Here is a 51,939-nt window from a genome sequence, read left to right as displayed (position 1 = left end):
CGCGCGGCCGGGGCGCCTGGGGCGGGCTGCTGCTCGGCTCGGTCAGCCACGCCGTGCTGCACCACGTCCGCTCACCCCTGGCGATCGTCCGCCACCCCCGCTGAGGGGTAAGGAGGGGCCCCTTCCTATCGCATCTGGCATAGGAAGGGGCCCCTCCAAACGCGGCGCCCGGCCCCGACGCGGTGCGGGACCGGACGCGCCGTGGGGCGTGCCGGCGCAAATGCCGCTCGAAGGTGGCGGGGGCGCCGACAATGATCCTCTGACCGAGCCCGGGAGAGCTGATGAACCGACCTGTCGTCGTGGGCGTGGACGGATCCCCGTCGAGCCTGGTCGCCGCCGAGCACGCGGCGCGGGTGGCCGTGGGACGGTCCCGGCCGCTGCTGCTGGTGCACGGATACCTCCACCCGCTCGGCTACGGCGTGCCCGTCAACCCGTACGACCTGGGGGTGCCGGCGCCCACCGCCGAGTCCCGGCGGATGCTCGACCAGACCGCGGAGGAACTGCGCGGGCGCTGGCCCGGCCTCGACGTGGGGGTACGCCAGGTGGCCGGCGGCCCGGCGGCCAGCCTCGTCGAGGAGTCCCGCCACGCGGAGCTGGTCGTGGTGGGCAGCCGGGGCCTGGGCGGCTTCGCCGGCCTGCTGCTGGGCTCGGTCAGCGCCCAGGTGGCCGGGCACGGGCACTGCCCCGTCCTGGTGGTGCGCCCGGCCGAGCAGCCGATCCCGGTCGACGGGCCGGTGGTCGTCGGCGTGGACGGGTCGGAGCCGGGGCGGCTCGCCGTCGTCCTCGCCGCCGAGGAGGCGGCCCGCCGGGGCGTCGGCCTGACGCTGCTGCACGTCGTGGCGGGCGACGCCGGCCGGCGGGTGCCCGACGAGGTCGCGGAGTCGGGGGCCGAGGCGGCCGGCCTGCTAGACACGGCTGCCGCCGAGGCGCGGGCGGCCCACCCCGACCTGGCGATCGAGCAGCGGCCGCTCCGGGCGGGCAAGGCCGAGCAGGCGCTGATCGAGGCGAGCGGGCACGCCGCCCTGGTGGTGGTCGGCTCGCGCGGGCACGGCGGCTTCACCGGGCTGTTGCTCGGCTCGGTCAGCCAGGCGTTGGTGCAGCACGCCCACTGCCCCGTGCTGGTCGCCCACCGACCCGAGGCCGGCTGAACCGGAACCGGCTGGAGAAGCCGGCCCGAGGTCGGCGGAGCGCGCGGCCGAAGACGGCCGGGCACGGCCGAGGACGCCAGGGCCCCGCGCCGAGGACGTGAGTCCCGCCGAGACGCCTGAGCCCCGCCGAGGGTGGCGGGGCTCAGGTGGTGGGGACGGAACGGTCAGGCCGGGTCGCGGCCGGCCAGCAGCTCGTCGAAGCTGGTGGTGAGCGCGAACGGGTCCGGCGGCGCGGCGGCGGGCCGCGGCCGCACCTGGTCGGCCAGCTCGCCGGCGGCGCGGACGATGCGGGCGCGCAGGGCGCCCTCGGCGCTGCCGCCCGACCAGTCCTCCGGCGCGGCGAAGACCGCCGTGGGCACGACCACGGCACGCAGGTACGCGAACATCGGCCGGACCGCATGTTCCAGGGCGAGGGAGTGGCGGGCGGTACCGCCGGTGGCGGCGATCAGCACCGGCCGGCCCGCCAGCGCACCCGAGTCCAGCACGTCGAAGAACGACTTGAACAGCCCGTTGTACGACGCGTTGAAGATCGGCGTGACCGCGACGACCCCGTCGGCGCCGGAGACGACGTCGAGCGCCTCGCGCAGGGTGGCCGACGGGAAGCCGGTGAGCAGGTTGTTCACCACGTCGTGGGCGTGGTCGCGCAGCTCGACCGGGCGCAGGTCGACCTCGACGCCCTGCCCCGCCAGCTCGTCGCGGGTGGCGGCGGCGAGCTGGTCGGCGAGCAGCCGGGTGGTCGAGGGCCGCCCGAGGCCCGCGGAGACCACGGCCAGCGTACGGCGGCTCATCGGCCCGTCTCCGTGCCCACGCCGGCCCCGGCGTCGGCGGCCCGCGCGGCGCGCAGCGAGGCGTGCGTCGGCGCCTCGGGCACGTGCGCGGGGCGCAGGGCGTCGAACTCGCGCCGCAGCACCGGCACCACCTCCTCGCCGAGGATGTCGAGCTGCTCCAGCACCGTCTTCAGCGGCAAACCGGCGTGGTCGACCAGGAAGAGCTGCCGCTGGTAGTCGCCCACGTAGTCCCGGAAACCGAGGGTGCGGTCGATCACCTGCTGCGGGCTGCCCACGGTCAGCGGGGTCTGCGCGGTGAACTCCTCCAGCGACGGCCCGTGGCCGTAGACCGGCGCGTTGTCGAAGTACGGGCGGAACTCGCGGACCGCGTCCTGGGAGTTGCGCCGCATGAACACCTGCCCGCCGAGGCCGACGATCGCCTGGTCGGGCGAGCCGTGACCGTAGTGGGCGAAGCGCTCCCGGTAGAGGCCGACCATCCGCTGGGTGTGCTCCTTCGGCCAGAAGATGTGGTTGGCGAAGAAGCCGTCGCCGTAGTACGCGGCCTGCTCGGCGATCTCGGGACTGCGGATCGAGCCGTGCCAGACGAACGGCGGCACGCCGTCGAGCGGGCGCGGCGTGGACGTGAACGACTGCAACGGGGTGCGGAACTTGCCGGACCAGTCGACCACGTCCTCGCGCCACAGCCGGCGCAGCAGGTCGTAGTTCTCGATGGTCAGCGGGATGCCGTTGCGGATGTCCTGCCCGAACCAGGGGTACACCGGCCCGGTGTTGCCCCGGCCGAGCATCAGGTCGACGCGGCCGTCGGCGAGATGCTGGAGCATCGCGTAGTCCTCGGCGATCTTCACCGGGTCGTTGGTGGTGATCAGCGTGGTCGCGGTGGAGAGCAGCAGCCGCTCGGTGCGCGCGGCGATCCAGCCCAGCATGGTCGTGGGCGACGACGGCACGAACGGCGGGTTGTGGTGCTCGCCGGTGGCGAAGACGTCGAGACCGACCTCCTCGACCTTGCGGGCGATGGTCACCATCGCCTTGATCCGCTCGTGCTCCGACGGCTCCCGCCCGGTGGTCGGGTCGACGGTGACGTCTCCGACGGTGAAGACCCCGAATTGCATGACGGCTCCTCGTGTGGCTACCGGGCCTCACCGGCCCCGGACGTAGCGCACAACATATTTGACGCGTCAAGCATTCCGGTGGGCGGGCCGGCGTCGCGGGCGTCGCGCACGCGGGGGGCGGTGGAGCCGGCGCGGCGCGGCTCCACCGCCGGCCACCGAGCGGTGCCGCTCGGCCGCCGGCCTCCAGGGCGGCTCAGCCGCCGGCCACCGAGGGGAGGACCTGCACCTCCGCCCCCGCCCGGACCGGCGCGTCGAGGCCGCCGACGTGCCGGCAGTCCTCCCCGTCGACGTAGACGTTGACGTACCGGCGCAGCTCGCCGCGCTCGTCGCGCAGCCGGCGGGCCAGCCGGGGCCACCGCTCGGCCAGCTCGTCGAGGACGGCGTGCAGCGTCCCCTCGGCACCGACTGTGAGCCGCGCCGCGCCGCCGGCCTCGTCGCGCAGCGGGCCGGGCAGCAGGACGGTGACCACTCAGACCTCCGCGGCCCGGACGCAGAGCACGTCGGGCAGGTGGGCGGCGACCAACGACCAGGAGTCGCCCTCGTCGCGGCTGGCGTAGACGTCGCCGGAGCGGGTGCCGAAGTAGACCCCGGCCGGATCGGCGTCGTCGGCGCACATCGCGTCGCGCAGCACCGCCGGGTAGAAGGGCCCGTCGGGCAGCCCGGCGGAGAGCGGCTCCCACGTCGCGCCCGCGTCGGCGGAGCGGTAGACCCGGCAGCGGTGGTCGGCCGGGAAGCGCGAGTGGTCGGCGATGAGGGGGAACGACCAGATCATCCCGGGGCGGGTGGGGTGGGCCACGATCGGGAAGCCGAAGTCGCTGGGCAGCCCCTCGGCGATCGACGCCCAGGTGTCGCCCCCGTCGTCGGAGCGGTAGACCCCGTGGTGGTTCTGGGCGTAGAGCCGCTCGGGATCGCCGGCGTCCCGCGCCATCTTGTGGACGCACTGGCCGAACTCGGGCCACTGGTCGGGCAGGAAGTAGGCGCGGATGCCGGTGTTGCCCGGCGCCCAGCTCGCCCCCGCGTCGGCGGAGCGGTAGACCCCGCCGCTGGACATGGCGACCATGACCCGCGCCGGGTCGTGCGGGTGGGGCAGGACGGTGTGGATCGCCTGGCCGCCGAAGCCCGCGCCCCACTCCGGGCGGTGCGGGTGGTCCCAGAGGGCGCGGACCAGCTCGAAGGTGTGGCCCCCGTCGGTCGAGCGGAACAGCGCCGACGGCTCGGTGCCGGCCCAGACCACGTCGGGCTCGGCCGTCCCGGCGGGGGCGAGCTGCCACACCCGGCCGAGGCTCGCCCCGGTGTCGGCCGGGAACGCGACCGGGGCGAGCTCGGGCTCGTGCCACGACGCCCCCAGGTCGTCGCTGGTGGCCAGGCGGGGGCCGAAGTGCGAGCTGGACGACCCGACGAGCAGGCGGGGCGTGGCCCGCCGCTTGTCCACCGCCACCGCGTACACCCCGCTCATCGCGAAGTGTGGGCCGCTGACCTCCCAGCTCCGTCGGCCGTCTGTGCTGGTGGCCAGGAAGAGGCCCTTGGCGGTGCCGATCGCGAGGAGAGTCGTCATGGCGTGCCCTTCGGTCGTGAGCCGGAGCCGGATGGCGTGATTATGGCCACAGGGTCCGACAGAACCGCACGGACGCGCCGGAGGAGCGGGCGGCGCGGTAGCGGGTCAGCGCCGGACGCGGGGCACGTGCCGGCGGTACGGGCTCACGGTCGGGTCCCCGGTGATCCAGAACCGCCACGGCACCTCGTGCGCGGCGGCCACCCCGACCCGGGGGCCGGCGGAGACGGCCGCCGGGTCGACCGGCCGCGACGGCGGCGTCAGCAGCAGCGGCCCGCTGCCGTCGAGCACGTTCGTGCCGTTGGCCGCCGCGTCGACGCCGAGCGCGACCACCAGCCGGGCGGGACCACGGGCGAGGTCCCGGTCGGGCACCTCTCCCCGCCGCTTGCGGGCGACGTCCACGCCCTCGACGACCTCGCCCGCCCGCAGCAGGACGGCCGCCGCCTCCCCCTCGCCGCCGCAGACGATGTTCAGGCACCAGTGCATACCGAACACGAAGTACGTGTAGGCGTGCCCGGCCGGCCCGAACATGACCGCCGTGCGCGGGGTGGGGCCGCGGTGGGCGTGCGAGGCGGGGTCCTCCCCCGTGCCGGCGTACGCCTCGACCTCGGTCAACCTGATCCGGACGGCGTCGGCCGAGATCTCCCAGCCGAGCAGCGTCCGCGCCGTCTCCGGCACCTGGGCGGCGGGGGCGCGAAGCCACGGGTGGTCCATCCGGCCAGCAAACGCCGCCCGGCCGGGATCGGCAAACCGGGGTCAGGCGAGCGGCTGCTGGAGGCTGACCAGGTTGCCGCAGGTGTCGTCGAGGACGGCGCTCAGCACAGGCCCGGTCGGGGTGGGCGGAGCGGTGAAGGTGACGCCGAGGCCGGTGAGCCGTTCGTGCTCCTTGGCAAGGTCGTCAACGGCGAAGATGATCACCGGCAGGCCGGCCTCGCGGACCCCCCGCTGGTACGCCCGCGCCACGGGGGTCTGGTTCGGCTCCAGCAGCAGGTGCACGCCCTCGGGGTCGCCCGGCGAGACGACGGTGAGCCAGCGGGCGTCGCCACCCAGCGGCACGTCGTGGCCGACGGCGAAGCCCAGCACCTCGGTGTAGAAGCGCAGCGCCTTCTCCTGGTCGTCGACGAAGACGCTGGTCACGGCCACTCGGATCATGGTGCCCCCTTTCCTCGGGGCCAAGAATTCCAGCCGTCCTTATATAAGTCAATCCTGAAATTATTAGGGATCCGCGGCTCGGCGCCGACCACCACCACGTCGACGGTGCCGGCGCGGGCCAGCTCAGCGGCGGCGGCACTGCCCGCCGCTCCCGCCCCGACGACCAGCACCCGCGGCCTTGTCTCGCCCATGGATCCCCCTTGCTACTGCGCTGCTGTTCGTTGTTGCGGCGGCCACGGCCCTTCGCCGACCGCGACCGCGCATACGCCTGGGGGGTATGGTTACATACACGTGCCGGGTAACGGTATTCGGCACGGACTTGGTCCATGGGTTCGCGAGGAGGAGTGCGATGGCGTCCAGTACGTACACGGTCAAGGGAATGACCTGTGACCACTGCGCTGGTTCGGTGACCGCGGAAGTCACCAAGATCGACGGGGTGACCGACGTCAAGGTCGACGTCAGCGCGGGCCGACTCACGGTGATCAGCGCCGCGCCGGTCAGCGACGAGGCTGTCACCGAGGCCGTCGAGGAAGCCGGCTACGAGGTGGTCACCGCCTGAACGGCGCGCGTGCCGCCGGGCCCCTCGGTCCGGCGGCACGCCCTGGGACCAGCACAGCGCCGCGCTGGTCCCACCGCCCGTCGTGCCATCCTTCGCCGATCCGCCTGAGCCTCCCTCGACAGTCGCGATGCCCCTCCGGACACACCGTCCCGGGCCGATCAGCGGCGTGCGGGGGCGGTCCCGCTCGCTGTCACCCACGGTGTCATCGACGCCTTGACCGCCACCCCCGGGAGTACCTCCGCCTGCGCCGGCCGTTCCCCGACGCCACCGCCGGGGCAGGCTGCGTCCCGGCGTTCCACCGTGCTTCTCACCGACCAGGGCCCACCTCGGCGTCCGCCGAGGATGTCGATCGCACCGCGTCGACGCGCACCGGGCATCGCTCTCGGTCAGCCTGGCCGACGCGGCGCTCGTCACGCGACCACGTCATACCCCCCGGGGGTTGTATGATGGGTGCATGACGACCCCCGCCCCCACCCGCGGCTACACCGCCACCAAGGACCAACTCTCCGCCCGGCTGCGCCGCATCGAGGGTCAGGTCCGCGGTGTCGAGCGCATGGTCGACGACGACCGCTACTGCATCGACGTGCTCACCCAGATCTCCGCCATCCAGGCCGCCCTCGACAAGGTCGCCCTCGGCCTGCTCGACGGCCACGCCCGGCACTGCATGCATGAAGGCGCCGCCGAAGGCCGTGCCGACGAGATGGCCAGCGAGATGATGGCCGCCGTCGGCCGCCTCATGAAACGCGGCTGACGCCCCACCCGGTCGCCTCTGCCATCACCCTTGCGCTGCACCCCTGGCCCAGCCTGGCCCTGACCGTCCCGATCGTGGTGACCAGCCACCTGGTGACGGGCTGGTTCGGCTACCCCCTGGGCTTCCCCGGCATGAACCTCATCGGGCCGGTCCTGGGCCCGATCGTGTTCTCCCACGGCGGCTGGCCGTTCCTCGTCGGCGCCACCGCCGAGGTCCGAGGCCGGACGCCGGGCATGATGCTGCTGATCGCCATGGCCATCACCGTCGCCTACGCGGCGTCGCTGGCGACCAGCTTCGGGCTGTTCGACCTGGCCTTCTGGTGGGAACTGGCCGCCCTGCGCCCTGCCGCAGTGTCCGCGCGAGCCGGCATCCTCGTCAAGGACCGTCTCGCGTCGGAGCGGACGTGCACCGGCGACGCGGTGCTGTTCGACAAGGCCGGCACCCTGGCCAAGGGCGCGCCCGGCGCAACGAGCGACGCGGCGCGCGGGAGGTTCCCGCGCGCCGCGTCACGACGGTGTCGTCAGCGGGGCACGACCGCCTCGGCGGCCCACTCCCGCCAGCCCGCCAGCAGGTCGGCGGCGGTGGCGAGCTGGTCGGCGACCGGCCCGGGGCCGGTGGAGCCCGGGGTGGTCCGGGCGGCGAGGGCCGAGGAGACCGACAGCACGTCGCGCACCGACGGGTCGAGTCGCTCGCTGACCGCCGCGAGGTCGGCGTCGGAGAGCTCGTCGAGGGCGCAGTCGCGGGCCACGCAGAGCGCCACCAGCTTCCCGGTGATCTCGTGCGCGTCCCGGAACGGCACGTCGCGGCGGACCAGCCAGTCGGCGACCTCGGTGGCCAGGGAGAAGCCGACCGGGGCGGCGGCGACCAGGCGGTCGACGCGTACCGTCATGGTGGAGATCATTCCCGCGAGGGCCGGCAGCAGCAGCTCCAGGGTGTCGACCGCGTCGAAGGCCGGCTCCTTGTCCTCCTGCATGTCCCGGTCGTACGCCATCGGCAGGCCCTTGAGCATGGTGAGCACGCTCATCAGCCCGCCGACGAGCCGGCCGGACTTGCCCCGGGCCAGCTCGGCGATGTCCGCGTTCTTCTTCTGCGGCATGATCGACGACCCGGTCGCGAAGGAGTCGTCCAGCTCGACCCAGCCGAACTCCTGCGACGTCCAGAGCACCACCTCCTCGCCGAGGCGGGACAGGTGCACCCCGACCATCGCGGTGACGAAGAGGAACTCCGCGACGAAGTCGCGGTCGGCGACGGCGTCCATCGAGTTGGCGAAGGACGTGCGGAAGCCCAGCTCCTTCGCCACCGCCCCCGGGTCCAGCGGCAGGCCCGAACCGGCGAGCGCGCCCGCGCCGAGCGGGCTGACCGCGGTGCGGTGGTCCCAGTCGCGCAGCCGCTCCAGGTCGCGCAGCAGCGGCTGCACGTGCGCCAGCAGCCAGTGGCCGAAGGTGACCGGCTGGGCATGCTGGAGGTGGGTCATCCCCGGCGCGGCCGTGTCCACGTGCCGCCCCGCCTGCTCGACCAGGGCCTCGGCCAGCTCGACCAGCCGCGCGGCCACGCCCCGGGCGTGGTCGCGCAGGTAGAGCCGCAGGTCGGTGGCGACCTGGTCGTTGCGGGACCGGCCGGCGCGCAGCTTGCCCCCGAGGCCGCCGAGGCGCTCCAGCAGGCCGCGCTCCAGGGCGGTGTGTACGTCCTCGTCGTCCACCGTCGGGCGGAACGCCCCGGAGGCGCAGGCCGCCTCCAGGTCGTCCAGGGCGGCCAGGATCTTCCCCAGCTCCTCCGGGTCGAGCAGGCCCGCGCCCGCGAGGACCCGGGCGTGCGCCCGGGACCCGGCGAGGTCGTACGGGGCGAGGCGCCAGTCGAACTGCACGCTGACCGACAGGCGGGCCAGCGCCTCGGAGGGGCCGCCGGCGAACCGGCCACCCCACAGGCTCGTACGGTTGGTCGCGGCGCTGTTCTCGGTGAGGCTCTTGTCGTCCACGCCGCCCATTGTGAAGGTCACGACGCCACCTGACCCAACCGGGCGTCCCGGGCGGCGGCCATCTTGCTCGGCAGGCCCCAGAGCTGCACGAATCCCTTGGCGAGGGACTGGTCGAAGGTGTCGCCGGTGTCGTAGGTGGCCATGCCGAAGTCGTACAGGCTCGCCTCGGAGCGCCGGCCGGTGACGGTGGCCCGGCCGCCGTGCAGCACCAGCCGCACCTCGCCGGAGACCTGCTGCTGGGCGTCGTCGATGAAGGCGTCCAGGGCCTTCTTCAGCGGGGAGAACCACAGGCCGTCGTAGACCAGCTCGCCCCAGCGCTGGTCGACGCCGCGCTTGAACCGGGCCAGGTCCCGCTCGACGGTGACCGCCTCCAGCTCCTGATGGGCGGTGATCAGCGCGATCGCGCCGGGGGCCTCGTACACCTCGCGGCTCTTGATGCCGACCAGGCGGTCCTCGACCATGTCGAGGCGGCCGACGCCCTGCGCGCCCGCGCGCCGGTTCAGCTCACGGATCGCCTGGTACGGGGTGACGGTCTCGCCGTCGATCGCCACCGGCACGCCGGCGTCGAAGGTGATCACGACCTCGTCGGGGTCGCGCTCCTGCGCCGGGTCGGACGTGTACGAGTACAGGTCCTCGATCGGGGCGTTCCAGATGTCCTCCAGGAAGCCGGTCTCCACGGCCCGGCCCCACAGGTTCTGGTCGATGGAGTACGGCGACTTGGCCGACACGTCGATCGGCAGCCCCTTCTCCTCGGCGAAGGCGATGGCCTTGTCCCGGGTCCAGGCGAAGTCCCGGGCCGGGGCGATGATCTTCAGGTCGGGGGCGAGCGCGCCCAGGCCGACCTCGAAGCGCACCTGGTCGTTGCCCTTGCCCGTGCAGCCGTGCGACACGACGGTGCCGCCGTGCTTGCGGGCCGCGGCCACCAGGTGCTTGACGATCAGCGGCCGGGACAGCGCGGAGACCAGCGGGTACCGGTCCATGTAGAGGGCGTTGGCCCGCATCGCCGGCAGGCAGTAGTCGGCGGCGAACTCGTCGCGCGCGTCGACCACCTCCGACTCCACGGCCCCGCAGTCCAGGGCGCGCTGCCGGATGGCGTCGAGGTCCTCGCCGCCCTGCCCGACGTCCACCGCGACCGCGATGATCTCGGCGCCGGTCTGTTCGGCCAGGTACGGAATGGCGACGGAGGTGTCCAGCCCTCCGGAGTACGCAAGGACGACCCGCTCGGTCATGATGCGCTGCTCCCTTCGACTTGCTCTTCGCGGCGGGACCACGCGGCGAGCCTCTCGCCCAGCGCGGCCCCGCCGTCTGCCTCGCGGGCCACGACGAGGATGGTGTCGTCACCGGCGATGGTGCCGACGACCTCGGGCAGGCCCGCCCGGTCCAACGCGCTGGCCAGGTAGTGAGCTGCGCCCGGCGGGGTGCGCAGCACGGCGATGTTGCCGCTGGAGTCGACCTCGTTGAGCAGCTCCCGCAGCAGCCGGACCAGCCGGGCCGGTGCGGCCTCGGCGTCGCGCAGCGGCCGGTGGCCGTCCTCGGGGATGACGTACACGGTGCGCCCGTCGCCGCCCCGGGCGGTGACCGCCCCCAGCTCCTTCAGGTCCCGCGACAGGGTGGCCTGGGTGACCGCGACGCCGTCGCCGGCGAGCAGGTCGGCCAGCTCGGTCTGCGAGCGGACCGCCCGGGCCCGGATCAGCTCGACGATGCGGGCGTGCCGGGCGGCGCGCGTCAGCGAGCCCGTCATCGCTGCTCCGCCAGCAGGAACGTCAGCAGCGCCTTCTGGGCGTGCAGCCGGTTCTCCGCCTGGTCGAACACCGCGCTGCGCGGGCCGTCGAGCACCTCGTCGGTGATCTCCTCGCCCCGGTGCGCCGGCAGGCAGTGCAGCACGAACGCCTCCGGCGCGGCGTGCCCGAGCAGCACCTTGTCGACCTGGTACGGCAGGAACGGGGTGATCCGGTCCAGCCCGTCGGCCTCCTGCCCCATCGAGGTCCAGGTGTCGGTGGCGATCACGTCGGCGTCGCGTACCGCCTCGACGGGGTCGCGCAGCGCGCGCACCGACCCGCCGGTGCCGGCGGCGATCTCGGCGGCCCGGGCCAGCACCGCCGGGTCGGGGTCGAACCCCTCCGGCCCGGCCACCCGCACGTGCATGCCGGCCGTCGCCCCGGCCAGCAGGTACGAGTGCGACATGTTGTTCGCCGCGTCCCCCACGTACGCCAGGGTGCGGCCGTGGGTGCCGCCGCACCGCTCGCGGACGGTGAGCAGGTCGGCGAGGAGCTGGCAGGGGTGGAAGCCGTCGGTGAGGGCGTTGACCACCGGCACGCTCGCCCCGGCCGCCACCTCGGCGATCCGGTCGTCGCCGTGGGTGCGCAGCACGATCGCGGCCACGTACCGGGACAGCACCCGGCCGGCGTCGGCGAGGGCCTCGCCCCGGCCGAAGTGGGTGACCTGGGTGTCCACCACGAGCGGGTGGCCGCCCAGCTCGGCGATGCCGGCGTCGAAGGAGATCCGGGTGCGCAGGCTCTGCTTGTCGAACAGCACCGCCACCGACCTCGGCCCGGCGAGGGGCTTGTGGGCGTACCGCTCCAGCTTCATGAGGGTGGCGAGGTCGAGCACGGCGGCCTGCTCGGCGGGCGAGAGGTCGTCGTCGCGCAGCAGGTGGCGGGTCACGCGGGTGTCTCCTCGGAAGCGGAAGCGGGAGCAGGGGCGGGGATGGAGGCGGGAGCGGGGGCCGCAGCCGCCAGGGCGGCCGGCAGGGCGGCGAGGAACGCGTCGACCTGGTCGGTGGAGAGGATCAGCGGCGGGGCGAGCCGGACCACGCCCGGCTGCACCGGGTTGACCAGGAACCCGGCCTCGCGCAGGGCGGTGGCCAACGGGCCGGCCACGTCGGCGGCCAGCACGATGCCGAGCAGCAGGCCCGCGCCGCGCACCTGCGCGACCAGGGGATGGCCGAGCGCCTCGATCCCCCGGCGCAGCCGCTCGCCGACCCGCTTGACGTGGTCGAGCAGCCCCTCGTGGGCGATGGTGGAGACCACGGCGAGGGCGGCGGCGCAGCTCACCGGGTTGCCGCCGAAGGTGGTGCCGTGCGAACCGGCCTTGAGCAGCTCGGCGGCCGGGCCGAAGGCCAGGCAGGCGCCGATGGGCAGGCCGCCGCCGAGCCCCTTGGCGAGGGTGACGACGTCCGGTTCCACGCCCTCGGCCTGGTGGGCGAACCAGTGCCCGGTGCGGCCGACGCCGGTCTGCACCTCGTCGAGCACCAGCAGGGCGCCGTGCCGGGCGGTGATCCGCCGGGCCTCGGCGAGGTAGCCGGCGGGCGGGACGACGACGCCGTTCTCGCCCTGGATCGGCTCCAGGATCACCATGGCCGTCGCGTCGGTCACGGCCTCGGCGAGGGCCACCGCGTCGCCGTACGGGACGTGGGTGACGTCGCCGGGCAACGGACGGAACGGGTCGGCCTTGGCCGGCTGGCCGGTCAGGGCGAGCGCGCCCATGGTCCGGCCGTGGAACCCGCCGGCGGTGGCGACGACGTGGGAGCGGCCGGTCAGCCGGGACAGCTTGAACGCCGCCTCGTTGGCCTCCGCGCCGGAGTTGGCGAAGAAGACCCGGCCGGGGCGGCCGGCGAGGGCCAGCAGCAGCTCGGCGAGGGCCACCGGCGGCTCGGCGACGAACAGGTTGGACACGTGCCCCAGGGTGGCGACCTGCTTGGACACGGCGGCCACCACGGCGGGGTGGGCGTGGCCGAGGGCGTTGACCGCGATGCCGCCGAGCAGGTCGACGTACTCCCGGCCGGCCTCGTCGACCACGACGGCGCCGGAGCCGGAGACCAGCGCGAGCGGCGGCGTGCCGTAGTTGTCCATCAGCGACTGTTGCCAGCGCTCCACGAGCGTGCTCACGGGTTGGTCACCATCGTTCCGAATCCTTCCGAGGTAAAGACCTCCAGCAGCGTGGAGTGGGCGACCCGGCCGTCGACGACGTGCGCGGCCGGGACTCCCCCGCGCACCGCCCGCAGGCAGGCTTCCATCTTCGGGACCATCCCCGAGGCCAGGGACGGCAGCAACTTCGCCAGATCGTCGGCGGTGATCTCGCTGACCAGGCTGTCGGTATCCGGCCAGTCGGCGTAGAGGCCGGCCACGTCGGTGAGGACGACCAGCTTGCGGGCCTGGAGCGCGATCGCGAGCGCGGCGGCGGCGGTGTCGGCGTTGAGGTTGTGCAGCACCCCGTCGGCGTCCGGCGCGACGGTGGAGATCACCGGGATGCGGCCCGCCGCGATCAGGTCGGTCACCGCCGACGTGTCCACCGACTCGACGTCGCCGACCTGACCGACGTCGACCGGCTCGCCGTCGACGATCGCGGGGCGGCGCACGGCCGTGAACAGGCCGGCGTCCTCGCCGGAGAGACCGACGGCGTACGGGCCGTGCGCGTTGATCAGCCCGACGAGTTCCCGGCCGACCTGGCCCACGAGGACCATCCGGACGACGTCCATCGCCTCGGGCGTGGTGACCCGCAGGCCGCCCCGGAACTCGCTGTCGATGCCCAGCCGGCCGAGCATGGCCGAGATCTGCGGCCCGCCGCCGTGCACGACGACGGGCTTGATGCCCGCGTACCGCAGGAAGACCATGTCGGCGGCGAAGGCCCGCTGGAGTTCGGGGTCGACCATGGCGTTGCCGCCGTACTTGACCACGACGGTGGCCCCGGCCAGGCGCCTCAGCCAGGGCAGCGCCTCGATCAGGGTCTCGGCCTTGGCCTGGGCGCGGACGAGATCGGCGTTGAGGCTCATGGTCACGTCGAGTACGCCGAGTTCTCGTGCACGTACGCGTGCGACAGGTCGTTGGTCCAGACCGTGGCCGCCGCGTCCCCGGCGTGCAGGTCGATCCGGATGGTCACGTCCCGCCCGGTGAGGTCCACCTTCGACCGGTCCTCGGCGGCGGCCCCGGCCCGGCACACCCACACGCCGTTGACGGCGACGTCGAGGCGGTCCGGCTCGAAGGCGGCGGCGGTGGTGCCGACGGCGGCGAGGATCCGACCCCAGTTCGGGTCGTTGCCGAACAGCGCCGTCTTGACCAGGTTGTTGCGGGCCACCGACCGGCCCACCTCGACCGCGTCGTCCTCGCTCGCGGCACCCACCACGTCGATGGCGATCTGCTTGGTGGCGCCCTCCGCGTCGGCGACGAGCTGCTGGGCCAGGTCGTGGCAGGCGGCGGTGACCGCCTCGGTCAGCTCGGCCTCGGTCGGCTCGATGCCGGACGCGCCGCTGGAGAGCAGCAGCACCGTGTCGTTGGTGGACATGCAGCCGTCGGAGTCGACGCGGTCGAAGGTGACCCGGCACGCCGCGCGCAGGGCGGCGTCGAGCGTCTCCGGCCCGGCGACCGCGTCGGTGGTGAGCACGCAGAGCATGGTCGCCATGGCGGGGGCGAGCATCCCGGCGCCCTTGGCCATCCCGCCGACGGTCCAGCCGCTACCGGCGGCCACCGTCGTCTTCGGCCGGGTGTCGGTGGTCATGATTGCCTCGGCGGCTGCGGTGCCGCCGTCGCGGGACAGGCCGCGGATCGCCGCGCGCACGCCCGGCAGCAGCTTCTCCATCGGCAGCCGCTCGCCGATCAGGCCGGTGGAGCAGACCGCGACGTCCACCGCGCCGAGCCGCAGCCGGGGGCTCGACGAGGTCAGCGCGGCGGCGGTGTGCTCGGCGGTGGCGTGGGTGTCCTGGAAGCCGCCCGGGCCGGTGCAGGCGTTCGCGCCGCCCGAGTTGAGCACCACGGCACGGGCCACCCCGTGCCGGACGACCTGCTGGGTCCAGAGCACGGGGGCCGCCTTGACGCGGTTGGCGGTGAAGACGCCGGCGACTCCGGCGTCCGGGCCGTCGTTGACGACGAGGGCGACGTCGCCCGCGCCGCCGGCCTTGAGCCCGGCGGCGACCCCGGCCGCCCGGAACCCCCTGGGAGCGGTGACGGTCATGGTGATACTCCGAAGATAGAAAGGCCCGTGGTCTCGGGGAGGCCGAACATCAGGTTGGCGTTCTGCACGGCCTGGCCGGCCGCGCCCTTGCCGAGGTTGTCGATGGCGCTGACCACGATCACCCGGCCCGAGTCGGCGTCGACGCCCGCCTGGAGGTGGCAGGAGTTCGAGCCGAGGGTGGCGGCGGTGTGCGGCCAGGCCCCCTGCGGCAGCACGTGCACGAACGGCGCGTCCGCGTACGCCTCGGCGAGCAGCGCCGCCGGGTCGGCGTCGCCCGTCGGCACGGCCGTGACCGTGGCGAGGATGCCGCGCGGCATCGGCGCGAGGACCGGCGTGAACGACAGGCTCGTCGCGCCGGTGGCCTGCTTGATCTCCGGTACGTGCTGGTGGGCGCCGACCTTGTACGGCGACAGGTCGCCCATCACCTCGCTGCCGAGCAGGTGGACCTTGGCGGCCCGGCCCGCGCCGGAGGTGCCGGAGGCGGCGACCACCACCACGTCGGCCGGCTCGACCGCGCCGGCGGCGACCAGCGGGGCGAGCGCGAGCGTGACTGCCGCCGCGTAACAGCCGGTGCTGGCCACCCGAGTGGCGGCGGTGATCTCCGTGCGCTGGCCGGGCAGCTCCGGCAGGCCGTACGCCCAGGCCCCCGCGTGCTCGCCGCCGTAGTAGCGCGACCAGGCCGCCGCGTCGCGCAGCCGGTGGTCCGCGCCCAGGTCGACCACCCGGGCCGACTCGGGCAGGGCCGCCGCGAGGGCCGCCGACTCGCCGTGCGGCAGGGCCAGGAAGACCAGGTCCGCGTCGGCGAGGGCGGCCGGCTCGGTCGCGGCGAACACCAGGTCCAGCCCGGCGAGCTGCGGGTGTACGGCGCTGACCGGCGCGCCGGCCCGGCTGTGCGCGGTGGCGGTGACCAGGTCGAACTCCGGGTGACCGGCGATCAGGCGCAGCAGCTCACCCCCGGCGTAGCCACTCGCCCCGGCGACCGCGACTCGAATACCCATTCCCACCTCCGCATGCCTATGCAGCGAAGGCTACTCGGGTCGGCGTCCCATCGCAAGGTCATGCACTCGACTGCATGAGAATGACGAACCGCCCGGCGGTGAGCTTGGCCGGGCCGCTGTCGGGGTGGTTAGGAGGGGCCCCTTCCTATACAGGAAGCGTTAACAAGGGGCCCCTCCTTACACCTCAGGCGCCGCGGAGGGTGGCGTTGACGCGGTCCGCCGCGCGGGCCACCGCCGCGTCGCGGGCCGCCACCGCCTCCTCGACCGTCAGCGTCCGGTCGGGGGCGCGGAAGGTCAGCTTGTACGCCAGCGACTTGCGCCCCGCGCCGAGCTGCTCCGAGGCGTACACGTCGAACAGCCGCACGGCCTCCAGCAGCTCGCCGGCCCCCTCGACCAGGGCGCGCTGCACCTCGGCGGCCGGCACCCGCTCGTCCACCACCAGGGCCACGTCGATCAGCGCCGGCGGGAAGCCGGAGATCGTCGGGGCCGGGGCGACCGGGGCGGGCGGCAGCGCGTCGAGGTCCAGCTCCATGGCGCTGGTGCGCCGAGGCAGCTCCAGCGCGGCCAGCACGGCCGGGTGCAGCTCGCCGGCGTGCCCGACCACGGCCCCGTCGACCAGCAGCTCGGCGCAGCGGCCCGGGTGCCAGGGGGCGTGCTCGGCGGCCCGCACCTCGACCCGCCCGGCGGGGATGTCGGCGGCGGCGAGCACCGCCCGCCCCGCCTCGATCGCGTCCGCCCAGCCCGCCGGTCGACCCGCGCCCCACCAGCCGGCCGGGTCTGCGTCCCCGGTCAGCACCACGGCGACGTGCCGGGGCTGGTCGGGCACGACCGCGTCGGCGGCGGCGAACTCCGCGTCGGTGGGCCGCCGGTCGACGCCCATCGCGGGCGGCGCGCCGACGCCGGGGCGGGGGTGGAACACCGTGCCGATCTCGTAGAGGGCGACGTCGCGGTGGCCCCGGCCGAGGTTGCGCCGCAGGATGCCCAGCAGCGGGCCGAGCAGCGTGGTGCGCAGCAGCGGCTCCTCCTCCGACAGCGGGTTGGCGACCCGCACCGCCGCCCGGCGCGGGTCGTCGGCGGGCAGGCCGAGCTGGTCGGCCAGCTCACCGGCGACGAACGGGTGGGCCAGCACCTCCACGTACCCGCGCTCGGCCAGCGAGCGGGCCACGGCCCGTCGCCGTCGCTGCTGCCAGGTCAGCCCCCGGCCGGGGGGCGCGGTGGGCAGCACCGACGGCACCCGGTCGTACCCGTCGAGGCGGACCACCTCCTCGACCAGGTCGGCCGGGTCGGTGAGGTCGGGCCGCCAGCTCGGGGGCACGACGGTGAGCGCGTCCGCGCCGCCGGCGGCCGGGACGGCGGCGGAGCCCGCGTCCTCGCCGAGCCGGTCGACGCCCCTGGTGACGTGGCAGCCGACCTGTTCCAGCAGCGACACCACCCGCTCCGGCGAGTAGGCCACGCCCACCCGCCGGCTCGGCAGGTCCGCCGGCAGGGTCACCGGGGTACGCGGCGCGACGTGGTCGAGGTCGAGGATCTCGGCCCCGGGGGTGCCGCCGGCGTGCTCGGTGAGCAGCCGCACCGCCCGCTCGATCGCGACCAGCGGCAGGGCCGGGTCGACGCCCCGCTCCCAGCGCTTCGCCGCCTCGCTGAACAGCTTGTGCCGGCGGGCGGTGCGCCCGACCATCACCGGGTCCCAGTGCGCGGCCTCGAAGAGCACGTTCGTGGTGGAGGCGACGACCTCGCTGGTCTCGCCGCCCATCACGGCGGCGAGCGAGATCGGCACCCCGGCGTCGTCGCCCGCGAGGGCGTTGGGCAGCCCGGCGTCGGCGATGACCATGTCCTCTACGGCCAGCGTGCGGGTCACCCCGTCCAGGGTGGTCAGCTTCTCCCCCGCCTCGGCCCGGCGCACCACCAGCGGCCCGGAGAGCCGGTCGGCGTCGAAGGCGTGCATGGGCTGGCCCAGTTCGAGCATCACGTAGTTGGTGACGTCGACGGCCAGGGAGATGCTGCGCACGCCCGCGACGGTGAGCCGCCGCTGCATCCAGCCGGGCGTGGGCGCGGTCGGGTCGATTCCCCGCACCATCCGGGCGGCGAACCGGTCGCAGCCGACGGTGTCGCGCACCTCGACCGGGTACGCCGGCTCGGCCGTCCCGCCCGGCGCGGGCGTCAGCCCCGGGTCGCGGAACGGCACGCCGAGGGCGTGGGCCAGCTCCCGGGCGATGCCGCGCACGCTGAGGGCGTACCCCCGGTCGGGGGTGATCTCCAGCTCGACCACCACGTCGTCGAGGCCGACCACGCCGCGCGCGTCGTCGCCGGGGGCGGCCTTGGCGTCCTCGGGCAGCACGATGATGCCCGAGTGGTCGTCGCCCAGGCCCAGCTCCTTCGCGGAGCAGATCATGCCCGCGGAGTTGCGCCCGTACGTCTTGCGCGCGCCGATGGCGAAGCCGCCGGGCAGCACGCCGCCGGGGAGGATCACCACGACCCGGTCGCCGGGGGCGAAGTTGCGCGCCCCGCAGACAATCTCCTGGGGCTCGCCGGTGCCGTTGGCCGCCCCGACGTCCACCCGGCAGAACCGGATCGGCTTCTTGAAGCCGGTGAGCTCCTCGATCTCCAGGACCTCGCCGACGACCAGCGCGCCGGTGACGCTCGCCCGCAGGTCGGCGACCGACTCGACCTCGATGCCGAGGTCGACCAGCGCCTGCTCCAGGTCGTCGGCGGGCAGGTCGACGGGGAGGTCGACGTACTCCCGCAGCCAACTGACAGAAACTCGCATGACTGTTAGACCACCGTCTCCGTTACTCGTGCCCGGGCCGTCAGACGCCGAACGCGCGGGTGAACCGCACGTCGCCCTCGGCCATGTCCCGCATGTCGCTGACCCCGTGGCGGAACATCACGGTGCGGTCGATGCCCATGCCGAACGCGAAACCGGAGTAGACCTCCGGGTCGATCCCGCAGGCCCGCAGCACCCGCGGGTTGACCATGCCGCAGCCGCCCCACTCGACCCAGCGCGGCCCGTCGCGGTGCTCGGGGAACCACACGTCGAACTCGGCCGACGGCTCGGTGAACGGGAAGTAGTGCGGCCGCCAGCGGGTCTTCGCGCCCTCGCCGAACATGGCGCGGGCGAAGTGGTCGAGGGTGCCGCGCAGGTGCGCCATCGTGATGCCCTTGTCGACCACCAGGCCCTCGACCTGGTGGAAGACGGGGGCGTGGGTGGCGTCCAGCTCGTCGGTGCGGTAGACCCGGCCGGGGACCACCACGTAGATCGGCGGCCGTCGGGTGAGCATGGTGCGCGCCTGCACCGGGGAGGTGTGGGTGCGCAGCACCAGGCCGGAGCTGTCCGCGCCGGGCGGCGGCGCGATGTGGAAGGTGTCCATCAGGCCCCGCGCCGGGTGGTCGGCGGGGATGTTGAGGGCGTCGAAGTTGGTCCACTCCAGCTCGACCTCGGGCCCCTCGGCCACCTCGTAGCCCATCCCGACGAAGAGGTCGCTGATCTGCTCCATGAGGGTGCTCAGCGGGTGCCGGGCGCCGCGCGGCCGGCGGTCGTAGGGCAGGGTGACGTCCACCCGCTCCTCCACCAGCACCCGCTCGGCCTGCTCGCGTTCGACGACCTCGGCGCGGGCGGCGTAGGCGGCCTCGATCGCCCGGCGGGACTCGTTGACCCGCTTGCCGGCGTCGGCCTTCGCGGCTGGCGGCAGCGCGCCGATCTCCCGGCGGGCCAGGGAGACCGGGGAGCGGTCGCCGAGGTGCGCCGGGCGCAGCGCGGCCAGCGCGTCCGGGTCGGCGGCGGCGGCGAACGCCCGCTCGGCGTCGGCCACGGCCCCGGCCAGGGCCTCCGGGTCGAGCAGGGCGACCTGCTTCGGGTCGTACGGATCGTTGCGATAGGTCATGGCGTACGGGCACTCCCTCACGGCGGCGCCGGCCCGTCACGGGCGGCGAAGCGAGTCTACGGACGCGCGGCTGCGCCGCAGCCCGCCGGTGGGAGGTCGCGCAGGGGGAAGGGTCAGGCCCGCCGCCCGCCGACACCGGCGGGCTGGCTAAACGAACGCCGTGGCGCGTTCACCATCGTCGGACTGCTCCCCTGCTGTGGGACCGCGCCCGGCGCCCCTCACGGGCGTCGGCGCAGTGCTCTGGCTGAAGCGTACAGGCAGACGGCGGCGGCCGCCGCCAGATTCAGGCTCTCGGCGCGCCCGTGCAGCGGCACCCGGACCCGGGCGTCGGCGGCGGCGGTCAGCTCCTCGGGCAGCCCGTGCGCCTCCGAGCCGAACAGCCAGGCGGTCGGCGCCGCGAGGGCGCCGGCGTCGGCGAGGTCGTCGAGGTCGCGGTCGCCGTACCCGGTGGTGGCGAGGACGGCGAGGCCGGCGGCCCGCAGCGCGGCGACCACGGCGACGGGGTCGGGCGCGCGGACCACGTCGACGTGGAAGAGGCTGCCGGCGGAGGCCCGCACGCACTTGCCGTTGTACGGGTCGACCGCGTCGCCGGCGAAGACCACCGCCCCGGCCCCGGCGGCGTCGGCGGTGCGCAGCACGGTCCCGGCGTTGCCCGGGTCACGGATCTCGGCGAGCACCGCGACGAGGCGGGGGCCTGCGGCGAGCGCGGCGTCCAGCGGCACGTCCAGGTGCCGGCAGACGGCGACGAGGCCCTGCGGGGCGACGGTCTCGGCGAGCGCGGCGAGGGCGTCGTCGGTGACCTCGGAGACGGGCACGTCGGCGCGGGCCGCCTGCGCGGCGAGGTCGGCGTGCCGGTCGAGGGCCGCCGGGGTGCCGAACAGCTCGACGACGGTGCCGGCGCGGGCGAGGGCCTCCCGGACGGCCTGCGGGCCCTCGGCGAGGAACCGACCGGCGGCGTCGCGGTCCCGGCGGCGGTGCAGCCGGCGGGCGGCGACGATCCGGGGGGTACGCGGGGTGAAGGTCATGGTGTGCGGCTCCCCAGCGCGACCGAGGCGCCCGCCGCGCGTCGGGGACGACGCGGCGGGCGCCTCGGTCGGGTGCTGGCGGATCAGGCGGCCTGGGCCGCCGCGCCGCCGGTGCCCTCGGCCGCCACGGCGACGCGGGCGACCTCGACGATCGCCGCGAAGGCGGTGGCGTCGTTGACGGCCAGGTCGGCCAGGATCTTGCGGTCGACCTCGACGCCGGCCAGGCGCAGGCCCTGGATCAGCCGGTTGTAGGTCATCCCGTTGGCGCGGGCGCCCGCGTTGATCCGGGTGATCCAGAGCTGCCGGAAGTCGCCCTTGCGGTCGCGACGGTCCCGGTAGGCGTACTGCATCGAGTGCAGCACCTGCTCCTTGGCCTTGCGGTACAGCCGGGAGCGCTGACCGCGGTAGCCACTCGCGGTCTCCAGCAGGGTACGACGCTTCTTCTGGGCGTTCACAGCCCGCTTGACGCGTGCCATCTCAACTCCTTCTTCGGTTCAGGTGGCGCGCGTCAGCGGCCGAGCAGCTTCTTGATGCGCTTGACATCGGCCTTGGCCAGCACGACGGTGCCGGTCAGCCGACGGGTCTGGGTGGAGGGCTTCTTCTCCAGGTTGTGCCGGAGGCCCGCCTGCTGGGCAACGATCTTGCCCTTGCCGGTCACCTTGACCCGCTTACCCATGCCCGTGTGGCTCTTCATCTTCGGCATTTGGAACGTCTCTCCCCTGTTACTGACCGCTGGTGTCGGCGGTCGTGCCGGTCTCGCCGGCTGCTGCGGTCTCGCCGGCCGCCGGGGTCCCGCCCTCAGCCGGAGCTGCGGATTCCTCCGCGGCCCGGTCCCGGGGAGCACCACGGGACGCCGTAGCGGCGACCGCGGAGGCCTTGACGGCCCGGTGCGGAGCGAGAACCATGATCATGTTTCGGCCGTCCTGCTTCGGAGCGGCCTCGACGTATCCCAGCTCCGTGATCTCGGATTCGAGCCGGCGCAGGAGCCGGTAACCCAGCTCCGGGCGGCTCTGCTCCCGACCGCGGAACATGATCGTCACCTTGACCTTGTCGCCGGCCTTGAGGAACCGCACCACGTGACCCTTCTTGGTCTCGTAGTCGTGCGGGTCGATCTTCGGCCGGAGCTTCATCTCCTTGATGACGGTCTGCTGCTGGTTACGCCGCGCTTCGCGCGCCTTGAGTGCGCTCTCGTACTTGAACTTGCCGAAGTCCATGAGCTTGCACACCGGCGGGCGCGCCATCGGCGCAACCTCGACCAGGTCCAGGTCGACGTCCGCGGCCAGCTGAAGGGCGCGCTCCAGCGGGACGATGCCCACCTGCTCACCCTCGGGGCCGACCAGTCGGACCTCACGTGCCCGGATCTGCTCGTTCACGCGTGGTTCGACGCTGATGGGGCCTCCTCGAGTCGAGTTCTGCTAGTGGCCGACTCCGCAGCCCCCGTGGGTGGGGGCCGACCCGGAAAGCAGAAGGCCCCGGCATGTGCCAGGGCCCGCTCGACCGGTCGGCACGATCACAGGATCGCGCATCCGGGACCGGGGGGTGCCCGGAACCGGTGACCGGACCCGGCCACCGGATGTGGCGACTCGGGTGGGAGCAGGCGCTCCGCTTCGAGACCGCCCGCTCGTGGGACACGGGGGCAGTCTGGTCGACTCAGCAACACTACACCCTCGCCCGACGGACCTCAAACCGGGCGCGCAGGTCAGCGCCGTGCCGGCCGGGGCGTCGCGCGGGGGCCGGCGGGGCTCACCGGCCGGTCGCGCCCTCGGCGAGGGTCGCGAGGTGGGCCTGGTGCAGCCGGCGCAGGGCGCGCACCCCGTCGACCGCGAACTCCTTGTCGGCCGCCTGGAGGGCCATCATCGGCAGCAGGTCGTCGTCGTGCAGCTCCAGGCTCGCCCACGGCGCGCCCCGGTCGAAGCGCACCCCGCGCACGACCTCCCACGGCAGCTCGTGCGCGCCGAGCAGGTTGCGCACCCGCACGCCGAGGGCGTCGGCCTCGACGCGGGGGCGGGTGAACAGCAGGATGGCGAGCGCGGCGAAGACGCCCAGGCCGATCATGGCGGCCTGGTCGCCGCGCTGGAAGGTGCCGTAGCCGTTGCCGGTGCCGCCCGTCAGCGAGGTGGCGATCAGGCTGAACACCACCAGCACGACGACGGCCGAGACCCAGCAGACCAGCCGGATGCGTCGGGGCCGCAGGGTCACCACGTCGGTTCCGCTCACCCTCACAGTCTGCCACCCGCCCCCGGCACGCTCACAGGCGACAGGCGTGGATGTTGGTGACCAGGATGGCGCGGGCGCCCAGCTCGTACAGCTCGTCCATGATCCGGTGCACGTCGTCGCGGCGCACCATCGCCTGCACCGCCACCCAGCCCTCGCGGTGCAGCGGGGAGACGGTGGGCGACTCGATGCCGGGGGTCAGGGAGCTGGCGCGGTCGAGCAGCCCGGCCGGCACGTCGTAGGCGAGCATCACGTACCGCCGGGCGACCAGGACCCCGTGCAGCCGGCGCAGGAGCTGCGCGGCCTGCGGGTGCTCGGGGGCGTCGGCGCGGCGGACCAGCACCGCCGAGGAGACCAGCAGCGGATCGCCGACGATCTCCAGGCCGGCCTGGCGCAGGGTGGCCCCCGTGGAGACCACGTCGGCCACCACGTCGGCCACGCCGAGGCGCACGGCGTTCTCCACCGCGCCGTCGAGGCGGATGACGTCGGCGTTCAGCCCGTGGTCGTCGAGGTAGCGCCGGACCACCCCCGGGTACGCGGTGGCGACCCGGTGGCCGCCCAGCTCCTTGGCGGAGGCGATGGTGCCGGGGCGGGCGGCGAAGTGGAAGGTCGCGCCGCCGAAGGCGAGGTCCACCACCTCCTCGGCCGGGGCCCCGGAGTCGACCAGCAGGTCCCGGCCGGTGATGCCGAGGTCCAGGTCGCCGGAGCCGACGTAGGTGGCGATGTCCCGGGGACGCAGGTAGAGGAACTCGACGTCGTTGGCCTCGTCCCGGCAGACCAGGTCCTTGGGGTCGCGGCGCTGCCGGTAGCCGGCCTCGCGCAGCATCTGCACGGCCGGCTCGGCCAGGGTGCCCTTGTTGGGAATGGCGACACGCAGCATGTCGGAGTGCTCCTTCGATCGGTGGAGAGGATCAGCGGGCGCGCACTCACAGATGTCGGTAGACGTCCTTCAGCTCGAGGCCGGTGGCCAGCATGAGCACCTGCGCCTGGTAGAGAAGCTGGGAGATCTCCTCGGCCGCCCGCTCCGGGCCCTCGTGCTCGGCCGCCATCCACGACTCGGCCGCCTCCTCGACGACCTTCTTGCCGATGAAGTGCACCCCCTTCTCCAGCGCGGCGACCGTGCCCGAGCCGGGGGTGCCGGCGGCGGCCTTGGCCTGCAGCTCGGCGAACAACTCCTCGAACGTCTTCACGTCGTGCGATTCTTCCAGCACGGTGTGGGCGGGGCGCGCGGCGGGTCCCGACGGCGCGGCAGCGGCTTCCCGCCATCTCCTACCAGCATGGTGGGACGGACCTGCGCGACGACCTGCGTCGGCTCTACGCTGTCCGCCATGCCCAGCACCCGTACCGTCGCGCTCGCCGCCGCCGGGGCCACCCTCGCCGCGGTCACCGCCTGCGCGCCCCAGGACGACGCCACCCCCACCGCCGCCCCCGCCGCCACCGGCGGCGCGGCCTGCGCCAAGGAGAAGCTGCCCACCCGGACCCCGGGCCGGCTCACCGTCGCCACCGACGACCCGGCCTACGCGCCGTGGTTCACCGACAACAAGCCGGACAACGGCGAGGGCTTCGAGGCCGCCGTCGCCTACGCGGTGGCCGGCAAGCTCGGGTACGCCCGCGAGGACGTCACCTGGACCCGGACGAAGTTCGACGTCGCCGTCGCGCCCGGCCCGAAGGAGTTCGACTTCGACATCAACCAGTTCTCCATCACGGAGGAGCGGAAGAAGGCCGTGGACTTCTCCGCGCCGTACTACCTGGTGCGGCAGGCCGTGGTCGCCCGCAAATCCGCGAAGATCGCGGGGCGGACGACCCTGGCCGACCTGCGCGACGCGAAGCTCGGCGCCCAGGTCGGCACCACCAGCTACCAGGCGATCACCCAGGTCGTGAAGCCGACGGCGAAGCCGCAGGTCTACAACAGCAACGACGACGCCAAGAAGGCGCTCCAGAACGGGCAGATCGACGGCCTCGTGGTGGACCTGCCGACCGCCTTCTACATCACCGGCGCGGAGCTCACCGACACGACGATCGTCGGGCAGCTCCCCCAGGTCGGCTCGCCCGAGGCGTTCGGGCTGCTGCTGGACCGGGGCTCCCCGCTCACCGGCTGCGTCAGCGGGGCGGTCGACCAGCTCGCCGCCGACGGCACGCTCCGGCAGTTGGAGCAGAAGTGGCTGGGCAAGACGGCGGGCGCGGCCGAGCTGACATGACCCTCGCGCCACCCCACCTCCCGCCGAGTCCGCACGTACCCTCCGAGGCGCAGCGGCGGCGGGCCGCGTACCGCCGCCGGCAGACCGTGACCAGCGTGCTGGTCGCCGCCGCGTCCACGGCGGTGCTCGGCACGCTGCTGGTCGTCGCGGTCACCGGCGCGCCCGGCTGGGACCGGGTCCGGGCGTCCTTCGGCGACCCGGCGGTCGCCCGGGACGCGCTGCCCGAGGTGCTCACCGGGCTCTGGCTCAACGTCCGGCTGCTGGTCTGCTGCGCGGCCGGCGCGCTGCTGCTCGGGCTGCTGATCGCCCTCGCGCGCACGCTGCGCGGCCCGGTCTTCTTCCCGGTCCGGGCCCTCGCGGCCGGGTACACGTACACGTTCCGGGGCCTGCCGCTGATCATCGTGCTCTACCTGCTCACCCTCGGCGTGCCCGGCCTGCGGTTGCAGGGGATGCCGTCGGTGCTGGTGCTCGGCGGGCTGGCGCTGGTGCTCACCTACGGCGGGTACCTGGCCGAGGTGTTCCGGGCCGGCATCGAGTCGGTGCACCCCAGCCAGCTCGCGGCGGCGCGGTCGCTCGGGCTGACCTACCGGCAGACCATGCGGCACGTCGTGCTGCCGCAGGCCGTCCGCCGGGTGGCCCCGCCCCTGCTCAACGACGTGGTCGCGATGCAGAAGGACGTCGGGCTGGTCTCCCTCGCCGGGCCGATCGACGCGGTGCGCGCCGCGCAGATCGCCACCGCCGAGACGTTCAACTACACGCCGTACATCGTGGCCGGGGTGCTGTTCGTGCTGCTGGCGATCCCGCTGATCGCGGTCACCGACGCGGTGACGTTGCGGGCGGCCCGCCGCCAGGGAAGGAGCGCGCGGTGACGCTGCTGCGGTGCCGGGGGCTGCGCAAGACGTACGCCGGCCACGTCGTGCTCGACGGGCTGGACCTGACCGTCGACGAGCACCGGGTGGTGGCGCTGATCGGGGCGTCCGGGTCGGGCAAGTCGACGCTGCTGCGCTGCCTCAACCTGCTGGAGCCCCTCGACGACGGCACCATCGAGCTGGACGGCCAGGACGTCTCCGACCCCCGGGTCGACCCGGACCGGGTGCGCCGCCGGATCGGGATGGTCTTCCAGTCGTACAACCTCTTCCCGCACCTGAGCGTGCTCGACAACATCACCCTCGCCCCGGTCCGGGTGCACGGGCGGTCCCGGGCCGAGGCGGCGGCGCAGGCCCGGGAGCTGCTCGACCGGGTGGGGCTGGCGGCGAAGGCGGACGACTACCCGGACCGGCTCTCCGGCGGGCAGCAGCAGCGGGTGGCGATCGTCCGCGCGCTGGCCAACTCGCCCCGGCTGATGCTGCTGGACGAGGTCACCTCGGCGCTGGACCCGGAGCTGGTCGGCGAGGTGCTGACGCTGATCCGGGACCTGAAGGCCGAGGGGATGACGATGGTGCTGGCCACCCACGAGATGGCCTTCGCCCGGGAGGTCGCCGACGAGGTCTGCTTCCTCGACGGCGGCTGGGTGGTCGAGTCCGGCCCCCCGGAGCGGGTGCTGGGCGACCCGACGGAGCCCCGCACCCGCCAGTTCCTGCACCGCATCATCGAGGCCCGCCGCCTCTGACGGACCGCCGCCTCTGACGGGCCGCCGGCGGGTGGGCTGGGCTGGCTGGCTGGCCGCCCGTGTCGCCGACATGGCGGTGTCCCGACGGCCGGGATGCCCCCATGTCGGCGACCCGGCAACCCGAGTCCGCCGGTCAGGCGCCGAAGCCCAGACGAGGGGCGGCGGCGTCCAGGCCGCGTACGGCCAGCGCGGCGTCCAGCGCGGCGACCGTCGCCGACCAGCCCTTGTCCTCGGCCGAGCCGGGCAGCCCGGCCCGGTCCCGGGCCTGCTCGACGGTGTCCACCGTGAGCACCCCGTGCGCGACCGGCTTGCCCTCGTCGAGGGCGACCCGGGTCAGCCCGTCGGTGACCGACCGGCACACGTAGTCGAAGTGGGCGGTGGCGCCGCGCACCACCACGCCGAGGGCGACCACCACGTCGAAGCGGCGGGCCATCGCCTGGGCGACCACCGGCAACTCCACGGAGCCGGCGACCCGGGCCACGACCGCCCGCGCCCCGCACGCCCGCGCCGCCGCCACCGCCCGGTCGAGCATGTGGTCGGTCAGCTCGCCGTGCCAGCGCGCGGCCACGACGCCGACCGTCATCCCGGCGGCGTCCACCGCCTCCACCCCGGGCTCACCGAAACCCGCCATGGCTACGCTCCGATCTCGTCGTTCGCGACCGGGCGGCCCATCGGCGCCTCGGTGACCTCGTCCAACTCGTCCAGCAGGTGGCCCATCCGGTCCCGCTTGGTGCGCAGGTAGCGCACGTTCTCCGGGTGCGCCCGCACCGGCAGCCCCTCGCGGCCGGTGACGGTGAGGCCGTACCCCTCCAGCCCGGCCCGCTTGGCCGGGTTGTTCGTCAGCAGCCGCATCGACCGCACGCCCAGGTCGTAGAGGATCTGCGCGCCGGTGCCGTAGTCCCGCGCGTCGGCCGGCAACCCCAGGTCGAGGTTCGCGTCCACGGTGTCGCGGCCCAGGTCCTGCAACTGGTACGCCTGGAGCTTCTGCAGCAGGCCGATCCCTCGCCCCTCGTGCCCGCGCACGTAGAGCACCACCCCGCGCCCCTCCCGGGCGACCCGGGCCAGCGCGGCCTGCAACTGGGGGCCGCAGTCGCAGCGCAGCGAGCCGAACACGTCGCCGGTGAGGCACTCCGAGTGCACCCGGACCAGCACGTCGGAGCCGTCACCGAGGTCGCCCATCACCAGGGCGAGGTGCTCGGCGCTGTCGTGCTCGGCGCGGTAGCCCAGCGCCCGGAACGTCCCGTACGGGGTGGGCATCCGCGCCGCCGCGACCTGCTCCACCTGCTTCTCGGTGCGCCGCCGGTGGGCGATCAGGTCGGCGATGGTGACCAGGGTCAGCCCGTGCGTGGCGCAGAACTTCTCCAGGTCCGGCAGGCGCATCATGGTGCCGTCGTCGTTGACCAGCTCGCAGAGCACGCCGGCCGGGCGCAGCCCGGCGAGCCGGGTCAGGTCGATCGCGGCCTCGGTGTGCCCGGGCCGGCGCAGCACGCCGCCCTCCCGGGCGCGCAGCGGCACCACGTGCCCGGGCCGGGCCAGGTCGGTCGGGTCGGTGGAGGCGGCGGCGAGCAGCCGGATGGTGTGCGCCCGGTCGGCCGCCGAGATGCCGGTGCTGACCCCCTCGCGGGCGTCCACCGTCACCGTGTACGCGGTGCCGCGCCGGTCCTGGTTGGTGTGGTGCATGGGCGGCAGGTCCAGGCGGTCGCACTCGCTCTCGGTCAGCGGCACGCAGATGTAGCCGGACGTGTGGCGGACCATGAACGCCACCAGCTCGGGGGTGGCCAGCTCGGCGGCGAAGATCAGGTCGCCCTCGTTCTCCCGGTCGGCGTCGTCGACCACGACGACGGGCCGGCCGGCGGCGATGTCCGCCACCGCCTGCTCGATGCTGGCGAAAGTGCTCATGCCGGTACTCCGCTCCGCCGTGTGCCGCCGTGAGGCGGCACGCCGCACCTGATGATTCGTTCGCTGCGCTCGCTCATGCGACGGCCTCCGAGTAGGTGGGCGGGAGCGGGGCGCGGGCCGGACGGGCGGACCGCGAGGTGCGCCACCAGGCGGCGAAGCCCCAGGCGCAGAACGCCCCGTAGACGAGGTACATGGCGGCGGACGGGTAGAACCCGCCGCGCAGCAGCAGCGGCACGCCGACCGCGTCCACCGCGATCCAGATCAGCCAGAACTCCACCCAGCCCCGGGCCATGCCGTACGTGGCGAGCAGGCTGCCGGTGAGGATCCACGCGTCGGCCAGCGGCCCCCAGGAGCCGAGCGCCGCCAGCACCGGGTACGCGACGGCGGTGCCCACGGCGGCGGCCAGCAGCAGGCCGAGCCGCTCCCGGCCGGTGGCCCAGCGCGGCGCGACCGCGGCGCGGTCGCCGTCGGCCCCGGGCCGGCGGTTGCGCGACCAGCGCCACCAGCCGTAGAGGCTGACGGCGAAGAAGAACACCTGCCGGCCGGCCTGCCCGTAGAGGTCGTGGGCCTGCGGGGTGGCGAACGCCCCGCCGAGGAAGACGGTGAACAGCAGCGCGTTGCCGGCCATGCCGACCGGCCAGGCCCAGACCGCCAGGCGCAGCCCGAACAGCGCCGAGGCCAGGCCGAAGACGTTGCCGACCACCTCGCGCACCAGCACCGGGGAGCCGGCGACCTGCACCTGGGCGTCGAGCAGCCAGCCGAGGGGCCCGGTCACCGCGCGCCCCCGTCGCCCGGCCGGTCGGGGTCCCCGCCGGGCGATCCGCCGCCGGTTGGTCCGTCGCCCCCGCCGGCCAGCCGGTCGCCGAGCAGGCGCTCGACGTACTTGGCCAGCACGTCCACCTCCAGGTTGACGGGGTCGCCCACGGCGCGGGCGCCGAGCGTGGTCAGCTTGAGGGTGGTGGGGATCAGCCCGACGGCAAACCAGTCCGGCCCCACCCCGGCCACGGTCAGCGACACGCCGTCGACGGTGATCGAGCCCTTCTCCACCACGTACCGGGCGAGGCCGGCGGGGAGGCGGAAGCGGACCGTCTCCCACTGCTCGGCCGGCTCCCGGGACAGCACCTCGCCCACCCCGTCGACGTGGCCCTGCACGATGTGCCCGCCGAGCCGGCTGTTCAGCGCGGCGGCCCGCTCCAGGTTGACCGGGGCGCCGGGGCGCAGCGCGCCCAGCGCGGAGCGGCGCAGCGTCTCGCCCATCACGTCGGCGGTGAAGACCCCGCCGCCGACGTCGACGACGGTGAGGCAGACGCCGTTGACCGCGATGGAGTCGCCGTGCCGGGCGTCGGTGGTGACCAGCGGGCCCCGGACGGCGACCAGCGCGGAGTCGCCCCCGGTCTCGGTCACGCGGACGACCTCGCCCAGCTCCTCGACGATGCCGGTGAACATGTCAGCCCTCCCTCTTCCGGGGCAGCGCGGTGATCCGCAGGTCGGGACCGACCTGGGTGACGTCGGTGATCTCCAGCTCGACGGCGTCGGCGACGGTGTCCACCCCGGCGTCGGCCAGCGCGGTCGCGCCCGCGCCGAGCAGCTTCGGCGCGACGTACCCGACGACCCTGTCGACCAGGCCGGCGGCGAGGAACGCGCCGGCCAGCTTCGGGCCGCCCTCGAGCAGCGCGGCCCGCACCCCCCGGCGGTGCAGCTCCGCCAGCAGCGCCGGCAGGTCGACCCGGCCGTCCGGGCCGGCGCCGACCTCGGCGGCGGTGGCGATCCAGGTCCGGGCGGCGCCGTCGCGGACCCGGGCCCCGGCGGGGGTACGCCCCGAGCTGTCCACCACCACCCGCAGCGGCTGCCGGATGGCAAGGCTGCCGTCGCGGAGGTTGCGGGCGGTGAGCCGGGGGTCGTCGGCGAGCACGGTGCCCACCCCGGCGAGCACCGCGTCGACCGTGCCGCGCAGCGCGTGCACGTCGGTCCGGGCGGCCTCCGAGGTGATCCACATGCTGGTGCCGTCGGCGGCGGCGGAGCGCCCGTCGAGGGTCGCGGCGTACTTCCAGATCACGTACGGCCAGCCCCGGCGCGTGGAGGTCAGCCAGGCGACGTTGCCGGCCTCGGCCTCGGCGGCGCGCAGCCCGACCTCGACGGCGATGCCGGCGGCGCGCAGGGTCGCGGCGCCGCCGGAGGCGATGGGGTTCGGGTCCGGCACCGCGACGACCACCCGGGCGACGCCGGCGGTGATCAGGGCGTGGCTGCACGGGCCGGTGCGGCCGGTGTGGTCGCAGGGCTCCAGCGTGACCACGGCCGTTCCGCCCCGGGCGCGGCTGCCGGCCTGGGCCAGCGCGACGATCTCGGCGTGCGGCCCGCCCGCGTACGCGTGGAATCCCTCCCCGACGACCTCGCCGTCCGGGTCGAGCAGCACGCAGCCGACCACCGGGTTGGGGCTGGTGGTGCCGAGCCCGCGGGCCGCGAGCGCGATCGCCCGACGCATCGCCTCGTCCACGCAGACGCTGGCCATCGCCCTGCCCTCTCACTCGCCGGTCCGGCGCGCGGGCGGGACGGGAGGCCGCGGGCAGGCGGCGGCGGAGATCCGGGGACGGCGGAGCCGGCCCCGGGGAGCCCGCGCGGCGGCTGAGGTCAGCGGCCGGCACAGGGCCCGCCCCGTCCCGCGCGCTGTCTCCCATCCGGACTGTCTGGGGGTGGGCTGGCCGCCCCCAACCGTCGGCCCCGGAGTCTCACCAGGTCCACCGGGCGGCAGAGCCGTCCGGGTAGCGGGCTTACCACGGTCTCGACCGTGGATCACCGCCGGTTCGGAATTACACCGAGTCCCGCCAGCGCGTGGTGGGTACCCCCGAAGTGTTGCACGCCGCGCGGCGGTCGTCTGCCCGGAGGGGAGCTACCTCACAGTGGGCGGCCGGTCAGGTGACGCCGCGCCGCCGGTCCACGGCCACGTACGAGCCGGGTTGGCTCTTGGCGACGGACTTCATCTCCGAGGCCACGGCGATGGCCTCCAGCGGGTTGGTGAAGCGCTTGTCCGCGTCGGAGACGGAGACCCCGATCGAGAGCGTGACCAGCGCGGCGCGCCGGATGTTGCCCCGGCGGTCCTTCAGCTCGACGTAGCCGCGCTCGGCGTCGGAGGCGTCGTAGAGGCGGTCGGCGGAGGTCTCGAAGTCCACCACCGCGCGGGAGGTGAGCGGCAGGACCTGCTCGGGGGCGCAGACGATGACGAAGTCGTCGCCGCCGACGTGGCCGAGGAAGGCCGGCGGCAGCCCGATCGCCACCACCGCCCGGTGCAGGCTGCGGGCCAGCGCGGAGATGAACTCGTCGCCCCGGACGAAGCCGTACCGGTCGTTGACGCTCTTGAACCGGTCGATGTCGACGTAGCCGACGGCGTAGTCGACGCCGTTGCGCACCCGGTCGCTGATCTCCCGGCGGATGCGGGAGTTGCCGGGCAGGCCGGTCAGCGGGGAGACCTCCCGGAACTCCTTGTTGCGGCGCAGGGTGGAGCTGACCCGGGCGACCAGCTCGGCGGTGTCGAAGGGCTTGACCAGGTAGTCGTCCGCGCCCGCGCTGAGCCCGTGGACCTTGTCCACGGTCAGCCCCTTGGCGGTCAGCATGATCACCGGCAGGGCGGAGGTCATCGGGTTGGCGCGCAGCCGCCGGGTCAGCTCCAGCCCGTCGATGCGCGGCATCATCAGGTCGACCACCGCCAGGTCGGGCCGTTGCCGCTCGATCTTGTCGAGCGCCTCCTGGCCGTCGCTGGCGTGGATCACGTCGAAGCCGTGCAGCCGCAGGTTGAACTCGACGAACCGGGCGATGTCCGCGTCGTCGTCGACGACGAGGATGATGTCGGGACGCTCCTCGGGGGCGTCCACCTCAGACCCCGGCGACCGCGCGCTCCGCGAGGCCGCGCAGGCGACGGACGGCCTCGGCGGGGTCGTCGGCCCCGTAGACGGCGGTGCCGGCGACGAAGGCGTCCGCGCCGGCGGCGGCGGCCTGCTCGATGGTGTCCGCGGCGATCCCGCCGTCGACCTCGATGCGCAGCTCCAGGTGGCCGGCGTCGACGTGCCGACGGGCGGCGCGCACCTTGTCCAGCAGCTCCGGGATGAACCGCTGCCCGCCGAAGCCGGCCTTGATCGTCATGATCAGCAGCGTGTCGAAGCTCGGCAGCAGCTCCAGGTACGGCTCGATCGGGGTGTCCCGGTCGATCGCCAGCCCCGCCTTCGCCCCGGCCGCCCGCAGGTCCTTCGCCAGGGCCACCGGGTTGTCGCAGGCCTCCGCGTGGAAGGTGACGTTGTACGCCCCCGCGTCGGCGTACCCGGGGGCCCAGCGGCGCGGGTCGTTGATCATGAGGTGCACGTCGAACGGGAGCCGCGTGGCGGCCCGTAGGCTCTGCACGACGGGCAGCCCGATGGTCAGGTTCGGCACGAAGTGGTTGTCCATGACGTCCACGTGCAGCCAGTCTGCGGCGCCCTCGACGGCGCGGACCTCCTCGGCCAGGCGGGCGAAGTCGGCGGCGAGGATGCTGGGGGCGACGATCGGCGGCGGTACGCTCACCGGGCCAGTGTACGAAGGCGACCGCGAACCGTCGGCATCGCGGCCCCACCCGGGACACGCTGTGACCCAGACGTGACCGTCGGCGCGTCGCCGGGCGCTCCCCCGACCCGCTGCGGGCCACGGAGACGGGGGACGGCCGGTCGGCCGTCCCCCGTCGTGTTCCGGGCCGGTCAGCCCCGGCGCAGCACCGCGAGGAACATCGCGTCGGTGCCGTGCCGGTGCGGCCAGAGCTGCACCGACGGCCCGTCCCCCAGCCCCGGCATGGCGGCCGGCAGCAGCGGGCGGGCGTCGACGAAGTCCGCCGGCACCCCGGCGCGGCGGGCCGCCTCGGTCACCGTCACGTGCGTCTCCACCGTGTGCGGCGAGCAGGTCACGTAGGCCACCAGGCCACCCGGGCGCGCCGCCCGCAGCGCCGCCGAGAGCAGCTCGCGTTGCAACCGGGTCAGCGGCGGCAGGTCCGACGGCTGCTTGCGCCAGCGGGCCTCGGGCCGGCGGCGCAGCGCGCCCAGCCCGGTGCACGGGGCGTCCACCAGCACCCGGTCGAAGTGCCCCTCGGGCAGCTCCGGATCGGAGCCGACCGTGCGGCCGTCGGTGTGCAGCACCGTCACCGGCAGCCCCCGGGTCGCCTGGGTGACCAGCCGGGCCCGGTGCTCGGAGACCTCGACCGCGGTCAGCCGGGCCCCCCGCTGCGCGGCGAGCGCCCCGAGCAGGGCCGACTTGCCGCCCGGCCCGGCGCACAGGTCGAGCCAGTGCGCGTCCGGGCCGTCGAGCGGGGCCACCGCCAGCGCGTTGGCCACGAGCTGGGAGCCCTCGTCCTGGACGTGCGCCCGGCCCTCGGCCAGCGCCGGCAGGTCGCCCGGTGCCCCGCCGCCGAGGTAGACCGCGTACGGGGAGAACGCGCCCGGCGCGCCGCCGACCTCGTCGGCCAGCTCGACCGGGTCGGCCAGGCCCGGCCGGGCGCACAGGTGCACCGGCGGACGGTCGTTGTCCTCGATCAGCAGGCGGGTGGTCTCGCCCAGGTCGCCGCCGAGCGCCTCGGCGAACGCCCGCACGATCCACTGCGGGTGGCTGTAGGCCAGGGCCAGGTGCCCGATCGGGTCGGCCTCGAAGTCCGGGGCGAGTTTCGCCACCCAGGCGTCGGCGTCGCGCGCGGCCACCTCGCGCAGCACCGCGTTGGCGAAGCCGGTGGCGCCGGCGCCGACCGCGCGCACCAGGTCGACGGTCGAGGAGACCGCCGCGTGCGCCGGCACCCGGGTGTGCAGGAGCTGGTACGCGCCCAGCCGCAGCGCGTCGCGCACCGGCGGGTCGATCCGGGCCACGTCCCGGCCGGCGGCGTCGGTGAGGATCGCGTCGAGGGTGCCGGTGTGCCGCAGCGCGCCGTAGGTCAGCTCGGTGGCGAAGGCCGCGTCCCGGCCGGTCAGCCCGGCGTCGCGCAGCAGCGCCGGCAGCACCAGGTTGGCGTACGCGTCGTCCCGGTGCACCGCCGCGACCGCCTGGTACGCCACGTACCGGGGCAGGTCCACGGCGGGTCGGGCCGGTCGGTCGCCCCGCCGGTCCGGGCCGGGCCGCCCGCCCCGGGCCGGGCGGTCGCCGTAGGCCGGACGGTCGCCCCGGGCCGGGCGGTCACCGTAGGCCGGACGGTCGCCCCGGGTCGGGCGGTCACCGTACGCCGGGCGGTCGCCCCGGGTCGGGCGGTCACCGTACGCCGGACGGTCGCCGCGCGGGCCGCCGGGCGACCGGTCGGGGCGCCGGTCGGCGTAGCCCCGGTCGCGCGCGTCGCCGCGCCGCTCGTCGTGCCCCCGCTCGGGCCGCTCCGCCGGCCCCGTCACGCGAACACCTCCCCGGCCGCGACGCGGGCGCCCCGCGCCCAGTCGGTCGCCGGCATGGCCTTCTTGCCCGCCGCCCGCACCTCGCCGAGGGCCACCGGGACGGTGGCCGTGCCGGCCAGCACCCGGGACTTCTCCACAACCAGCTCCCCCGGCTTCAGCTCGGGGCCCTCGCCGACGGGTACGACCGGGCCGAGCTTGACCCGCTCGCCCCGGAACGTCGTCCAGGGACCGGGGGCCGGGGTGCAGGCGCGGATGCGCCGGTCCACGGCGAACGCGGGGTCGCCCCAGCGCACCCGGGCGTCCTCCACGGTCAGCTTCGGCGCGAGCGACACCCCGTCGGCGGGCTGCGGCTCGGCCCGCCCGGTGCCCGCCCCGATCGCGTCGAGGACGGCCACCAGCAGGTCGGCCCCCGAGTGGGCGAGCCGCTCCAGCAGGTCGCCCGAGGTGTCGGTGGGGCGGATCTCGTCGGTGAGGGTGCCGTAGACCGGGCCGGTGTCCAGCCCCTCCTCCAGCGCGAAGACGCTGGCCCCGGTCACCTCGTCGCCGTGCAGCACGGCGTGCTGCACGGGGGCCGCGCCGCGCCAGGCGGGCAGCAGCGAGAAGTGCAGGTTGATCCAGCCGTGCCGGGGGATCTCCAGGGCGGCCGGGGGCACCAGCGCGCCGTAGGCGACCACGGGAACGCAGTCGGGGGCCAGCTCGCGCAGCCGGTCGAGGAACTCCGGCTCGCGCGGGCGGGCCGGGGTGAGCACCTCGACGCCGTGCTCGTCGGCCCACGCGCCGACGGGCGAGCGGACCAGGCCCCGGCCCCGGCCAGCGGGCGCGTCGGGGCGGGTGACCACGGCGAGCAGCTCGTGGCCGGAGGCCGCGACGGCGGCCAGGGCGGGAACGGCGACGGCCGGGGTGCCGGCGAAGAGCAGACGCACCGCCGTCACCGCCCCAGGCCGAAGGGGTTGCCGGCGGCGTGCGGGTTGAGCTTGACCGTCGGCGGGGTGGCCGGGTCGTACCACTCCGCCTGGCGGATCGCCTTCATCGCCTCCTTGCGGCCGGCCGGGTCCAGCCGGTCGACGAAGAGCACCCCGTCGAGGTGGTCGGTCTCGTGCTGGACGCAGCGGGCCATCAGGCCGGCGCCGACGATCTGCACGGGGTCGCCGTAGCCGTTGAAGCCCTTCGCGACCACGTTCTGCCGGCGCTTGGTGTCGAAGTAGAGCCCGGGGATGGACAGGCAGCCCTCGGGGCCGTCCTGTTCCTCGGAGTCGGGGAACTCCAGCACCGGGTTGACGAGGTGGCCGAGCACGTCGTCGACGTCGAAGGTGAACACCCGCAGGCCCACTCCGAGCTGGGGCGCGGCGAGACCGGCGCCGTTCTGCTCGCGCATCGTGTCGGTGAGATCCGCGATGAGCTTGCGCAGCTCCGCGTCGAAGTCGACGACCGGATCGGCCGGTGTGCGCAGCACCGGGTCCCCGAACAGACGGATGGGCTGGACGGTCACTCGCGGTGGCTCCTTCGGTGGGACGACGGTCGTGCCGTACCAGTCTACGGAGTGCGCGGGGTGGCGGCTCCGGCCGGCGTGCCGGCGTCGACCGGCGGTGACTGATCGCACAGGGTGACGGGGAGGGTGGCGTAGCCGCGCAGGGTCAGCCGGGCCCGGCGCCGGGGCGTGCCGGCCACCGCCAGCTCGGGGAAGCTGCGCAGCAGCAGCGGGAAGGCCACCTGCGCCTCCATCCGGGCCAGGGCCGCGCCGAGGCAGTAGTGCGGGCCGCCGCCGAAGGAGAGCGGCTGGATCTGCGCCCGCCAGGGGTCGAACCGAGCCGGCTCCGGGTGCGTGCGCGGGTCCCGGTTGCCCGCGCCGAGGAGCAGCAGCAGCCAACTGCCGGCCGGCAGCGTCGACCCGCCGTACGGCACCGGGGCGACGGTGAGCCGGGTGGTGAGCTGCACCGGCGAGTCGTGGCGCAGCAGTTCCTCGACGTACGCGGGGGCCAGCTCGGCCCGGGAGCGCAGCGCGGCGGCGGCCCGGGGGTGCGCCAGCAGGGTGACCAGGCCGTTGCCGAGCAGGTTCGTGGTGGTCTCGAAGCCGGCCACCAGCAGCACCATCAGGTTGGCCAGCAGCTCCTCGGCGGTGAGCCGGTCGCCGTCGGCGTCGTGCGCCCGCACCAGCGCGGTGGTCAGGTCGTCGGCCGGGGCGCGGTGGCGGGCGGCGACCAGGTCGAAGAGGTACGCCCCCAGCTCGGCCGCGCCCCGGTCGGCGACGGCCAGCTCCTCGGCGGAGATCTCCGGCTCCAGCACCCCGGTCAGGTCGCCGGCCCAGCGGCGGAACAGCGACCGGTCCGCGGCCGGCACGCCGAGCAGGGCACAGATCACCCCCACCGGCAGCGGGTAGGCGAACTGGTCCACGAAGTCCACCGGCTCACCGGCGCGCAGCCGGCGCGCCATCGCGTCGGCCAGCTCGCCGGCCTGGGCGGTCACCACCTCGCGCAGCGCGGCGATCCGGCGCGGGGTGAACGCCCCGGCCACCAGCCGACGCATCCGGGTGTGATCGGGCGGGTCGGTGCGCAGCACGGAACGGGACAGCGACACCATGGCGGCGCTGTCCTGCCAGCCCGGCGTGAACTGGTCGCGCAGCGGGCGGTCGAAGACCCGCGTCCGGGGGTCGCGCAGGAACGCGTCGATCTCGGCGTGGCCGGTGACCACGAAGAAGGACGGGCCGACCTCGACGACCGGCCCGTGCGCGCGCAGCAGCTCGTAGACCGGGTACGGGTCGACCCGCCCGGCCGGTGACATCAGCAGCGTGACCGCCTCGGCAGCGTCCATGACCGGCCTCCCCGTCGCCAGACCCGAGGCTCCATCATGCCCGTCGATGCCGCGAACCGGCACCCCCGCCGCGACGGCGGAGGGGCCGGGCGCGGGCGGAAGGGTCAGGCGCGGGCGGGGACGGTCAGGCTGGCGACGGGACGGTCAGGCGCGGGGGGCGGGGTCGCCGGCGAGCACGGTGTCCCCGGCCCGCAGGCAGTGCTCCGGCAGCGGAAGGTCGATCTTGTGGGCCGCCTCCCAGTCGTACACGGTGCTGGGGCGCACCTGCGTGGCGAAGTACTCCACGGCGCTCATCCCGCCGACCACCGGCTCGTCGGCCTCCGCCACCAGCCGGGCCGCGACCAGCGGGAACCCGCTCTGGACGGCCGCGCTGAGCCGGCGGTGGCCGTCCACGACGAAGAAGTACTCCCCCGTGTAGCCGATGGTCAGCGGCTCCAGCGCCTCGTCGCCGGCCTCGGCGACGTCGCCGACGAAGTCGCTGTCCCACAGCCCACGCAGCGTGCCGATGTCCTCGGTCGGGTAGACCCGGGCCGGGTCGAGCAGCAGCAGCGGCGGGTCGTCGCGCAGCACGTCCGCGCCGAGCCGGCCCTCGTACGCGTCGACGATGTGGCTGATCACCTGCTCCGGGGTGGCCCGGGTGGAGTCGCAGACCAGGTCGTAGTTGCGCAGCCGGGCCTTGTCGACGCCGTAGCGGACGATGAACCGGCTCCGCTCGCTCTCGCTGCGCTCCCGCAGCTTGGCCCGCGCCTCCTCCAGCGAGGCGTAGCTCTCGGCCGGGCCGGAGGGGCGGGCCAGCACCCGGCGGGCCGCCTCGGACGGCTCGGTGATCATGTGCACCTTGAGCGCGTCGGTGAAGAAGTGCCAGGCCAGCCGGGAGTCCATCACCAGGCTTTCGCCGGAGGCGGCGATGTCCTGCTGGAGCTGGTCGACGTAGCCGTCGACGGCCTGGTCCAGCTCGGCGTGCAGGTTGAGCTGGAGCGCGGTCATCTGCCGCTCCTGCGCCATCTGGCGGTAGAGGTCGCCGACGCTGACCCGACGCAGCCCCAGCCGCTTGGCGATCTCGACCGACACCGTGCTCTTGCCGCTGCCGAGGTCGCCGTTGAAGACGATCGATTTCCGAACGGTCACGACTGGTCCACCCCTGATCACCGGCTGACTGACATCATGGACTTCGCGTCGGCTCGACGCATCTTGGACGTGGCGTCGGCCCGAAGCATCGTGGAACTGGCGTCGACGCGGCGCATCAAGGGCTCGGCGTCGGCTCGACGCGCTCCCGCCATCGTCGCGCGATTCGTGCGCCCGGGCATGACGGGCGATGCTATCACGCCACTACCAGCGAGTTTCGCGACCGCGCTCAGAACAGGCTCAGCGGGTCGACCTGAAGGCGCACCGGCTCGGCGGCCCGACGGGCCGCCCGGACCCCGGCGGCCGAGTGCAGCGCCTCGGCCAGTGCCGCCGCCCGGCCCCGGGGCACCCGCACCAGCATCCGCTCCCGCTCGCCGTCGGCCGGGACCGGGCCGAGCACGTCGGCCTCCTCGGGGAGGCGGGCGGAGGCCAGCAGGTCGGCCACGGCGTCGGCCGCGCCGGTGACGCTGGCCATCCGCACCGCCGGGGGGAAGCCCAGCTCCCGCCGCTCGGCCAGCTCCCGCGCCGCGAACCAGGCCGCGTCCCAGCGCAGCAGCGCCTGCACCGGGGCGAGGGCGCCGTCGGCGACCACCACCACCCGGCCGCCGGCCGGGGCGGGGCGGGCCAGCGCGGCGGCGGCCATCCAGCGCCGCAGCGCCTCCTCGCCGGCCCGCAGGTCGGCGCGGGTGAGCAGGGCCCACGAGTCGAGCAGCAGCACCGCCCCGTACCCCCCCTCGGCGACCGGCTCCGCGCCGGGGGTCGCCACCACCAGGCCGGCCCCGCCCGGCACGGCGGTGAGCACCTCCTCCCGGCCGGAGGTGCGCACCGGTACCCCGGGAAAGGCGCGGCCCAGCTCCTCGGCGGTGCGCCGGGCGCCGGTGACGGCGGCGCGCAGCCGCCGCCCGCCGCACTCGGCGCAGGTGTACGCGGCGGCGACCCGGCCGCACCAGCGGCAGGCGGGCGGGGCGTCGGCCGAGGGCAGGGCGAGCGGGCCGGCGCAGTGCGCGCAGCGGGCCGGGGTGCGGCAGTCGGCGCAGGAGACCGAGGGCACGTATCCGCGGCGGGGCACCTGGACCAGCACCGGCGCGTCGGCGCGCACCGCATCCCGGGCGGCGGCCCAGGCCAGGCTCGGCAGCCGGGCCGTGGCCGCGCCGGGGTCGCGGGCCAGCTGCGGGTCGTCGCCGGTCGGCGCGATGGCGGGGGTACGCGCCCGCACGGTGGCCCGGTCGGCGGTCACCTCCCGGGCCCAGCCGGTCTCCACCAGCAGTTGCGCCTCGGCGCTGCGGGAGTATCCGCCGACCAGGGCCGCCGCGTCGGCGAGCCGGGCGCGGGTGAGCAGCACCTCGCGGGCGTGCGGGTACGGGGCGCGGGGCTCGGCGTGCAGGTCGTCGCCGTCGTCGACGAGGGCGACCAGGCCGAGGCGGGCCACGGGGGCGAACATGGCCGCCCGGGTGCCGATCACCACGGGCACGTCGCCGCGCCGGGCGGCGAGGAACGCGCGGTAGCGGCGGGCCGGCCCGGCGGCGGCGGCGAGGGCGACGTGCCGCCCGGGGCCGAGGGCGGCGGTCAGCGCGGCGTCGAGGCGGTCGAGGTCGCGGGCGTCGGGCACGACGACCACCGCGCCCCGGCCGCCGGCCACCGTCGCGGCGACCGCCTCGGCGTACCGGGCGGGCCAGTCCTCGCCGGGTAGCGCCGACCAGACCGCGCGGGCGGGCCGGCCCTCGGCCAGGGCCCGCAGGAACGCCGGCCCCGCCGGGTACGCCCGCCAGCCGGCCGCCTCCGGCGGGTCGAGGGGGGCCGCCGGCTCCGGCGGGGTGTGCGGCTCCTTCTCCACCCGGGCGTGCCGGGGCGGCACGGCCAGCCGGAGCACGTCGGCGAGGCTGCCGGCGTACCGGTCCGCGACGACGCGGGCCAGCCGGGCGATCTCCGGGGCGAGCACGGGCTCCGGCGAGACGACCTTCTCCAGGTACGCCAGCTTGCCGGTGTGCCCCGACTCGTCGGCCCGCTCCAGCAGCCAGCCGTCGACGAGCTGGCCGGCGAAGCGCACCTTCACCCGGGTGCCGGGGACCGCCGCGGCGTCCAGCTCGGCCGGGACCAGGTAGTCGAAGGGGCGGTCGAGGTGGGCCAGCGGCACGTCGACGCAGACGCGAGCGACCGGCGACCCGTCGGCGGGTCGCCGGTCGCCACGCTTCGCGCCGGTCAGGCTCCTGCGGCCGACTTGAGGTCGGCGGCCCGGTCGGTGCCCTCCCAGGTCAGCTCGGGCAGTTCCCGGCCGAAGTGGCCGTACGCCGCGGTCTGCCGGTAGATCGGGCGGAGCAGGTGCAGGTCCCGGATGATGGCGGCCGGGCGCAGGTCGAAGACCTCGGTGACGGCCTTCTCGATCGAGGCGACCGGCACGGTCTCGGTGCCGAACGTCTCGATGAACAGGCTCACCGGGTGGGCCTTGCCGATCGCGTACGCGACCTGCGCCTCGCAGCGCTCGGCCAGGCCGGCGGCGACCACGTTCTTGGCCACCCAGCGCATCGCGTACGCCGCCGAGCGGTCCACCTTCGACGGGTCCTTGCCGGAGAACGCGCCGCCGCCGTGCCGGGCGTACCCGCCGTAGGTGTCGACGATGATCTTCCGACCGGTCAGGCCGGCGTCGCCCATCGGACCGCCGATCTCGAACCGCCCGGTCGGGTTGACCAGCAGCCGGTAGCCCTCGGTGTCCAGGCCGAGGCCCTCCAGCTCCGGGGCGATGACGTGGTCACGCACGTCCGGGGTGAGCAGCGACTCCAGCGAGATGTCGGCCGCGTGCTGGCTGGACACGACGACCGTGTTGAGCCGCACGGGGCGCAGCCCGTCGTACTCGATGGTGACCTGGGTCTTGCCGTCCGGGCGCAGGTACGGGATCGTGCCGTCCTTGCGGACCGCCGTGAGGCGGCGGGCCAGCCGATGGGCCAGCGCGATCGGCAGCGGCATCAGCTCGGGCGTCTCGGAGCAGGCGAAGCCGAACATCATGCCCTGGTCGCCGGCGCCCTGGGCGTCCAGCGCGCTCTCGGAGGAGCCGGTGCGCAGCTCCATCGCGTTGTCGACGCCCTGGGCGATGTCCGGGGACTGGGCGCCGATAGAGACGCTGACCCCGCAGGAGGCCCCGTCGAAGCCCTTCTTCGAGGAGTCGTAGCCGATGTCGAGGATCGTCTCCCGCACGATGGTCGGGATGTCGGCGTACGCCTTCGTCGTCACCTCGCCGGCCACGTGTACCTGGCCGGTGGTGATCAGGGTCTCGACAGCCACGCGGCTGTGCGCGTCCTGGGCCAGCAGTGCGTCGAGAATGCCGTCGCTGATCTGGTCGGCGATCTTGTCCGGGTGGCCTTCCGTGACCGATTCGGACGTGAAGAGGCGGCGTGTCACGGCACTCCTAAGTTATGGAAGTCGTTCGGGGAAGTGTAGTCACCGGACCTCGAAGCGCGCTGGAGCGGTCACTCCTCGGGACGGACGACCCACCGCTTGACGACGAGGTCCCAGACGGCGTCGGCGAGGTCCTCTTTGGACTGTTCGGGCATGGCGTGCAGCGTGCCGTCCGCGCCGATGACCGTCGCCGTGTTGGTCTCGGCGCCGAAGACCTTGTCGGGCCCGACCTCGTTGACGACGACGAGGTCCGCCCGCTTGCGGGCGAGCTTGGCCCGGGCGTTGGCCTCGGCGTCGCCCGTCTCCGCGGCGAACACCACCAGCACCTGCTCCGGTCGGCGGTGCCGGCCGAGCTCGGCGGCGATGTCCGGATTGGTGACGAGGTCGATGCTAGGCGGCCGGGCGTCCGATTTCTTGATTTTGCCGGTGGAGTACGTGGCGGGCCGGAAGTCGGCGGGCGCCGCCGCCATCACCACCGCATCGGCCGTCGCGGCGGCCCGCAGCGTGGCCTCGCGCAGCTCCTCGGTGGTGCCGACCCGGACCAGGTCGACGCCGGCCGGGTCGGCGAGCGCCACGTTGGCGGAGACCAGGGTGACCCGGGCGCCCCGGGCCACGGCCGCCCGGGCGAAGGCGTAGCCCTGCTTGCCGGAGGAGCGGTTGCCGAGGAACCGGACGGGGTCCAGCGGTTCCCGGGTGCCGCCGGCGGTCACCACCACGTGCCGGCCGGCCAGGTCGGCCGGGGCGGCCGGGCCGCGCGCCAGGGTCCGCCGGGCCACGGCGAAGATCTCGGCCGGGTCGGGCAGGCGGCCCTTGCCGGTGTCGGCGCCGGTGAGCCGGCCGACGGCGGGCTCGACCACCCGGACGCCACGGGCGCGCAGCGTGGCGACGTTGGCCACGGTGGCGGGGTGCTCCCACATCTCGGTGTGCATCGCCGGGGCGAGCAGCACCGGGCAGCGGGCGGTGAGCAGGGTGTTGGTGAGCAGGTCGTCGGCGAGGCCGTGCGCGGCCTTCGCGAGCAGGTCGGCGGTCGCGGGGGCGACGACGACCAGGTCGGCCCGCTGGCCCAGGCGGACGTGCGGCACCTCGTGCACGTCGGACCAGACGTCGTCGGCGACCGGCCGGCCGGAGAGGGCGGCCCAGGTCGGCGCCCCGACGAAGCGGAGCGCCGACGCGGTCGGCACGACGCGGACGCGGTGGCCCGACTCGGTGAACAGCCGCAGCAGCTCGCACGCCTTGTAGGCCGCGATGCCGCCGCCGACCCCGAGGACGATCTCGGCGGACATCGACGCGGGCGGGACTACGGCTGGTCGGTCGGCTCGGCGGTGAGCAGGCCCGCGTTGATCTCGCGCATGGCGATGGAGAGGGGCTTCTCCTGGGGGGTGGTCTCCACGAGCGGGCCGACGTACTCCAGCAGGCCCTCGCCGAGCTGGCTGTAGTAGGCGTTGACCTGGCGGGCGCGCTTGGCGGCGAAGATCACCAGGGCGTACTTCGACGTCGACTTCTCCAGGAGCTCGTCGATCGGCGGGTTGGTGATGCCTTCGGGGTTGGCGATGGATCCCACGGAATAACCTCTGCGTCTCTCACCGCGCGGGCGCGGTGGGTCTGTGGACCGCGCGGGCGCGGTCTGCCAGCCGCGCCGCCGCGGTCTGGGGCACCTCGGCCGCGGGCGCGGCCGGGACTCCTCAACCGTTCAGGCGCGGTTGGGCCGGAGCCAGGAAGGAAGAACCGAACAAGCCTACCAGCTCGTCGACCGCCCGCCCGGTGCGGTCGTGCGGCACGACGTGCGCGGTCGCCGCCGCGACGGCCGGGTCCGGCCGCCAATTGGGCGGGGCGAGCAGCACCAGGCGGGCCTCGGGGCAGCCGGCGCGCAGGGCGAGCGCGCCGGGCAGGTCGAGCGGGAGCAGCACCGGCGTGCCGGCGGCGAGCCGGTCGGCGACCGGCCGGGCGGGGGTGCCCCGCAGGTGGGGCCCGACGCGGGCCCACTCCAGGAGCTGACCGGCGGCGATCAGCCGGTCGAACCGGGCCGGGGAGAGGAAGATCCGGTCGACGCCGTCCACCTCGCCCGCCCGGCGGGGCCGGGTGGTCGCCGGCACCGGCGTCCACACCGACGGAGAACGCGCCCGGAACAGCTCGACCACACTGCCCACTCCGGCCCCCGAGGGGGCGGTCAGGACGGTGAGCCGAGCCGCCGGGCGCGCCTCGTCATCCGTGCTCACGGCTCGTTTCTACACGCTGCCGTGGCAGGCCGGCGGCGAACCGCCGTGCTCAGTTGGCGGCGAACTCGCCGAGCAGCGCCTTACGCTGCTGCTCGCCCAGACCACGCAGCCGGCGGCTGTCGGCGATCTTGAGCTTCTCCATGATCTGGGTCGCCCGGATCTTGCCGATCCCCGGCATCGCCTGCAGGACGGCCGAAACCTTCAGCTTGCCGACGACGTCGTCGCCCTCCGCCCGCTCCAGGACGGCGGCGAGGGTGGTCTTGCCCTGCTTGAGCTGCTCCTTCAGCTCAGCACGGGCCTTGCGGATCTCCGCAGCCTTTTCGAGCGCGGCTGCGCGCTGCTCGGGGGTCAGTGACGGGAGGGGCACCAGTTCTCCTCAGGTCCATGTCGCGACGGGCGGGACGCCACGCCGCACTGAAACGTGGTGTCGCCGGGAACCAAAGGGGTCCGTGGTTCCCAGCGCCGGGAAAACTAGCGGTACCGCGCGCATTCGGCAACGTGGGCACGCCTGGACCATGACAAAAAGACCGAGCCGTCACTCAGTCCGACGCGCCGAGAACCGCCCGGCAGTCGGCCAGCGCGCGCTGCGCCGCGGCCCGCAGCGCGCCCGCGTCGGGCCCGGCGTCGAGCACCTCCCGCGAGTACGACGGCAGCGCCCACGGCAGGGCCGGACCGAAGACGGTGCGCAGATCGGAAGCCGTGGCGCCCTGCGCGCCGAGCCCCGGGGCGAGCAGCGGACCGCGCACCGCCGAGAGGTCGTGGCCGGTGTCGCCGATGGTCGCCCCGACCACCAGGCCGATGCTGCCGAGGGGCTCGGCACCCCGGTTGAGCTGCGCAATCTCGTCGATGACGGCCTGCGCGACGGTCCGCCCGTCGGCGCCGCGCGCCCGCTGCACCGCGGCACCCTCCGGGTTGGACGTGAGCGCCAGGACGAAGACCCCGCCGCCGTGCGCGGCGGCGAGCTCGAACATGGGCGTCAGCGACGACACTCCCAGGTAGGGGCTCGCCGTGATCGCATCGGCATACAGCGGGCTGGATGGATCGAGGTACGCGGAGGCGTACGCCGCGACGGTCGAGCCGATGTCCCCGCGCTTGACGTCGAGGAGAACGAGCGAGCCGGATTTGCGCAACTGTCGGATAGTTGACTCTAGGATCGCGACCCCCTGCGAGCCGAAGCGCTCGAAGAACGCCGACTGCGGCTTGACCACGGCAACCAGGTCGCCGAGCGCCTCCACCACCGTGCGGCTGAACCGCTCCAGCCCGGCGACGTCGTCCGTCAGCCCCCAGCGGGCCAGCAACCCCGGATGCGGGTCGATGCCCACGCAGAGCGGCCCGCGCCGCGCCACGGCCCGGTGCAACCGGCTACCGAAGCTCTCCATTCGACTCTCCCTCTCTCGACTGTGGACCTGTACCGGGGCGCGCGGCGTCCGCCTGCCCGCCCGCGCCCCGGGTGACCGTTCCGGGACATCGATCCCGATGGTGGAGACGGCGCGGCGGCGGTCAGCCGGCCGCCACGGCGGCGGCGACCCCGGCCGCGATCCGGGCGACGTCCGCGTCGTCGGTGACGTACGGCGGCATGGTGTAGACCAGGTCGCGGAACGGCCGCAGCCAGACCCCCCGCTCGACCGCGGCGGCCGTGGCCCGGGGCAGGTCCACCTCGTGGTCGAGCTGCACCACCCCGATCGCCCCCAGCACGCGGACGTCGGCGACCCCCGGGGCGGCCCGCAGCGGCTCCAGGCCGGCGCGCAGCCCCGCGCCCACCCTCGACACCTCGGCCGCCCAGTCCCCGGCCCGCAGCAGCCCGATGGAGGCGTTCGCGACGGCGCACGCGAGGGGGTTGCCCATGAACGTGGGCCCGTGGGCGAGCACCCCGTCGCGGGAGATGCCCCACGCCACCTCCGCCGTGCAGAGCGCGGCGGCCAGCGTCAGGTAGCCGCCCGTCAGCGCCTTGCCGACGCAGAGCACGTCGGGGCTCACCCCGGCGTGCTCTGCGGCGAACATCGTCCCCGTGCGGCCGAAGCCGGTGGCGATCTCGTCGAAGACCAGCAGCACCCCGTGGGCGCGGGTCACCTCGCGCAGCACCCGCAGGTACTCCGGGTGGTGGAAGCGCATCCCGCCGGCGCCCTGGACCACCGGCTCGACGATCACGGCGGCCAGCTCGCCGGCGTGCCGCTCGACCGCCTCCGCCAGCGTCGCCGCGTACGCCGGGTCGGGCGGGGTGTCGAAGCCGCCCGGCGGCACGGGCGCGAAGACCTGCCGGGGCAGCACGTCGCCCCAGAGGTGGTGCATGCCGCCCTCGGGGTCGCACACGCTCATCGGGTGGAACGTGTCGCCGTGGTAGCCGCCCCGCCAGGTGGCCAGCCGGCGGCGCTCCGGCCGGCCGATGGCCCGCTGGTACTGCAGGCACATCTTCACCGCGACCTCGACGCTCACCGAGCCGGAGTCGCAGAGGAAGACCCGCTCCAGCCCCTCCGGGGCCAGCTCGACCAGCGTGCGGGCCAGCCGCACCGCCGGGGAGTGGGTCAGCCCGCCGAACATCACGTGGCTCATCCGGCCGAGCTGGTCGACCACGGCCGCGTCCAGCACCGGGTGCCGGTAGCCGTGGATCGCCGACCACCAGGACGACATCCCGTCCACCAGCTCCCGACCGTCGGCCAGCCGCAGGCGTACCCCCTGTGCGCTCTCGACGACGTACGGCGCCGTGGCGGGCGGCAGCGGCGCGTACGGGTGCCACACGTGCTCCCGGTCGGCGGCCAGCACCTCCTCCGGGGTCACCCGGCCTCCCCCCGGCCCGGCCGCGCCGCTGTCGCCGGCTCCCCGGTCATGCCGCGCCGGCCGGGACGGTCGCGGCGGCCCGCGCGGCGGCGCGCACCAGGCCGGGTCCCCGATAGATGAAGCCGGTGTAGAGCTGCACCAGGGACGCGCCCGCGTCGAACATCCGGGTGGCGTCGTCGGGGTCGACGATGCCGCCCACCCCGACCACGGGGAGCCGGCCGCCGGTCTCCCGGTGGACGAAGGCGACCACCTCGCGGGCGCGGGCGGCCAGGGGGCGGCCGGACAGGCCGCCCGCCTCCGCGCCGCGCGCCCGGTCGGCCGGGGCGAGGCCGTCGCGGCCCAGCGTCGTGTTGGTGGCGATCACCCCGGCCGCGCCCCGGGCCAGGCAGACCTCCAGCAGCTCGGCGATGGCCGGCTCGGTCAGGTCCGGGGCGATCTTCACGAGCACCGGCTTCTCCCCCACCAGCGCCCCCAGCAGGGCGTCCAGGTGCGAGCGGTCCTGCAACGCGCGCAGCCCCGGCGTGTTCGGCGAGGAGACGTTGACCGCGAAGTAGTCGCCGTGCCCGCGCAGCGCCCGGTACGAGGCGAGGTAGTCCTCCACCGCCTCGTCCAGCGGGGTCACCTTGGACTTGCCGAGCGAGATCCCCAGCGGCACCCCCAGCGGGCGGGGCAGCGCCGCCAGCCGGTCCGCCAGCGCCCGCGCCCCGGCGTTGTTGAAGCCCATCCGGTTGACCACGGCCTCGCTGTCGGTCAGCCGGAACAGCCGGGGCCGGGGGTTGCCGGGCTGGGCGTGCGCGGTGACCGTGCCGACCTCGACGAAGCCGAAGCCCAGCGCCGGCCACGCCGGCAGCGCCGCGCCGTCCTTGTCCACCCCCGCCGCCAGCCCCACCGGGTTCGGGAAGCGCACCCCGAACACCGTCCGGGGCGCCCGCACCGCGTACCGCGCCCGGATCGCGGCCAGCGCCACGGGCGAGCGCGACACGGCGGCCAGCCGCCGCAGCGTCCACTCGTGCGCCGCCTCCGGGTCGCCGCCGCCCACCCGGAACAGCCCGCGCCGCACGACTCCCTCGAAGATCATCGCACCGCACCTCCCCGACGCCGCACCCCGTCGATCATGGCGCTGACGGCAGTGTGGACCTCCTCGACCGCCGCCAACCCCATGATCGACGAAGACGGGGTGGTGGGGGTCACCGGAGGGACCGGAGGGTGGCGTGGAGCTCCTGCAGGGGGCGAACCGTCATGTCGCCGCGGATGCGCGCCTCGATGCCCATCACGGCCGCCGCCGCGCCGGGGACCGTGGTGACGCACGGGATGTCCGCCGTCACGGCCGCGCTGCGGATCTCGTAGCCGTCCGAGCGGGCGCTGGCCCCCGAACCCTGCGGGGTGTTGACCACCAGCGTCACGTCCCCGCCGAGGATCAGCGCCACCGCGTCGGCGCCCTCGCCCGCCTCGTAGTGCTTGCGGATCTGCTCGCAGGCGATGCCGTGCCGGCGCAGCACCTCGGCGGTGCCGGCCGTGGCGACGATGTCGAAGCCCAGGTCGGCCAGCCGCTTGATCGGGAAGATCATGGCGCGCTTGTCCCGGTTCGCCACCGAGACGAAGATCTTGCCGGCCGTGGGCAGCGAGCCGTACGCGGCGGACTGCGACTTGGCGAAGGCGTGACCGAAGTTCGTGTCGATGCCCATCACCTCGCCCGTGGACTTCATCTCCGGCCCCAGCAGCGAGTCGACGCCCTTGCCCGCCGGGGTGCGGAACCGCTTGAACGGCAGCACCGCCTCCTTCACCGCGATCGGCGCGCCCACCGGCATCGTGCCGCCGTCGCCCGTCGCGGGGAGCAGCCCCTCGGCGCGCAGCTCCGCGACGGTCGCGCCGAGCGCGATCCGGGCCGCCGCCTTGGCCAGCGGCACCGCCGTGGCCTTGGAGACGAACGGGACGGTCCGCGAGGCCCGGGGGTTCGCCTCCAGCACGTAGAGCACGTCGTCCTTGAGGGCGTACTGCACATTGAGCAGGCCGCGCACCCCGACGCCCCGGGCGATCGCCTCGGTGTAACGGCGCACCTCGGCCAGGTGCGACCCGGCCAGGGTGATCGGCGGCAGCGCGCACGACGAGTCGCCGGAGTGGATGCCGGCCTCCTCGATGTGCTCCATCACCCCACCGAGGTAGACCTCGCCCTCGGCGTCGCAGAGCGCGTCCACGTCGATCTCGATCGCGTCGTCGAGGAAGCGGTCCACCAGCACCGGGTGGTCCGGAGAGATCTCGGTGGCCCGGCCGATGTAGTCGCGCAACGTCGGGTCGTCGTACACGATCTCCATGCCCCGCCCGCCCAGCACGTACGACGGGCGGACCAGCACCGGGTAGCCGATCTCCTCGGCGATCGCCTTGGCCTCCTCGTACGAGGTGGCCGTGCCGTGCGCCGGGGCGCGCAGCCCGGCGCGGGCCAGCACCGCCCCGAACGCGCCGCGCTCCTCGGCCAGGTGGATCGACTCCGGCGAGGTGCCGACGATCGGCACCCCGGCGTCCTTGAGCCGCTGCGCCAGGCCCAGCGGGGTCTGCCCGCCGAGCTGCACGATCACGCCGACCACGCCCAGGCCGCCGGCCGCCTTCCCCGACGAGTCCTCGGCGTGCCAGACCTCCAGCACGTCCTCGAACGTCAGCGGCTCGAAGTAGAGCCGGTCGGCGGTGTCGTAGTCGGTGGAGACGGTCTCCGGGTTGCAGTTGACCATCACCGTCTCGTAGCCGTCGGCGCCGGCGGGCGCGCCGCGCAGCGCCTGGACCGCGTGCACGCACGAGTAGTCGAACTCGATGCCCTGGCCGATCCGGTTCGGCCCCGACCCGAGGATGAGCACCTTGGGCCGCGCCGACGGGGCGACCTCGGTCTCCGAGTCGTAGGTGGAGTAGTGGTAGGGCGTGGTCGCGGCGAACTCGGCGGCGCAGGTGTCCACCGTCTTGTAGACCGGCCGCACGCCGAGCCGGTGCCGCAGGGTGCGCACCCCGTCCTCGGCGGCCAGCTCGGGGCGCAGCGCGGCGAGCTGCCGGTCGGAGAGGCCGGCCCGCTTGGCCCGGCGCAGCAGGCCCGCGTCGAGCACCGGGGCGTCCACGATCTCCGCCCGCAGCTCCACCAGCGTGGCGATCTGGTCCAGGAACCACGGGTCGATCCCGCCGGACGCGGCGGCGACCTCGGCGACCGACGCGCCGAGCCGCAGCGCCCGCTCGACGGTGTAGAGCCGCCCGTCGTGCGGGGTGGCCAGCGCCGCGAGGGTGTCCTCCCGGGTGGCCCCCGCCGGGTCCGGGGTGGTCCAGAAACCCGACTCCTTGGTCTCCAGCGAGCGCATCGCCTTGTTCAGCGCCTCGGTGAAGTTGCGCCCGAGGCTCATCGCCTCGCCGACCGACTTCATGGTGGTGGTCAGCTCCGCGTCGGCGCCGGGGAACTTCTCGAACGCGAACCGGGGGATCTTCACCACCACGTAGTCCAGCGTCGGCTCGAACGCCGCCGGGGTCTTCAGGGTGATGTCGTTGGGGATCTCGTCGAGGGTGTAGCCGATGGCCAGCTTCGCGGCGATCTTCGCGATCGGAAAGCCGGTCGCCTTCGACGCCAGCGCCGAGGAGCGGGACACCCGGGGGTTCATCTCGATCACGACGATCCGGCCGTCGGCCGGGTTCACCGCGAACTGGATGTTGCAGCCGCCGGTGTCCACCCCGACCTCGCGCAGCACCGCGATGCCCAGGTCGCGCAGGCGCTGGTACTCCCGGTCGGTCAGCGTCATGGCCGGGGCCACGGTGACGCTGTCGCCGGTGTGCACGCCCATCGGGTCGACGTTCTCGATCGAGCAGACCACCACCACGTTGTCGTGGCGGTCCCGCATGAGTTCGAGCTCGTACTCCTTCCAGCCGAGCACGCTCTCCTCGATGAGCACCTCGTGCACCGGGCTGGCGGCCAGGCCCGCGCCGGCGATGCGCCGCAGGTCGGCGTCGTTGTGCGCCATGCCCGAGCCCAGGCCGCCCATCGTGAACGACGGCCGGATCACCACCGGCAGGCCCAGCTCGGCGACGGTGGCCTCGACCTCGTCCATCGAGTGGCAGACCCGCGAGCGCGGCACCAGGCCCGCCGGGTCGGCGACGCCGAGCCGCGCGCCGGCCTTCGCCACGATGTCCTTGAAGAGCTGCCGGTCCTCGCCCCGGTTGATGGCGTCGATGTTCGCGCCGATCAGCTCGACGCCGTACTTCTCCAGCACGCCCGCCTCGTGCAGGGCGACCGCCGTGTTCAGCGCCGTCTGCCCGCCCAGGGTGGGCAGCAGGGCGTCGGGGCGCTCCTTGGCGATGACCAGCTCGACGAACTCCGGGGTGATCGGCTCGACGTACGTGGCGTCGGCGAACTCCGGGTCGGTCATGATGGTCGCCGGGTTGGAGTTGACCAGGCTGACCCGGATGCCCTCGCTGCGCAGCA

At 74.8% G+C, this 51,939-nt stretch carries 53 protein-coding genes, 1 pseudogene and 1 riboswitch (1 of these 55 cut by a window edge); of the genes and pseudogenes, 8 read left to right on the top strand and 46 right to left on the bottom strand.

Features of this window, described 5'->3' with window-relative positions:
• A partial coding sequence (locus tag LPU43_RS02940) for a universal stress protein (protein ID WP_229398640.1) occupies positions 1-104 on the top strand: 104 nt, incomplete at its 5' end.
• A 177-nt stretch (positions 105-281) separates the two neighbouring features.
• Complete coding sequence (locus tag LPU43_RS02935) at positions 282-1,148, top strand: universal stress protein (RefSeq protein ID WP_229398553.1); 867 nt, start codon at positions 282-284, stop codon at positions 1,146-1,148.
• A gap of 164 nt (positions 1,149-1,312) precedes the next feature.
• Here the strand turns inward: LPU43_RS02935 and LPU43_RS02930 are convergent, their stop codons facing one another.
• The 7 genes from LPU43_RS02930 to LPU43_RS28865 all read right to left on the bottom strand — a co-directional run bounded on the left by LPU43_RS02930 (position 1,313) and on the right by LPU43_RS28865 (position 5,940).
• Positions 1,313-1,936, bottom strand: a complete 624-nt coding sequence (locus tag LPU43_RS02930) for an FMN reductase (RefSeq protein WP_229398551.1) — start codon at positions 1,934-1,936, stop codon at positions 1,313-1,315.
• On the bottom strand, positions 1,933-3,045 hold the full coding sequence (locus LPU43_RS02925) for an LLM class flavin-dependent oxidoreductase (protein WP_229398548.1): 1,113 nt from the start codon (positions 3,043-3,045) through the stop codon (positions 1,933-1,935). Before LPU43_RS02925 ends, LPU43_RS02930 begins: the two co-directional genes overlap by 4 nt.
• A gap of 193 nt (positions 3,046-3,238) precedes the next feature.
• Entirely contained in the window at positions 3,239-3,514 is a 276-nt protein-coding gene (locus LPU43_RS02920) for a ubiquitin-like small modifier protein 1 (RefSeq protein WP_229398546.1), read from the bottom strand.
• Positions 3,515-4,600 carry a WD40/YVTN/BNR-like repeat-containing protein gene (locus tag LPU43_RS02915; RefSeq protein WP_229398544.1) on the bottom strand — a complete coding sequence of 362 codons (1,086 nt, stop codon included), beginning with the start codon at positions 4,598-4,600 and terminating at the stop codon, positions 3,515-3,517.
• A gap of 105 nt (positions 4,601-4,705) precedes the next feature.
• Positions 4,706-5,311 (bottom strand): DNA-3-methyladenine glycosylase, encoded by a 606-nt coding sequence (locus LPU43_RS02910; protein ID WP_229398542.1) that lies wholly within the window; start codon positions 5,309-5,311, stop codon positions 4,706-4,708.
• 42 nt (positions 5,312-5,353) lie between these two features.
• Entirely contained in the window at positions 5,354-5,746 is a 393-nt protein-coding gene (locus tag LPU43_RS02905; RefSeq protein WP_229398638.1) for a VOC family protein, read from the bottom strand.
• Positions 5,746-5,940: an NAD(P)-binding protein gene (locus tag LPU43_RS28865; RefSeq protein ID WP_373321636.1), complete on the bottom strand. Its 195-nt coding sequence runs from the start codon at positions 5,938-5,940 to the stop codon at positions 5,746-5,748. Before LPU43_RS28865 ends, LPU43_RS02905 begins: the two co-directional genes overlap by 1 nt.
• 158 nt (positions 5,941-6,098) lie before the next feature.
• Here LPU43_RS28865 and LPU43_RS02900 point away from each other — a divergent pair, with 158 nt between their 5' ends.
• The 3 genes and pseudogenes from LPU43_RS02900 to LPU43_RS28860 all read left to right on the top strand — a co-directional run.
• The gene (locus tag LPU43_RS02900) at positions 6,099-6,308 is read left to right on the top strand and encodes a heavy-metal-associated domain-containing protein (RefSeq protein WP_229398540.1); all 210 of its coding nucleotides are present in this window, start codon (positions 6,099-6,101) and stop codon (positions 6,306-6,308) included.
• Positions 6,309-6,762: 454 nt separating this feature from the next.
• Positions 6,763-7,059: a metal-sensitive transcriptional regulator gene (locus tag LPU43_RS02895; RefSeq protein ID WP_229398538.1), complete on the top strand. Its 297-nt coding sequence runs from the start codon at positions 6,763-6,765 to the stop codon at positions 7,057-7,059.
• A 44-nt stretch (positions 7,060-7,103) separates the two neighbouring features.
• A pseudogene (locus tag LPU43_RS28860) lies at positions 7,104-7,397 on the top strand (heavy metal translocating P-type ATPase); the annotation flags it as partial.
• A 182-nt stretch (positions 7,398-7,579) separates the two neighbouring features.
• On the opposite strand, the gene argH reads toward LPU43_RS28860, so the two are convergent.
• From argH to LPU43_RS02810, 17 genes are all read right to left on the bottom strand, one after another.
• A complete protein-coding gene (argH, locus tag LPU43_RS02890; RefSeq protein ID WP_229398637.1) occupies positions 7,580-9,043 on the bottom strand; it encodes an argininosuccinate lyase in 1,464 nt (487 codons plus the stop codon).
• A gap of 8 nt (positions 9,044-9,051) precedes the next feature.
• A complete protein-coding gene (locus tag LPU43_RS02885) occupies positions 9,052-10,263 on the bottom strand; it encodes an argininosuccinate synthase (protein ID WP_229398536.1) in 1,212 nt (403 codons plus the stop codon).
• A complete protein-coding gene (locus LPU43_RS02880; protein WP_229398534.1) occupies positions 10,260-10,775 on the bottom strand; it encodes an arginine repressor in 516 nt (171 codons plus the stop codon). The genes LPU43_RS02885 and LPU43_RS02880 overlap by 4 nt, the downstream gene beginning before the upstream one ends.
• Positions 10,772-11,698 (bottom strand): ornithine carbamoyltransferase, encoded by a 927-nt coding sequence (gene argF, locus LPU43_RS02875; RefSeq protein ID WP_229398531.1) that lies wholly within the window; start codon positions 11,696-11,698, stop codon positions 10,772-10,774. Before argF ends, LPU43_RS02880 begins: the two co-directional genes overlap by 4 nt.
• Entirely contained in the window at positions 11,695-12,921 is a 1,227-nt protein-coding gene (locus LPU43_RS02870) for an acetylornithine transaminase (protein WP_229398529.1), read from the bottom strand. Before LPU43_RS02870 ends, argF begins: the two co-directional genes overlap by 4 nt.
• Positions 12,918-13,805 carry an acetylglutamate kinase gene (argB, locus tag LPU43_RS02865; protein ID WP_229398527.1) on the bottom strand — a complete coding sequence of 296 codons (888 nt, stop codon included), beginning with the start codon at positions 13,803-13,805 and terminating at the stop codon, positions 12,918-12,920. Before argB ends, LPU43_RS02870 begins: the two co-directional genes overlap by 4 nt.
• A 2-nt stretch (positions 13,806-13,807) precedes the next feature.
• On the bottom strand, positions 13,808-14,980 hold the full coding sequence (argJ, locus tag LPU43_RS02860) for a bifunctional glutamate N-acetyltransferase/amino-acid acetyltransferase ArgJ (RefSeq protein ID WP_229398524.1): 1,173 nt from the start codon (positions 14,978-14,980) through the stop codon (positions 13,808-13,810).
• Positions 14,977-15,978, bottom strand: coding sequence for an N-acetyl-gamma-glutamyl-phosphate reductase (gene argC / locus LPU43_RS02855; protein WP_229398522.1), 1,002 nt, complete (start codon positions 15,976-15,978; stop codon positions 14,977-14,979). Before argC ends, argJ begins: the two co-directional genes overlap by 4 nt.
• A gap of 184 nt (positions 15,979-16,162) precedes the next feature.
• Entirely contained in the window at positions 16,163-18,745 is a 2,583-nt protein-coding gene (gene pheT, locus LPU43_RS02850; RefSeq protein ID WP_229398520.1) for a phenylalanine--tRNA ligase subunit beta, read from the bottom strand.
• Between the two features lie 40 nt (positions 18,746-18,785).
• Positions 18,786-19,859 (bottom strand): phenylalanine--tRNA ligase subunit alpha, encoded by a 1,074-nt coding sequence (gene pheS, locus LPU43_RS02845; RefSeq protein WP_229398518.1) that lies wholly within the window; start codon positions 19,857-19,859, stop codon positions 18,786-18,788.
• 218 nt (positions 19,860-20,077) lie between these two features.
• A complete protein-coding gene (locus LPU43_RS02840; protein ID WP_229398516.1) occupies positions 20,078-20,884 on the bottom strand; it encodes a TrmH family RNA methyltransferase in 807 nt (268 codons plus the stop codon).
• An 83-nt stretch (positions 20,885-20,967) separates the two neighbouring features.
• Positions 20,968-21,360 carry a 50S ribosomal protein L20 gene (gene rplT / locus LPU43_RS02835; RefSeq protein WP_229398514.1) on the bottom strand — a complete coding sequence of 131 codons (393 nt, stop codon included), beginning with the start codon at positions 21,358-21,360 and terminating at the stop codon, positions 20,968-20,970.
• Between the two features lie 32 nt (positions 21,361-21,392).
• Entirely contained in the window at positions 21,393-21,587 is a 195-nt protein-coding gene (gene rpmI, locus LPU43_RS02830) for a 50S ribosomal protein L35 (RefSeq protein WP_007458415.1), read from the bottom strand.
• Between the two features lie 19 nt (positions 21,588-21,606).
• On the bottom strand, positions 21,607-22,257 hold the full coding sequence (gene infC, locus LPU43_RS02825; protein ID WP_229398512.1) for a translation initiation factor IF-3: 651 nt from the start codon (positions 22,255-22,257) through the stop codon (positions 21,607-21,609).
• Between the two features lie 370 nt (positions 22,258-22,627).
• On the bottom strand, positions 22,628-23,101 hold the full coding sequence (locus LPU43_RS02820) for a PH domain-containing protein (protein ID WP_229398511.1): 474 nt from the start codon (positions 23,099-23,101) through the stop codon (positions 22,628-22,630).
• A 31-nt stretch (positions 23,102-23,132) separates the two neighbouring features.
• Entirely contained in the window at positions 23,133-23,978 is an 846-nt protein-coding gene (gene hisG / locus LPU43_RS02815) for an ATP phosphoribosyltransferase (protein ID WP_229398509.1), read from the bottom strand.
• A 46-nt stretch (positions 23,979-24,024) separates the two neighbouring features.
• A complete protein-coding gene (locus LPU43_RS02810) occupies positions 24,025-24,288 on the bottom strand; it encodes a phosphoribosyl-ATP diphosphatase (protein ID WP_036375234.1) in 264 nt (87 codons plus the stop codon).
• A 138-nt stretch (positions 24,289-24,426) separates the two neighbouring features.
• On the opposite strand from LPU43_RS02810, the gene LPU43_RS02805 reads away from it, so the two are divergent.
• The 3 genes from LPU43_RS02805 to LPU43_RS02795 are packed head-to-tail and all read left to right on the top strand — an operon-like array spanning position 24,427 to position 26,905.
• Positions 24,427-25,296, top strand: coding sequence for an ABC transporter substrate-binding protein (locus LPU43_RS02805; RefSeq protein WP_229398507.1), 870 nt, complete (start codon positions 24,427-24,429; stop codon positions 25,294-25,296).
• Positions 25,293-26,165: an amino acid ABC transporter permease gene (locus LPU43_RS02800; protein ID WP_229398504.1), complete on the top strand. Its 873-nt coding sequence runs from the start codon at positions 25,293-25,295 to the stop codon at positions 26,163-26,165. The genes LPU43_RS02805 and LPU43_RS02800 overlap by 4 nt, the downstream gene beginning before the upstream one ends.
• The gene (locus tag LPU43_RS02795) at positions 26,162-26,905 is read left to right on the top strand and encodes an amino acid ABC transporter ATP-binding protein (RefSeq protein ID WP_305073211.1); all 744 of its coding nucleotides are present in this window, start codon (positions 26,162-26,164) and stop codon (positions 26,903-26,905) included. The genes LPU43_RS02800 and LPU43_RS02795 overlap by 4 nt, the downstream gene beginning before the upstream one ends.
• A gap of 133 nt (positions 26,906-27,038) precedes the next feature.
• Here LPU43_RS02795 and ribH read toward each other — a convergent pair whose 3' ends face one another.
• The 22 genes from ribH to carB all read right to left on the bottom strand — a co-directional run.
• Entirely contained in the window at positions 27,039-27,536 is a 498-nt protein-coding gene (gene ribH, locus LPU43_RS02790; RefSeq protein WP_229398503.1) for a 6,7-dimethyl-8-ribityllumazine synthase, read from the bottom strand.
• A 2-nt stretch (positions 27,537-27,538) separates the two neighbouring features.
• Positions 27,539-28,804 (bottom strand): bifunctional 3,4-dihydroxy-2-butanone-4-phosphate synthase/GTP cyclohydrolase II, encoded by a 1,266-nt coding sequence (locus tag LPU43_RS02785; protein WP_229398502.1) that lies wholly within the window; start codon positions 28,802-28,804, stop codon positions 27,539-27,541.
• 73 nt (positions 28,805-28,877) lie between these two features.
• Entirely contained in the window at positions 28,878-29,579 is a 702-nt protein-coding gene (pnuC, locus tag LPU43_RS02780; protein ID WP_229398501.1) for a nicotinamide riboside transporter PnuC, read from the bottom strand.
• On the bottom strand, positions 29,576-30,250 hold the full coding sequence (locus tag LPU43_RS02775; RefSeq protein WP_229398500.1) for a riboflavin synthase: 675 nt from the start codon (positions 30,248-30,250) through the stop codon (positions 29,576-29,578). Before LPU43_RS02775 ends, pnuC begins: the two co-directional genes overlap by 4 nt.
• Position 30,251: 1 nt before the next feature.
• Positions 30,252-31,313 carry a bifunctional diaminohydroxyphosphoribosylaminopyrimidine deaminase/5-amino-6-(5-phosphoribosylamino)uracil reductase RibD gene (ribD, locus tag LPU43_RS02770; RefSeq protein WP_229398499.1) on the bottom strand — a complete coding sequence of 354 codons (1,062 nt, stop codon included), beginning with the start codon at positions 31,311-31,313 and terminating at the stop codon, positions 30,252-30,254.
• 150 nt (positions 31,314-31,463) lie between these two features.
• A riboswitch (FMN riboswitch) is annotated at positions 31,464-31,635 on the bottom strand.
• 78 nt (positions 31,636-31,713) lie between these two features.
• Positions 31,714-32,670 carry a response regulator gene (locus LPU43_RS02765; RefSeq protein ID WP_229398498.1) on the bottom strand — a complete coding sequence of 319 codons (957 nt, stop codon included), beginning with the start codon at positions 32,668-32,670 and terminating at the stop codon, positions 31,714-31,716.
• A 1-nt stretch (position 32,671) separates the two neighbouring features.
• Complete coding sequence (gene rpe, locus LPU43_RS02760) at positions 32,672-33,352, bottom strand: ribulose-phosphate 3-epimerase (protein ID WP_229398497.1); 681 nt, start codon at positions 33,350-33,352, stop codon at positions 32,672-32,674.
• Between the two features lie 170 nt (positions 33,353-33,522).
• On the bottom strand, positions 33,523-35,181 hold the full coding sequence (locus tag LPU43_RS02755) for an RsmB/NOP family class I SAM-dependent RNA methyltransferase (RefSeq protein WP_229398496.1): 1,659 nt from the start codon (positions 35,179-35,181) through the stop codon (positions 33,523-33,525).
• Positions 35,178-36,104, bottom strand: coding sequence for a methionyl-tRNA formyltransferase (gene fmt / locus LPU43_RS02750; RefSeq protein ID WP_229398633.1), 927 nt, complete (start codon positions 36,102-36,104; stop codon positions 35,178-35,180). Before fmt ends, LPU43_RS02755 begins: the two co-directional genes overlap by 4 nt.
• Before the next feature lie 5 nt (positions 36,105-36,109).
• Positions 36,110-36,670, bottom strand: a complete 561-nt coding sequence (gene def, locus LPU43_RS02745) for a peptide deformylase (RefSeq protein ID WP_229398495.1) — start codon at positions 36,668-36,670, stop codon at positions 36,110-36,112.
• A 44-nt stretch (positions 36,671-36,714) separates the two neighbouring features.
• Positions 36,715-37,989 carry a cytochrome P450 gene (locus LPU43_RS02740; protein WP_229398493.1) on the bottom strand — a complete coding sequence of 425 codons (1,275 nt, stop codon included), beginning with the start codon at positions 37,987-37,989 and terminating at the stop codon, positions 36,715-36,717.
• Between the two features lie 144 nt (positions 37,990-38,133).
• A complete protein-coding gene (locus LPU43_RS02735) occupies positions 38,134-39,117 on the bottom strand; it encodes an AAA family ATPase (protein ID WP_229398491.1) in 984 nt (327 codons plus the stop codon).
• Between the two features lie 226 nt (positions 39,118-39,343).
• A complete protein-coding gene (locus tag LPU43_RS02730; protein ID WP_255684268.1) occupies positions 39,344-41,317 on the bottom strand; it encodes a primosomal protein N' in 1,974 nt (657 codons plus the stop codon).
• A complete protein-coding gene (metK, locus tag LPU43_RS02725; RefSeq protein ID WP_229398487.1) occupies positions 41,314-42,507 on the bottom strand; it encodes a methionine adenosyltransferase in 1,194 nt (397 codons plus the stop codon). The genes LPU43_RS02730 and metK overlap by 4 nt, the downstream gene beginning before the upstream one ends.
• 68 nt (positions 42,508-42,575) lie before the next feature.
• A complete protein-coding gene (gene coaBC / locus LPU43_RS02720) occupies positions 42,576-43,787 on the bottom strand; it encodes a bifunctional phosphopantothenoylcysteine decarboxylase/phosphopantothenate--cysteine ligase CoaBC (protein ID WP_229398485.1) in 1,212 nt (403 codons plus the stop codon).
• Between the two features lie 14 nt (positions 43,788-43,801).
• The gene (gene rpoZ, locus LPU43_RS02715) at positions 43,802-44,065 is read right to left on the bottom strand and encodes a DNA-directed RNA polymerase subunit omega (protein ID WP_229398483.1); all 264 of its coding nucleotides are present in this window, start codon (positions 44,063-44,065) and stop codon (positions 43,802-43,804) included.
• Positions 44,066-44,186: 121 nt separating this feature from the next.
• A complete protein-coding gene (locus LPU43_RS02710) occupies positions 44,187-44,720 on the bottom strand; it encodes a guanylate kinase (RefSeq protein WP_229398481.1) in 534 nt (177 codons plus the stop codon).
• Between the two features lie 49 nt (positions 44,721-44,769).
• Positions 44,770-45,087: an integration host factor, actinobacterial type gene (gene mihF / locus LPU43_RS02705; RefSeq protein WP_007075824.1), complete on the bottom strand. Its 318-nt coding sequence runs from the start codon at positions 45,085-45,087 to the stop codon at positions 44,770-44,772.
• A gap of 172 nt (positions 45,088-45,259) precedes the next feature.
• On the bottom strand, positions 45,260-46,099 hold the full coding sequence (gene pyrF, locus LPU43_RS02700) for an orotidine-5'-phosphate decarboxylase (protein WP_229398479.1): 840 nt from the start codon (positions 46,097-46,099) through the stop codon (positions 45,260-45,262).
• Between the two features lie 121 nt (positions 46,100-46,220).
• Complete coding sequence (locus LPU43_RS02695) at positions 46,221-47,495, bottom strand: adenosylmethionine--8-amino-7-oxononanoate transaminase (protein WP_229398476.1); 1,275 nt, start codon at positions 47,493-47,495, stop codon at positions 46,221-46,223.
• 46 nt (positions 47,496-47,541) lie between these two features.
• On the bottom strand, positions 47,542-48,573 hold the full coding sequence (locus tag LPU43_RS02690; protein ID WP_229398474.1) for a quinone-dependent dihydroorotate dehydrogenase: 1,032 nt from the start codon (positions 48,571-48,573) through the stop codon (positions 47,542-47,544).
• A 109-nt stretch (positions 48,574-48,682) separates the two neighbouring features.
• Positions 48,683-51,939, bottom strand: partial view of a carbamoyl-phosphate synthase large subunit gene (gene carB / locus LPU43_RS02685; RefSeq protein ID WP_229398472.1) — the 3' portion only. The gene runs 106 nt beyond the window's last position; 3,257 of the gene's 3,363 nt are visible here — the last part of the coding sequence; its start codon lies off the right edge, out of view; it ends in the stop codon at positions 48,683-48,685.

Origin of the sequence: Micromonospora okii (assembly GCF_020884795.1) — a bacterium.
GTDB lineage: Bacteria > Actinomycetota > Actinomycetes > Mycobacteriales > Micromonosporaceae > Micromonospora > Micromonospora okii.
This window is presented reverse-complemented; position numbering and strand designations above follow the sequence as displayed.

Coding starts and splice junctions, on each gene's coding strand:
- LPU43_RS02935 (WP_229398553.1), top strand. CDS start 282: ATGAACCGACCTGTCGTCGTGGGCGTGGACGGATCCCCGTCGAGCCTG.
- LPU43_RS02930 (WP_229398551.1), bottom strand. CDS start 1,936: ATGAGCCGCCGTACGCTGGCCGTGGTCTCCGCGGGCCTCGGGCGGCCC.
- LPU43_RS02925 (WP_229398548.1), bottom strand. CDS start 3,045: ATGCAATTCGGGGTCTTCACCGTCGGAGACGTCACCGTCGACCCGACC.
- LPU43_RS02915 (WP_229398544.1), bottom strand. CDS start 4,600: ATGACGACTCTCCTCGCGATCGGCACCGCCAAGGGCCTCTTCCTGGCC.
- LPU43_RS02910 (WP_229398542.1), bottom strand. CDS start 5,311: ATGGACCACCCGTGGCTTCGCGCCCCCGCCGCCCAGGTGCCGGAGACG.
- LPU43_RS28865 (WP_373321636.1), bottom strand. CDS start 5,940: ATGGGCGAGACAAGGCCGCGGGTGCTGGTCGTCGGGGCGGGAGCGGCG.
- LPU43_RS02900 (WP_229398540.1), top strand. CDS start 6,099: ATGGCGTCCAGTACGTACACGGTCAAGGGAATGACCTGTGACCACTGC.
- LPU43_RS02895 (WP_229398538.1), top strand. CDS start 6,763: ATGACGACCCCCGCCCCCACCCGCGGCTACACCGCCACCAAGGACCAA.
- argH (WP_229398637.1), bottom strand. CDS start 9,043: ATGGGCGGCGTGGACGACAAGAGCCTCACCGAGAACAGCGCCGCGACC.
- LPU43_RS02885 (WP_229398536.1), bottom strand. CDS start 10,263: ATGACCGAGCGGGTCGTCCTTGCGTACTCCGGAGGGCTGGACACCTCC.
- LPU43_RS02880 (WP_229398534.1), bottom strand. CDS start 10,775: ATGACGGGCTCGCTGACGCGCGCCGCCCGGCACGCCCGCATCGTCGAG.
- argB (WP_229398527.1), bottom strand. CDS start 13,805: ATGAGCCTCAACGCCGATCTCGTCCGCGCCCAGGCCAAGGCCGAGACC.
- argJ (WP_229398524.1), bottom strand. CDS start 14,980: ATGACCGTCACCGCTCCCAGGGGGTTCCGGGCGGCCGGGGTCGCCGCC.
- argC (WP_229398522.1), bottom strand. CDS start 15,978: ATGGGTATTCGAGTCGCGGTCGCCGGGGCGAGTGGCTACGCCGGGGGT.
- pheT (WP_229398520.1), bottom strand. CDS start 18,745: ATGCGAGTTTCTGTCAGTTGGCTGCGGGAGTACGTCGACCTCCCCGTC.
- pheS (WP_229398518.1), bottom strand. CDS start 19,859: ATGACCTATCGCAACGATCCGTACGACCCGAAGCAGGTCGCCCTGCTC.
- LPU43_RS02840 (WP_229398516.1), bottom strand. CDS start 20,884: ATGACCTTCACCCCGCGTACCCCCCGGATCGTCGCCGCCCGCCGGCTG.
- rplT (WP_229398514.1), bottom strand. CDS start 21,360: ATGGCACGCGTCAAGCGGGCTGTGAACGCCCAGAAGAAGCGTCGTACC.
- rpmI (WP_007458415.1), bottom strand. CDS start 21,587: ATGCCGAAGATGAAGAGCCACACGGGCATGGGTAAGCGGGTCAAGGTG.
- hisG (WP_229398509.1), bottom strand. CDS start 23,978: ATGCTGCGTGTCGCCATTCCCAACAAGGGCACCCTGGCCGAGCCGGCC.
- LPU43_RS02805 (WP_229398507.1), top strand. CDS start 24,427: ATGCCCAGCACCCGTACCGTCGCGCTCGCCGCCGCCGGGGCCACCCTC.
- LPU43_RS02800 (WP_229398504.1), top strand. CDS start 25,293: ATGACCCTCGCGCCACCCCACCTCCCGCCGAGTCCGCACGTACCCTCC.
- ribH (WP_229398503.1), bottom strand. CDS start 27,536: ATGGCGGGTTTCGGTGAGCCCGGGGTGGAGGCGGTGGACGCCGCCGGG.
- LPU43_RS02785 (WP_229398502.1), bottom strand. CDS start 28,804: ATGAGCACTTTCGCCAGCATCGAGCAGGCGGTGGCGGACATCGCCGCC.
- LPU43_RS02775 (WP_229398500.1), bottom strand. CDS start 30,250: ATGTTCACCGGCATCGTCGAGGAGCTGGGCGAGGTCGTCCGCGTGACC.
- ribD (WP_229398499.1), bottom strand. CDS start 31,313: ATGGCCAGCGTCTGCGTGGACGAGGCGATGCGTCGGGCGATCGCGCTC.
- LPU43_RS02740 (WP_229398493.1), bottom strand. CDS start 37,989: ATGGACGCTGCCGAGGCGGTCACGCTGCTGATGTCACCGGCCGGGCGG.
- coaBC (WP_229398485.1), bottom strand. CDS start 43,787: ATGTCCGCCGAGATCGTCCTCGGGGTCGGCGGCGGCATCGCGGCCTAC.
- pyrF (WP_229398479.1), bottom strand. CDS start 46,099: ATGGAGAGCTTCGGTAGCCGGTTGCACCGGGCCGTGGCGCGGCGCGGG.
- LPU43_RS02690 (WP_229398474.1), bottom strand. CDS start 48,573: ATGATCTTCGAGGGAGTCGTGCGGCGCGGGCTGTTCCGGGTGGGCGGC.